Here is a 57671-nt window from a genome sequence, read left to right as displayed (position 1 = left end):
CCTCCTCCAGCACCACCGACCGGAAGCCCGCCCGCTCGACCAGGAACCGCACCAGGCGGTGCTTGAGTCCGAGCTGTTCGTGCGCGCCGTGGGTGGATTCCCCGAGCCCGACGACCGCGACGTCACCGATCATCGTGCGCAGCGGCTCGAGGTCGACGGGCGCGGCGCCGGGCACGGTGCTGGCGATGCCGTGCGCGTGACCGCTGATCCACCTGGAAACGGGATCAGGCACGGCGGTCGGCTCGGCCGCGACCGCCGGCCGGGCCCCACCCGCGACGCCGAGTCCCAGGGCGCCACCGCCCACCGCCCGGAGCAGGCTTCGGCGGGACGTGCCGTATGAGTTCGGTTCGGTCGGCACTGGCGTCTCAACGGACGGGTGGCGACGGGACGACGGCAGCACACGGTGAGGGCATGACGACTCCTCCATCGATAGACACACGTGAACCATATACGAGTGTCTATCATTATCAAGCTGCTAGTATTTCGCTGATGTCCGAGGAGTGCGACGAACCGAACCAGAGCCAGGGAGGAGTCGCCTTCCTGCTCGCACAGCTCGGCGCGCACGCAGCCGCACGCTTCGCCGACCGCGTCGCCGAACTCGACCTGACACCGGCGCAGGCCGGGCTGCTGCGCATGATCGCGGTGTCACCCGGGCTCAGCCAGCAGACCTACGCGGCTCGGCTGGGCACCCCGCCCAGCCGCTTCGTCGTGCTCGTCGACACCCTGCAGGGGCGGAACCTGGTGGAACGGCGCCGCGGCAGCCCCGAMCGGCGGTCCTACGCCCTGCATCTCACCGGCGACGGCGAACGCCTCATGGGTGAAATGGGTGCGGTGGGCATGGCGCACGAGGGCGACCTGTGCGCCGCGCTGACCGCCTCCGAGCGTTCGGCCCTGCGCGGCATGCTCGCCCGCATCGCCGAGCAGCAGGGCCTGACCCCGGGGGTTCATCCCGGCTACCGGCGCCCCGCCGGCTGACACCCGCCCGCCGTGTCACTGGACCCATGCACATACAGCCCCTGCGGGCGGCCGGCGATGACGTCCAGGCAGCGGTGGCGGTCCTGACCGCAGAAACGCCGTCCGCGAATCCTGATCAGGAAGCGAGTCGGTCCACGGTGACTCCCATGGCTTCGTAGGTCGCGGTAGCTCGCTGGTCGAGACTCATCAGGGTCGCCTGGTGTTCGGCCGCGGTGAAGGCGATCAGGGCGTCGTAGGCCGGGCCGCCCAGGATCTGGCCGGCCGCCAGAACAGCCAGGAGTTCCTGGTAGCCCGTCTCCGACAGGGTGAGGAACGGATCAGTGAACCGCTCGGTGATGAACGTGTGCACGGTCGACGGCTGCGCCCGGTGCGGAGGCGGAAGGCGGGTCAGGACCGAGTAGGACTCGATCGCCGCGTGTGCGATCAGGCGCGGATGGCTGGCCATGGCCTTGCGCGCGACCGCATGGTGCTCGTGCCAGCTGGCGAAGCAGGCCACGACCACGCTGGTGTCGACAGCCTTCATCGCCGGGTTCGCTCCAGCGTGGTGCGTACCAGATCAGCGGTCAGCACCGGCATGTCCGCCTCTGCGATGGCGACCACGCCGTCACCCTCGTCCACCAGCGTCATCGGTGTCGGCGCCGGAACGATCTCGAGCCGCCCGTCTCGCTCGGCGATCTCCAGCGGCTGACCCGCCGTGAGCCCGAGAGCATCACGCAGCGCCTTGGGGATGACGACACGCCCCGCAGCGTCGATGGCAGTGCGCATGCCAGAAATCTACCATCGACTGCCCTGAAAGGCTTTCTCCGCGGCCAGGGTCAAGACCGCGACCAGAGTCGACATCCACGATCACCCGCGCGGTGGCGCCGAAGACGACAGTCCGCCCATCAGCCGTCRCGGCCGCACGGCTCGTGATTCGATTCTGGTGACACAGGACGCGAGACCCGAGCGACCAAGCCGACGAGAAGTCGCGTGCGCCGCGAGACCCTAGGCCGCTGGGCGACCGGTCGCCCCGGGCAGTGCGGCCGGTGGTCCGAACAGCTGTCCCTGCCCGAAGCGGCATCCGTGGCGCGCCAGTGAACGTGCCTGCTGCCGGCTCTGGACGCCGGTGGCGATGACCATGAGATCCAGGTCCTCAGCGAAGGCGATCACCGCATGGCGGAGCAGGTCGGCCCGGCCCACGCCGCCAGGGACACGACCGCCGAGCGAGCTGTCGAACATGAGTATCTCGATGGGCAGCTCGTCGAGCGACAGAAGACTGTTGTGGTTGCCGGCGATGCCGTTCAGTGCGAGGCGCAGCCCACGGGCGGCACAGGTACGCAGGCTGTCGGCGGCCCGCTCATCGAGGCGCTCCGTTTCCGACAGCCTGAGGACCAGCGCCTGCACCGGGAGGTCGGAGGCGGCCAACGCCGTCTCGATGTCGGCCGGCAGGTCGCGGGTCGGCCGTGCCACCGACACGCTGACGTAGACGGCGACGTTCTTTCCTGTCCGCCTTCGGTAGCGGCCGATGTCGTGGCAGGCACGGTCGAGGATCGCCTGTTCGAGCTGGTGGCTCAGCCCTGCGCCGGCCGCCACCGCGACCGTCCGTTCGCCTGTGAGATGCCCGAGGACCGGGTGACGCCACCGCGCCGAGGCCTGGTAGGCCACCGGGTGACCGTGGGTCAGATCGACGATCGGCTGGTACAGAACGTCGAGGACGCCACCCGCGGGATCTCCCCGCAACACCTGGTGCAGTGCACGGTGCGCCGGCAACGAGCCGCTGTGGGCGACGATGCCGGGATCGTAGACGACCAGTCGGTCCTTGCCCCGCTGCTTGGCCGCGTACATGGCGAGATCTGCCTGCTGGAGCAGACTCTCGGAGCTGATCGGAGATCCCGGCTCGGCGACTGCCAGGCCAAGGCTCACCTGGACGGCGTATGGCTGCCCGGCGAGGCGGCACGGCGCGCTGACGGCCGCGCGCACCCTCCTGCCGGCCGCCTCGGCGTCCACGGTCTCGTCCTCCAGGAGGACCGCGAACTCGTCGCCCCCGAGGCGGGCAACCGTGTCCGACGACGGGACGCAGCCGAGCAGCCGCCGAGCGACCAACCGCAACAGCTCGTCGCCGGCAGAATGCCCCAGCGTGTCGTTGACGRTCTTGAAATCATCAAGATCACAGAAGAGCAGCGACAGCCGGCCGCGGCTCCGCCGAGCGACCGCGTGTTCCAGCCGGTCGCCGAACAGGGCACGGTTCGCCAGCCCGGTCAGGGGATCATGGAGCGCCTGGTGGCGCAGCTGCCGACGGCTCTGCTCAACCCTGTCCAGCAGCCTCATGTTGTCCGCCAAGGTCAGCAGCTGACGGATCAGCACGACGAGCACAAGCAGGAGGACACCGAGTAGCACGCTCGGTCCGACCTGCGTCCGCGTCGCCATCTGGACGGCCACCAGCACGCCCAGGGCGGCCAGCGGAAGGTATGGGAGGAGCAGTCTCGCCCAGCGGGGGCCCTGCCCGGCCTGCCAGCCGGCCCAGCGGGCACGCCACCGGGCCAGGCCGCCGGGAGCGGATCCGAGACCAACGGCGGCGGGACAGACAGCACGGTCCGTCCGCGCCCGCGGCGGCACGATACAGGCGAGCCCGATCATCATCGTGCCGACGGTGTTGCTGGCCACCAGTTGCAGGGGCTCGGGCCGGCCGCTCGCGATGAAGTACAGCGACACGTGCAGAAGTACGGTGATGGAACCGAGCCCGCCCCCGAGCAGCGCGAATGATTCCCTGCAGCGGGGGCGCCGGAACACCCCGACGAGCAGAACTGTGATCAGCAGCAGGAAACATCCCAGGCCGAACGCCAGCAGGATTCCGAGCGAGGCCGGCGCCGGTGCCCGCGCGCGCACCAACGGGCCGAAGACGACCACCCAGCCGAGCAGGCTCAGCGAGCCGACGAGAAGCACCGCGTCCAGTACGGTGACGACCTTCCAACGAGTGCCGTGAGTTCCCGCCGGTTCGTCCTCCGGCCTGAGCGGGTCGGCAGGGAAGGCGAGCACCGCGGCGATCGACGCTGGAATGTACGCCAGATAGGCGGGCTCCGTCCCCGACAGCGGCGGCAAGGGGTTCTGCCCCAGGAACAACGCCCTGACGGATGTGATCAGGAGGCCGATCGCCACGCCGATCCATCCGGTGAGAAGGAGCAGCCTCCAGCGCCGCTCGGCGCCCCTCGCCCGCCGCGTCGACCAGAGCTCGCAGCCACCCTGGAGCCCCATCGCGGCCATGCCGCCGAGGCCGACGGCCAGCTCGGCGACGCGCGAAGGCAGGACGAAGGGGGCGAGCAGGGCTACGGACGCGACCACCGCGCACACAACGACGATTCGGCGGAACCTGGCCGCGCCGCAGTTCGGCGCTTCCCGCTCCGGTGCGATACCTCGAGTGAGCTCCGCGTGCGACATCATCCTCTCCGCCTGGGCTCTTCGTCGGCTCCGCCGGCGAGGATCGTGCTGCCAGCCGGACCGGATCACGCCGGCGAGCCCCCGCCACCACCATCTGACCCAAGGTCAGCATGTGGATGCGAACAGCAACAACCTCCACGCTAGTGCAGGAGGAAGAAGTCCGCTAATGCGCCGACCACGATCCTTTCGGGCCGGTCAGGCCACCGGATGGTGCACCTTGCACGCCGCGAAGGTCCACAGCGGGCCCGGGCATCGCCACCTTGGCCGCGCGGTGCGGCTACGGACTGTGCGGCACCAGTCTCCAGCCCGGTAGCGGGCCGGTCAGGGTGAACCTCGGAGAGGGGGCCGCGGCCAGGCCGAACCCGCGCAGGGCGGCGGCCGTCAGGTCGATCTCGTCCTGCCAGGCTGCCGGGTCCAGGCCGGCGCGCCCGGCGCCCCAGGATGTCCGCGCGCTGCCCGGACCTCCACCGACCGGACCACCACCTGCCGGACCACCGCCGACCGGATCTCCGCCGACGGGATCTCCGCCGACCAGATCTCCGCCGACCAGATCTCCGCCGACCAGGGCGGAGGTGTAAAGACCCAGGCAGGTGCGGACGTGCTCGGTGAAGGCGGTCAGGACCCGGTCCGTGACATGCGCGCGGACATCCAGCTCGTCGGCGCCGCGGTCGACCGCGTCGATGGCCGCCGCGGCGAGTACCGCTGTTCGGACAGCCTGCGCGGTCCCCGAACCGCTGAGCGGGTCGAACCGGGCGGCGTGGCCGCCCACCGCGATCCAGCCGGGCCCGCAGGGCGGTTGCCGCAACCGGGGCGCCGCGGGCACCACGACGGCGGCCTCGGGCGGTGCAACGAGCCGGCGTCCCAGCTCCGTCCCGTCCAGGAGCCTGCGCAGCAACGGCACCGGGTCCGCGACCGGCCCAGGCACCATGGCCTGCACCAGCGCCCGCCGCGGTCCGACCGGTGCCAGGAAGATCCAGGCCGGACCGGTGGCCACCAGGTGACTCGCGGCGGACTCGCCCGCCACGAGCTCCACCTCCGCGCTGATCATGTGTCTGCGCCCGATGTGAACCGGACGGCTCCCGGCCGGCCCGGCTGACGGGTGCCCGGCGGCGATCAGCCACTCGGCCGCCGACGGCGCGGGGCCGGCCGCGGTGAGCCGGACCAGGTCCGGATGGGTCTCGGCCAGCCGCCTGCCCAGCCGCTGGGCCAGCTGGGCCCCGTCGACCGCCAGACTCCGCTGTTCGAGGGGCTGGTCGGTGCCGGAGCCACCCCACCTGACGTATCGGCACCGAACCGGCCAGGCGCCGTCGAACAGACCGCTTCCGCCGTCCCAGACCTCCCGCAGCAGGTCGATGGTCAACTCGTTGAGCACCAGCCAACGCGCCGGCGGGGACGTCTCTCCCGGTGCCTGGCTGGTGCCGGATGCCCGCTCGGGGTCACCCGGACGCCATCCGGTGACCAGAACGCGGCGGCCCTGCCCGGCGAGCAGGTAGGCGCAGGTCAGGCCCGCCAGCCCGGCCCCGGTGACGACGGCGTCGGTCACCCCTGGGTCCGGGGCGGTGGCGGCTGGGCCGGCGGGGCGATCGTGCCGCCGGCGGCGATCGTGCCGCCAGCGGCGATCGTGCCGCCAGCGGCGATCGTGCCGGCGCCGGCGGCCTGCAGCTCGGCGAGCAGGGCCTCGTGCGCCGCGCCGTGCTGGAGGACGAGCCTGCGCTCCGGCGCGCCGCCCAGCTCGGCGACGGTCTCCTGGGCGCGGCGGATGCCGGCGGCATGATCGGCGACCGGGACGGGCAGCGTGACCGGGACGGGCAGCTCGAAGCGCGGCCGTACGCCGCGCGCCGCGAGCAGGTGGTTCGTCTCGTGCAGGCTGAACATCGCCCGGCGGGCCTGTTCGAGCAGCTGGCCGCCGGCCCTGTCCCCCAGCGCGAAGGTCGCCTGCAGGGCGTTGAGCAGCAGCGCGTAGTTCTGGTCGCTGAGATCGGCCAGGCCCTCGGTCAGCGCGTCGGCCGGGGCCACCCGCAGCGTGCGCAGGTAGCTCTCCGGTGCGAGCCCGGCGAGGTGGCCCTTGACCAGGCCGAACCGGCGGAAGTGCTCACCCCCCTCGTCGATGATCAGCTTGATGAGGTGGACGAGCCTGTCCCGCTCGGGGAAGAGATCGGGGCGCGCGTCGATCGTGGTCAGCAGCTGGACGTACATCCCGTCGACACCCGAGGCCGTTCCCTGGCTGGGCCGCTCGACCTCGATGAACCAGTCCAGCTGCGCCGGGGTGAGCGGCTCGAGCTGGAACGGCCGGTCGAGCTGGCGGTGGATGCGCTCGGCCCGCCCGACGTTCGGCGGCTGGCCGAGCAGGGCGAGCGCCTCGTTGACCCAGCGCAGGTGCCGCATCTCGTCGACGGCGATGGAGTAGACCTCGGTGGCCGCGGCGTGCACGCGGCGGGTGTGCTCGTCCGCGTCGTCGGGCAGCAGCCGGGGCGCGTCGAGCGAGTAGTGCGCGAACAGGTACTCCACCGAGAGGGCGTGTTCGACGGTGGCCAGGTAGTTCAGCTCGTCGAGCACCTCCTGGCGGGCCAGCTCGCCGACGGTCGGCCCGGGCGGCGGTGGCGGGGCGACCCCGGCGGTCTCCCGGCCGCCCAGCACGACGGCCAGGTCGTTCCAGGCATGGAGCATCTCGGCGTAGTCCAGCTCCTGCTCGCGCCGCCCGTCCTCGGTCGGCAGGTCCGCGGGCGGCGGGACGGCGGTGCGGTCGCCGCGCTGGAAGTTGACGTAGGGGATCTGCCCGTCGGCGCTGGTGACGACGTCGGGCTTGGAGGCCGCCCAGTAGAAGCAGCCGCAGTCCCGGAAGTCGTACTGCCACGGCGCGCACAGGCTGCGGGTCAGCTCGCCGGGCAGGTAGACCTCGGGGTCGATGACACCCTCGGGGTCGAGGTAGCGGGCCCGGTCGGCGACCAGGACCGCCAGCACCGTGCCGTCCGGGTCCCGCTGCACGACGCTGCGGTCACCGCGGCGGAACCCGTTGAGCGAGCCGTTCACGACGTCCGCGCCGGGCGAGGAGATGCCGGGCGCCGGGCCGAGCAGGATCGCGATCCGGCCCGGCATGAGGTCGTGCACCAGCCGCCAGACGTCCAGCCCGCCGAGGTTCGCGCAGCTGAACGTCGGGATGTCCGCCTCGGTCTGGTCGACGGTCGTGCGCCCGCAGACGGCCCACAGGTGCAGGGGCAGGTCCGCGTCGGTCAGGCCGCGCTCGGCGGCGATGCCGGTGGCGTCGACGCGGCGCAGCACGGCGCCGTCCGGGCGGTGGAACTCGAAGGTCAGCCCGGGGAAGAAGGCCTTGTCCAGGTTGCGCTGGTCGAACTCCAGCCCCGGATAGCAGTTGTCGACGCCGCTCTCGGGACGGGAGGCCGCCGGGTTGCCGCGCACGACGTGGTCCGCCCGCGCCGTCAGGTTTCGGGGGAAGATCTTCCCCACGGGTGGCCCGGTCACGGGTTCCGTCACGTTCCAGCCCTTTCGTCGCGCGCCGCGCCTCGTCGGGCGGCGCGTCGGTGTCCGCGCGGCGCACCTGATGGGCGACGCGTCCTGCTCACGCGGCGCACCTGTGTGGTCCGCGCGTCCAGCTCACGCGGCGTCCGTCAGCGGGCGACGGTCGTCGGATCGCTGCCGCTGCCGCCATACCCGGAAGACGCCGGCAGTCCCTCGAAGTAGTCGGGGCGCGCCGCGGACAGCTCGACGTAGGCCCGCAGGCAGAAGGCGAGCCAGCCGCGGATGTAGTCGCACCCGGGCCGCCCGCGCCGGGCCACCTCGTGGTAACAGCCGCCCCCGCACAGGTACCGGGCCCAGCACGACCGGCACGGGCTCATCCGGTCGACGTGGCCGCGGGCCAGATGCTCCGCCCGGGCCGCCTGGTCCGGGCCGGCCGTCACCGAGCCCATCGCGAAGCCTGGGTCGTCGACGAGCCGGTGGCAGGCGAACAGGTCGCCGTTCGCGGCCGCGCTGAGATACCCCGCACCCGCGCCGCACGGGTAGGGGCGGTGGCTGCCCCGATGAATCTGCGCCATGGCCGTCTCGAAGTTGCCGAACGGGTACCGGCGGCCGGCGGCCAGCTCACGCAGCGCCACCTCGCCGCATTCGACCATGTGCGCGAGGAACCCCTCGAACTGCGGCCCGGTGAACTCCAGCGCCGGGTCCGGCGACGCGACGACCGCGGCGAACCCGACCTCGTCGAAGCCGAGGCCGATCACATGGTCCAGGACGTCGAGCAGCCGGCCGCCCGCCGGGGTGACGGTGACCCGCGCGGCGAGATGGCGCGGACGCCCGTGCCGCGCCAGCAGGTCGAGCCCGGCACGCACCCGGTCATAGGCGCTGGCGCCACCGGGCAGCCGGCGCAGCGCGTCGTTACGGTCCCGGTCGCCGTCGAGGCTCACCGAGACGGCGAAGGGATACCGGGCGAAAAGGCGGGCGTCCGCGGGGCGCAGCTCGGTCAGGTTCGTGGTGAGGGAGAACCGCGCCCGGCGCCCGGCGGCCTCGGCCGCCCGGGCAGCGTAGGCGGTGACCTCGTGCACGAGGTCCGCGGCGAGCAGCGGTTCACCACCCATGAACCCCACGACCACGTCGGCGCCCGGCCGCGAATCGGCGAGGAGACGGTCGACCGCGGCGAAGGCGACCTCGCGCGGCATCACCCGGGCCGCGCCGCCGAAGCGGCCCTCGTCCGCGTAGCAGTAGGCGCACGACATGTTGCACGCCTGCATGACGTTCAGGGAGAGGGCTGACAGCGGCGGCGGGTCGATCGGGCGGCCGTCGATGCGCCTGGACGCGCCGGGCTCCAGCCCCAGGGCGGCGCGCGCGCCGGGCCCGAGCTCGCTCGCATCACCCGAGTCCAGCCAGGACCGCACCTGCCCCTCGACGTCACCGGGCAGGTCGTAGACCCGGCTGCCGTCCACCACGAACAGGTGTGCCCCGTGCGCGCTGTGGAACAGGCGCGCCTCGGCGGCGGCGCCCGGCACCACGTCCGGGACCGCGCCCGGCAGGGGCCGGTCGGCCGGCACGGGGTGCCCGCCCGGGGACGGGGCCGGGGCCGGGTCCGGGTCCGGCGGGCGGCGGCCGATCTGCAGCAGGACCGTCACGTGCCCTGCTCGACGTCCTGCCGCAGCGCTGCGCTCCAGGCCCGGAGCAGGTCGTACTGCCGCCGGGTGAGATGCATGGGATGGCGGTCGGAGCCGCGCATCAGCGCCGGCATGCGGCGGTCGTAGTAGCGCTCGCTGGTCGCCGGCTCGCGCACAACCGTGGGGAGCAGGTCAGGCCGTTCCCGCAGCAGGTCCTCCAACACCTCCAGAGCCAGGAATCGGCGGTGGCGCGCCCGGGCCGCCTCTGTCAGCGGGAACGGATGGTCGGTCAGCGGCTCGGCCGCCGGGAATGCCCGGTCCCGGGCCGCTGCCTCCGGTTCCCCCCGGCTGCGCGCGATCGCGATGTTCTCGAAACGGGCGCGGCCGTTCTGGGCGTCGACGTTCACCGTGGCGACCGTCTCCAGGATCCGCTCGAACAGGTCGCGGACCTCCAGGGTGGTGCGGGCGGCGTCCGCCACGTACGCGGGGTCGCGGACGTCGGCGCGCCGGACCCGGTCGGTCAGGCCGTCCGCGGCCGAGGTGAACGGGCGCTGGTCGGGCGCGAAGTCCGGCGGACCGACGACGATGCGTGCCACCGCGCTCAGCTCCGCCGGCTGACCCGGGCCCGCCGGCAGGACGACCCGCACCGTGCCGTCACAGACGTCGTCGACGAGCCCGAGACCGGCGTTGCCCTCCGCGCCCGCGAACAGCCCGCCCGGGTTGGTCCGCGGGTCGTCGCCGCCCAGCGCGAAGCCGACCCAGGGCGACTGCGGGCTGAGGACGAGCCGATCCGCGGGCAGGACGTAGTCGCTCGTGCGGTTCGGGAGGTCCGTCGGCCCGTACACGGCGCCGACGGCCGGGGTGAACCGCAGGCGTAGCTCCGGCAGCTCGGCGCTGGGCCTGGTCAGCTGCACACTGCCCAGCGGGACGCGGCTGCCGGCGGGCACCAGCGGCGCCGCGGACCCCGCGGGCGAGTGCCCGTCGAGCGCCCGGCGCCCGGTGTCGTCCCCGGCGATGCTCACCGTCGCGACGATCCGGTCGTCGTCGACCTGGGTGTAGTGGTGCGGCTTGAGGTTGGCGACCTCGACCTCCCAGCGCACGTCGCCGAGGGCGACACCGGCGGCGGCGAGGACCTCGGCGGTGATCGGCCCCTCGTGGGTCACGCCGTCGGCTGTCCAGGCGCCGTGCAGTTCGAAGAACGGGCACACCGGGCGGAAGCCGGCGGCGTCCTTGAACGTCACCGTCGCGGGCTGCCGGAGGGTGACCGTTCCGTCCTCGGCGACGTCGAGCGTCTCGGCCGGCTGGACCGTCGTGCGGCCGGTGCCCCGTGACGACAGGTCGTTGGGCCCCCAGACGTAGTTGTCACAGGGAGTGGTGGACGGGCCCAGCCGCCCGTAGGCGAGCGGCGGATACAACCACAGCCGGTCGATCACCCGGGTCTCCTGTTCTCCGTTTCCGCGCTTTCCGTTCCCTGCTGCCACCCGCACCCGTTCGGGTGGTCGACGCCGATGGCGGCGGAGGATTCCGTGTCATACCACACGGGAATCCGATGCCGTCACCGGATTTCGGCAATTCATCGGTGTTCCCTGGTGATTCCGATGCCCGCCGACAGGGCGTGTCCGTTTCATCCCGAAGGTTCATTCCGCACGTCATCGTCCCGACCAGCCACGGCAATCCCGAACGCCGGGCCGGACAACAGTACGGTGCTCTGGAAGCGAGATCGTTCGCGGTCACATGTATCACACCGACGCCGTCGGTCACCACCCCGGTCCGCGCCGCCACGCGGGCGACTGTCGGCTCCCGGACAACGCGTGGTTCCAGCCGTCGCCAGCCTCTTCCCGTGCGAGGATCAGCCTGCCCCACAGGCGGTGTCGACCGGATGAGAGACGCAGGTGCCCGTCGTGTTCGGGCCCCGGCGGTCTCGCCGACCTCGCCTCCGCACCAGGCCACGCAGCCGCCGGGAACAGGGCTCTGACGGCTTTCTTCGAGCAGGCAATCGTCAGAACCGAACAGTACGTCGGTCGCGGCGACAGCAGGTTCTTCAATCCTGCACGCATCGACCCAGCGCCCCGGGCGGCCCGGGGAGTTCAAAGGCCGTGGCGGTTTTCCCGACAGCCCGCTCGACGGCGCACACGGGACCCAGGCCCACCAACTGGCCGAACAGCTACCGGACAGCTACCGGACGGCCTGGTCGGCGACCGCTGGAACCGCGGGGGCTTCCGTGACGCCCCCGCACTCAACCAGGCCCGAGCGTCGCGTGGCCGAGCCGTCGAGCTCAGCATGGCAGCGGTCCGGAGTACACCGCGCGCTCGTCTGTCACCCCATCCGGCGACAGCGAGGTACATCGACACCCATCCGGATAGGTTGTTCGTGTGGTGGGCGGCAAAGGGACGGAGCCGGCGCGACGCGGAACGGCTGTCCTGTCCGCGGCTGCCATCGGCGGGGTGGCGGGGGCGGCTCTCACCGCCCATCGGAGCCGGCGGGCCACCGCTCTGGGCGCGCTGGTGGGCGCGGGCGCCCTGGCGGCCGGCGAAGCCGTCGCGCGCGCCCGGCAGCGGCCCGGCGAGATTCCCGCGCTGTGGCAGCGGATCGCCACCAGCGCGGCACTCGTCGCACCCGTCGGGTGGGCGGCCGGCCGGCGCAGCGGCGCGGGCCCCGTCACGATCGGCGCGGCGACCGGGAGCCTCGGCGGCCTGCTCGGGCTCCGGCCGCAGAAGGTGCTCCTCGGCCCGCCGTTCGGCGCCGCCGTGGGAGCGGTGCTCGCGGCCCGCGGCCGCCCGGTGCCGGCTGCCGCCGTCGCCGGCATCACGATGGCCGCCTACCGGACCGTGTCGGCGTTGGCGTTCCGGGACGCGCAGGTCGCCCTGCTGGCCGAACGGGTCCCCGCCGAGAGGCTGCCCTTCGTCGTGCCCCGGCAGTCGCGCTCGCGCGTTGTCGGAACCGGCTTCGTCCGAGAGCTGGCCGAAGAGCTCGGCGGTCGCTACGTCGCAGACGCGACCGACGTCGGAATCGTCGCCTCCATGGACGATCTGGCCGGCCCGGACGTCGACCCCGGCGCCGTCGACCCGCTCGTCCGGGAGTTCTACGAGCACACCACCCGTTTCTCGCTCGACATCGTGCCGCGGTGGCGGCTGTGGGTTCGCCCCGGCTATCTGCTCTACCGCAATCTGCTGGCCCGCCCACTGGGCCAGGCGAACGTGCCGATGAACCAGCGAGAGACCCAGCGGGGAATCCGCAGCCGCATCGACACCATCACCCACCCCGGCACCGGCACCGATTCCGACGTGGTGGCGGTCCGCGGCTGGATCCGCTCGTTCGCCGACACCGACGAACCCATCTACGTCGGCATCTACACCACCTACCGGCATGACGGCCGCGGCTACGTCAGCGTCGGTTTCCCCCTTCCCCAGGCCAGTTTCACCGCCACCCTGCTGCCACGCGCCCGGCCCGACGGCGGCCTGACCCTGACCAGCCGCGGTGGCGACCTGGCGCACCCCGGCCACTACCTCACCTTCCGCGACCCCGCCGACGGCACCCTCACCGCCCTGGCCGTCCACGGCTTCACCGAACAGCTCGACGTGTACCGGCGAGACGGCGACCTGCGCGCCGACCACGCGTTCGCACTGTTCGGCATCCCCTTCCTCGTCCTCGACTACCGCATCAGCCGCAAACCGCACAGACCCGCGTAGGCGACACGACCCCGTTGGGCCGCCTCGAGTCCGCGAGCGCGCGGCCGACAGGTTCCTCGCCGCGCCGACGAGCGCAATCCCCCGGCATCCGACAGGCGGGCCGGCAGGCGCGGTGTCAGGATCCGGCCCAGGGGAGGCGGCCCGGTTCTCCCAGCGGCCTCGCGGGCAGCGACCATCCCGCCGGTCCGGGGCGGCCACACGGTACGGGCCAGCGACCGCCGTCGGCCGGATGACAGCCAGCCACACTCGCGGAGACGGGACTACCGATGACGAGACGGCGGTGACCGGGCGGACACCCGACACCGAACAACCCGCCCTGGCGCGCGTCCTGAGCGGACGGATGCTGGTGTTCCTGGTGCTCGGCGACGTCCTCGGATCGGGGATCTACGCGCTCACCGGGCAGATCGCCGCCGATGTCGGCGGGATGATCTGGGCGCCGTTCCTGATCGCCTTCACACTGGCGTTGCTGACCGGGACGTCCTACGCCGAGCTCGCCGGCAAGCACCCCCGGGCGGCCGGCGCGGCGCTCTACGCCGACCAGGCGTTCCGTCGCCCGTATCTCACCTTCATGGTCGGCTTCACCGTACTCGCCGCCGGGATCACCTCCACCGCCACAGCCGCGCGGGCCATCGGGGGCGAATACCTCACGGAGTTCGTGACAGCCCCGGTGGTCGTCGTCGCGGTCGTGTTCCTTCTGCTGACCGCCGTCCTCAACGCACGTGGGATCGAGGAGTCGGCCCGGGTGAACCTCGTGCTCACCGTGATCGAGCTGGCCGGGCTGTTGCTGATCGTCGGAATCGGCGTGTACGCGCTGCTCACCGGAACCGGTGAGCCTGGGCGGGCCTTCGAGCTGCGGGCCGAGGGCTCTGCGCCGCTCGCCCTGCTCGCCGGCACGACCCTCGCGTTCTACTCGATGCTCGGCTTCGAGAACTCGGTGAACCTGGTCGAGGAGGCCCGACGGCCGCGCCGGGACCTGCCGAGGGCGCTGTTCGGTGGCATGTTCATCGCCGGCATCGTCTACCTGTTCGTCGCGTTCACCAGTGCGGCCCTGGTCGATCCCGACGTCCTCGCCGGTTCGAGCGCCCCGCTGCTGGAGGTGCTGAAGGCGTCCGACGTGCCGGTGCCGCCGAAGCTGTTCGCCGCGGTCGCGCTGGTCGCGGTCGCCAACACCGCCCTGATCAACATGGTGATGGCATCCCGTCTCGTCTACGGCATGGCCGCCCAGGGCACGATCCCGGCCGTCTTCGCGCGCGTGCTGCCCGGCCGGCGCACCCCTCCGGTGGCGATTGGTCTCGTGACGGCCCTGGCGGTGGCGCTGGCCTGCACCGGCCAGCTGGCCGGCCTGGCCGACACCACCGTCCTGCTCCTCCTGCTGGTCTTCCTCATCGTCAACATCAGCGCGCTGGCACTGCGCCGCGAGCCCGCCTTGCCGGGCGCCTACCGGGCCCCCACCTGGGCCCCGGCACTCGGCGCGCTGTCCTGCGCGGTGCTGGCCACCCCGCTGGTCCACCGTGAAGGCACGGCCTACCTGCGCGCCCTGGGTCTGCTCGCGATCGCCGCCCTCGTCGTCATCACCCGGAAGGTCGTCAACGGCAGGTTCCGCGCGTGCGCCAGCCGCCCGCCATCGCTGTAGTCGGCGGCCCGCTCCAAACGCGTTCCGGATCACCGTGATCACTGGTGGTCTGCGGCCCGGCCGGCGGTGAGACGGCATGACCGGGCCGCGCGAACCTGCCGAGCCGGACCCCTGCGCGATGGCAGAACGCGGCGGGCGGACTTCGCCGGCTACCAGGCGAAATGCTCGGGGGCCGTCCGGTAGCCCGGGAAGATCTCGTCCAGCCGGGCCAGCGCCTTCTCGTCCAGGCGTACGTCGAGTGCCCGGACGGCGTCGTCGAGCTGCTGCGGGACGCGCGGGCCGACGATCGGCGCGGTGACGGCCGGCTGGTGGAGCAGCCAGGCGAGCGCGACGTCACCAGGCTCGTGACCAAGCTCGGCGGCGAAGTCCTCGTAGGCCTCGATCTGCGGGCGCCTGGCCTCCAGGGCCGTCGCGGCCCGGCCTTCCAGGCGCCGCCTGCCCTCGCGTTCCTTGCGGAGCACGCCACCGAGGAGCCCGCTCTGCAGCGGCGACCACGGGAGGATGCCCACGCCGTAGTGCTGCGCCGCGGGCAGCACCTCCAGCTCGACCTCACGGGTGAGCAGGTTGTAGATCGGCTGCTCACTGACCAGGCCGAACGTCCCGCGCCGGGCCGCTGCGCTCTGCGCCTGGGCGATGTGCCAGCCCGCGAAGTTGCTGCTGCCGACGTAGAGGATCTTGCCGGCCGCGACGGCGACGTCGACAGCCTGCCAGATCTCGTCCCACGGGGTGCCGCGGTCCACGTGGTGGAACTGGTAGAGGTCGATGTGGTCGGTCTGCAGGCGGGCCAGGCTCGCGTCCAGGGCGCGGCGGATGTTGAGCGCCGACAGCTTGCCCTCGTTGGGCCACTCCCCCATGGCGCCGTAGACCTTGGTAGCCAGCACTGTGCGCTCCCGGCGCCCACCGCCCTGCGCGAACCAGCGGCCAATGATCGACTCGGTGTGGCCCGGGCCCTCGCCCTGACCTGACACGCCGGCCGAGCGCAGGCCGTAGACGTTGGCCGTGTCGAAGAAGTTGATGCCGTACCCGTGCGCCGAATCCATGATCTTGTGAGCATCGGCCTCGTCGGTAAGCGGACCGAAGTTCATCGTCCCGAGACACAGGCGCGAGACAGACAGACCGGAACGGCCGAGATGAGTGAACTGCATCCTGGGCGAAGTCCTCTCCGATGAGGGATCGCTCGGCGCCAGGCTCAGACGGGCGCCGCGCTGGCCTTTCCAGTCTCCACCTCCACGTGGGCCCCAGCCAGCAGATCCGCGGCGAGGCGGCCTCCACGCCGCGCAACACCGGCGGTCAGGCGGGCGCGGCGGCCCGCCGGGCGACAAGCTCAAGCACTTCACGCAGGGCGCCCCGCACCCGTTCGTCGCCGACGAGCCCATCCGGCCCCACCGCATCCCGCCCCACCACGATGCGCACCGGGCTGGGCACCGCGACGACCGCGCCGACGTAGCCCAGCACCGTGGCCAGCGCCGCGTCCGCACCGCCCCCTCGGCCCTCGGCAGCCACATTGACCCAGGCAACCGGCTTGCCGTACAGCTCACCGCCCCCGACCGTCCAGTCGAGCAGGTTCTTCAGGCTGCCCGGCAACGACCCCGCATATTCCGGCGTGCAGAACAGCACCGCGTCCACCGCGTCGAGGTGCCGCCTCAGTTTCGCCACCGCGGGGTGGACCGGCTCCTGGTCGCCGGGAACGAATGCCGGCAACTGCGCCAGTCCCCCGTAGAGGTCGGCGATGACGCCGTCGGGGGCGACGGCCTGGGCGGTTCGCAACGCGGCCGTATTCGTCGAGCCGCCACGCGTGCTACCGGAAACGAGCAGGATCCTCACCTCAACGCCCCTTCATGTCGCCAGGAACAACACGCTTCGGTACGGCCGACGCTCGCACCGAGCCGGTTACGCGGGCCAGCCTGGGGTTGTACCGGCCGATCCGCCGTCTACCAGGAACCAACGGCTCAGGAGACTAGGAACGCAGGGCGGGAACGGTCAGGGCTTGGGCGCGGGCCGCAGTGGCGAGCAGGGTCTGGGCCGTCGAGGCGAGGTCCGCGACCATCGCGACGAGGATCCGTGGGTCGTTCTGATCGCCCCAATCGTCGACGGCGGTGTGCGCGTGCGCGGTCGTGAGGTCGACCGTCACCGAACCGGGGCCGTCGCCCTCGCCGTTGCCGAACCCACTCGTCAGAAGGCTTCGCGCGGTGTCGGCGATGCCGCGGGCGACGAAGTCACGGGCCGACGGCCGATCCTCGCCCTCGCCCTCGCCGGCGTTGCCGTAGCGGTCCAGCAGCGAGCCGGCGAGGCCGTGCGGGCGCCGCGGCGACTCACTCGCATCGTCCGGCGGCATGCCACCGTCGTCCCCACCACCGTCGTCCCCGCCGCCTCCGTCGTCCCCGCCGCCTCCGTCGTCCCCGCCGCCTCCGTCTCCCTCACCATCGTCGCCACCGCCGTCGCCACCGTTTCCGCCACCACCGGCGTTACTTCCCCCACCGGCGCCGGCGGTGGAGCTGTCGCTGATGGCCTCGCCGTTCCGGTCGAGAACGGTCGTATGCCGGTAGACGGTGCCGTCCTCGCCTTTCGAGGTGGTCTCGATGGTTGTCTCGCCGGTGGTTTCGTCCTGGGTGACCTTCGTTTCGCTCTCGTTCTTCCCGTCGGTCGAGTAGGAGCTCTTCTGCTCCGACGTGACGTTTCCGTTCACGTCGCGGTGGACGTCGGTGCGGACCGTCGTCGTGGTTCCCGAGTCGCGGTCCTTCCAGGTCGTCTCGGTATCCGTGTCCGTTCCGCCACCCGGGGACGGCGTGGTGACCGTCTTCGTCGTCCTGTCGACGGTGTGCCCGTCACTGTCGACGTAGGTCTTCGTGTCCGTGTCCTGGCGGACAACCAGATTCCCCTGGGCATCGCGCTGCTCACGGGACTCGCTGACCGAACCGTCCGGGCGCTCGGTCCGTTCCTTCGTGCTCTTCACACCGTTCGGCGAGACGATGGTGGTACTGGTTCGGACACTGCCGTCGGGCTGGCGGACCGGACCCGTGGTCGTAACCGTCGGACGGGCGTCGCCCATGGTGACGGCGAGGTCGGGGAAGGCTCCAGGAACGGTCCTGCCGACCACGGCCCAGCCGCCCGTCTCGGCCGTCCAGCTCGCCGTCCCGTCCGGGCCGAACGTCGCCGTGCCACGGACCGTCACCCGTTCGCCGGTTCGGCGGGTCCAGCTCGTCTCGGTGTCATGCGGGCCGACCGCACGGGCGACGGTCACGAGCGTCGCCGCCGGCGCGCCCCAGCGGCCCGGAGCCAGCTCGACCTCGGTCTGTGACCAGCCGGAGCCATCGGTCACTGCCACGCTGACGCCGTGGTGGCTCGTCTCGACGACCGCGTACCGCTGGCCGGTCCCGTCGGTCAGGACGGCCGTCAGGCGGCCGTTCGAGCGCAGTACCAGCCTCATGCCGTCCGGCTCCCGTTCCCGAAGGGGATCGCGACGACGAGTCGGTCGTCATGGATCGCGGCCACCCGGCCGTCGCGCAGCGTCACGCTGAACGGCGGGGGCTCGGCGCCCGCGGGCTCCTCACGCGGGCCGGCTCCCGCGACCTCACGGACCTCACCCGTCGGCGACCAGACGGTCAGGCCGCCGTCGACGGTGCGCACACCGACCCCGTCCTCGAGGCGGAACAGGCTCGCCGCGGGCGCGGGCAGCGCGACGACCTGGGTCGGCAGCAGCCAGCGCTGGATCAGCCGGGCCCCGTCCGGGGCGGCCGGCAGGTCATGCTCGAGCGTGAGCTCGGTGGCGGCATCCGTGACGAGTTCGATCGCCACGGCAGTGCCATCCGAGGGTGAGAGCGCGACCAGCCTGCGGTCGTCCGCACCGTCGCGGTGGCCGGTGACGGTGACGGTCGCGCCCCCGGGGATCTCGCTCACGGCCAGCTGCCAGTGCCGCAGAGCGTCCACGCCGTAGGTGAACGGAGGCGGGTCCACGAGCCAGCCGATCCTGATCCGCGGGTCGTGCCAGTCCCGGCCGAACCGGCGGCACTGGTCGACGGCCAGGATCTTGACCCGGGCGGGGTCCGGAGCGGGAGGCGGAGCGGGGACCGGGCCGGTGCCGATCGGTTTGCCGGACGGCGAGCGCAGGTAGCCCGCCAGGTCGTAACGGCGGATGCCCGCCGAGGTGTGCAGGAACGCCCGCCCGACGGACCCGGCAGCCGCTGGATTCCCCACGATGGCGATGCGTTGTTCGGGCCGCGCGCTCCACCCGTCGAACTGGAGCTCCCAGCCCTCCGCGGGCAGGACCGTGCTGGAACGGAACACCGTGACCGGGACGTGCATGACCAGGGTGGCCAGGGCCATCGCGTCGTCGGTGACCCGGACGTTGGGAAGCTCGAACGTCTGTCTCCAGCCTCCACCGTGCTCGCAGGTGATGCCGCCGACCCAGTCGCCCTGCAGCTGCCCCAGCGGTTCGGCCGCCGGGGCGAAGGTCGCCCGGTGGTTGATGCCGAACGGGACGCCCAGCTTTCCTGAGACGACGAGGCCGTCCGGCCCGGCCGACGCGGCCTGGACGAGGGCGGTCGGCAGCGGGGCCGGGAGGCTCTGGGTGCCCTCGTAGGTCGCCGACGAGTCSTCGCTCGCGACCTTCCGCAGGTCGCCGCGCGAGTCGGCGCCCGTCACCTGGTTACGCACCCCGTCGGCGATCATCGAGCCGACGATGCCCAGGCTCAGCGCGGCGAGCGCTATCGCGGGGACCGGGTTGACCACCGCCAGCAGGAGGGTGAGGGGGCCGCCCTTGGCCGCCCAGCATCGAAACGAGTCCCAGTCCGACGCGTTCCCGTCTATCACGAACTGCGTGGTCAGGCTTTTCGCCTCGATATCGGGCACCAGCGCCAGCCGCGTGGTGACGTCGACCGAGAGGTCGACGTCACCGAACGGGCCGGAACAGGCCTTGAGCTTCTTGACACCGAATCCGCCGACGACACCCCAGTCGCCGGTCCCGAAGGGGCCGAGGGGCTGCCAGGTGGCTACCGGCTGCTCCTCGACGGCCATTCCCGCGCCGAAGTCCGCGATCGCGGTCTTCAGTGCGGTGAGCAGCTGTTCCCGGAACACCTCGCCAGAGATACGGATGCACCATTCGGCCCCGTCGAGCGCCACCACGCGGTCGGCGGTCGGCGCGGTGAGCTCGCCGGGATCGCCGGTCACGAACCGGATGGTCACGGCCTGGTCGCTGGCGAGCACCGCGGCGCCGACCACCCTGACGCCGGCGGGCACCGGGAAGTCGCGGCGCGCGATGCCCAGCGAGAAGGCCGGCTCCGACGGCGGCCGGCCGGGAATCGCGAGCGCGACGAGGTCGATCCGCAGATGCTGCAGCGCACCTTCGCCGGGGACGGCAGTCACGGTGAGGGTGGCCGTCCCGGTGGTCTTCGTCATGGCGGCGGGGTCGGCGTCCAGCTCGGCGATCGACACATGGCTGATGGTCACGTCCGCCGTCAGGAGGAGGACACCGAACCGCGCCGGCACGCCCGGCGCGGACGAGACGATGGTCGGCAGGCCCCAGTCGAGCCGAGTGATCAGCCGGTCATGACCGAGCACCGCGAGCGAGCCGGTCGGCAACCCCTCGATCAGCATCAGACACTGGGCAAGCGCGGAAAACTGGTTCCTGGTGAACTCGGCCTCAATGACACCCATGCCCGTCTTCCTCATTCCCCGTTGTACGCGCCCGCCCGCCGGGAACACACGCAGGCACGTTGAAAGAAAGTCCGGTGACACTGCCGTGATGTCGGCCTCAAGCGCCGACCGGGCACCGACGATACCGCTGGAAAAAGTCGACGACCCCGCCATTGTCGGTGTACCGACCAATGCCAGCGGGTCGCGCCTGGCCGCTGACGGTTGACGGCCCGGCCGGCGGTGAGGCGGCACGACGGTGTCGCACGAACCTGCCCGGATGGACCGTGACGCAATGGCTGACGCGGGAGGCGGCCTTCGGCGGCTACCAGGCGAAATACTCGGGGTCCGTCCGGTACGGCCTGACGATCGACGAACCGCCCCGCAACAGGTTGTTCCGGATCACGCGGACATCAATTGTCGCGTTCCGCAGTCAGGGGGCGGTGCGGACGGCACCCGGGCGGCCCGCCTGCCTAGATCACATCGCCCGGCGCCGCGCCTGACGTGGGAGACGGGGGAGACGGGGGCGACGGGGGCGATCCGAGGGCCGTCGGCGTTCCCGGCGTCGTGAGCGACGCGGAGGCGTCGAGGGCCTCGGACTGCTCCTGGCMGAGCCGCGCGGTCTGAGCCCTGAGGACCTGGATCGTGTTGCGCAGGTAGTCGACGATCGCGGCTGTCTGGTGCTCGTCATACCGGGTCATGAACGCGCCCATCTCGCGGCCGAGCTCCGCGAAGATGCCGGTCAGGTCGGGTGCCCGCTGCGGGTCGGCGCGGACCAGCACCCGCCGGCGGTCCGCCGGGTCCGGAATCCGCTGGACGTAGCCGGCGCGTTCGAGGCGGTCCACGATTCCGGTCACCGCGCTCGCCCCGACGCCGAGGGAGGGCGCGAGCGCGCCGACGGGCATGGGTCCGGTCCGCACGATCACGCCGAGCGCCTTGTGCTCCGCCGCGCCCAGCCCGAGGCGGCGGGCGATCGCCTCGTGGAAGAGCACCACCGCGGTGCTCAGCTCCCATCCCAGTGTGTCGCCGTCCGTCACGGCCCTCGACTCCTCCGGCACGCCTCCAGCATGACCTCCACAGGCCGCCCCTTGCGCGCCCACCCTCCAATAATTCATGATCGTGGAAAGTTCATGATGATGAAAGAAAGGGAGCTGGGATGGCAACGGGACTCACGGTGAGTGGTCACGCGCTGCGTTGGGCCGCACGCTGTTACCGCGACAACGCGGCACTGCTGGTGACGCTCGCGGCCGCCGCCTCGCTGCAGCGCTTCGGGACGATCCGGTACGGCGACGAACTGCCCGCGGCAATCGGCCCGGCCGGCGAGGCCCTCACCGGCCTCACCCGTATCGCCGTGATCGCCGTCGCCCTGCGCGCCCTTGCCCGGGAGCCCGAACTGGCCCCGCTGACACCCCGCGAGCGCCTTGACCTGTTCGGGTCAGCGGCGGGCGCTCGCTGGAGGTTGCTCGTCACGCCCGCTCTGCTGCTCGCCGCCGCTTTCGTGATCTTCGATGTCATCCCGAACGCCGTGATCACCCTGTGGGTCGAGCCAGCTGATCGCCGTGAGCTCATCCAGGCGATCCTGGTGGCTGTGAAGAATCCGACGGTGATCGTCCTGACCATGCTCTGGATGGTCGGCCTGGCTCGCGAACTCATGACCGAGCACTTTCGCGCCGCGGCTCGCTGAAGCTCTCGGTTCCGCCGTGCTGCCGTCGGGTCCGCGGGCCTCGCTGGGTCCGCGGGCTCCGCCGGGTCCGCGGCGGGTGGCCGGCGAGCGGGTGAACCGCCGTCTCGTGGCCGTTGCACGACACGCCCGCCCACCCGTGGACGGTGGCAGACCCGGCGGCCAATATCGGAGTGTCGAGGGTCGGCCTAGCCCGTGGTGTCACCGTCAGGGTGGGCGAACCACCGATCACCCACCTGGCCAGCCGGCGAATCACCTCGGCCGCCGACCTGCTAGGGGAGACCGACCAGACGGTTGGCACGATCGCGAGGAAGGTCGCCTACGCCAACGCCTTCGCACTGAGCGTGGCGTTCAAACAGCTACGCGGCACGCGACCAAGTAATCATCGAGCCCCAGGACACGACGTCCGCGATCCCGGCTCCAGCCCGTGACACGGACGACGGCTGCTCGCACTGCGAATGAGAGCAATCCGAAGAGCGGAGGTCAGCACTCGCCTTGGCCTTCTTGCTCATCGTCAGGTGTCGGACGCTCGGCAATCTTCGGTCGGATCGCAGTGGCGATCATTAGCTCAACAACGACTGGTGCGATCAGCTGCGGAGCAGTTAGCCAACCGAACCATGCAGCGACCGCTACCAGCCCTAGAACCAGGACATATATGAGGATTTCCCGCCAGACAGGGGCAGTGCGGGGGGTGCCGGAGGTGCTCATGAGCGTCTCCCAAGGTTTGCCGCGATGAGTCGTGGAACGCGAGGTCTTTCGACGTGTCCTGATCGACTGCGCAGTCGCCGTCCACCCGGCTTGTCGCTTCTGCCAGGAGCTTTGCGTCCCATCCGATGAGACCACCCGGACAGGAGCCAACACCAACCCCACATGTGCACCGTTTCGGTGCGATGAGGGTGCCGTGACGGTGCAGGCGGCACTACCATCGCACCCAAGCCGTCCGCACGGCCTTGTGGCGTTTTGTTGCGAGGCGTCAAGTGGATCTTGTGGCGAGGGGGTCGGCCAGGGAGTGCAGGAGAAAGATTCGTCATCACATTCGGGACCAGAAGGCCCGGCAAACAGCATTCCATTGGCCGACGATCTGAACAGCCGGATTTATGAAGACCTAAAGCGACTCATTAATCCTGGACTGGTGCGTGCTCACGGCGACGGCGAGCTGACCACCTTGCCCCATTTGGCATCCGTGAGAAGAAAGCGATCAGGGACTTCGAAACGTGGGGAGCTTCACGCAATTCGTACTGTTGTCCTTGGGGCGATTGAGCAGCTGGGCCTGCCAACGTCCGCGGCCGCGAAAGAACTCTTGGCTCTTGAATCCAATCCGACAAGGGTGGAATTCCGACGGGACCGCGCCGCTCGCGCGATAGGCCTTCAGTCCGGCCAGGGGTTCAAGTCACACCGCCAGTCGGCACTGCTGAAAGAACTCGCCGACACCATCGAGCATCTCGAGGAGAGCATCCATGAATCACTGAAGACTCAAACACCAATCGTTCTAGAATGGCCAGTAATACAGATGGCAATTGTCCGGATGCATGCAAACGTCGACCGATCGTTTGCGCCCGAACTTCTGCTGACCATGTCGGGTCCCGGCAGTTTCGCCGCCTGCTATTTCAGCACCCTTAGCTCAAGAGACGTGCCACTGATAGTGTGCACAACCTTTCCAAGGCGAGACGACAGACTCCCGAGCCACAGTATCTTCGAACGCGCCGCCACGGCTTCCAACTACGTCAGGATCGACACATCCAAATGGGTCGTTTACCTGCCAAACCTTCTCTTCGAATTGCCAACCAAAACGAGGGTCCTAATTCTTGACGATCGAATCCTGTCGGGCGAAACGCAAAATACCGTCGCCGAAAAAATTGGGGGTCGCTTCGATGTTCGAAGGGCGGCCATTATCGCGCACACCTCGGCACTCTCAATGCTCGATTACCACGGGATGGTCCTCGATGATGACTACATAATGCCCTGGGGATCCAAGCACGGCCGACAGTGAGAATTGAAATATTCACTTTTCGGAACGAGAACCTTAAGGCTCCCCCGCGAGGATCTTTAAGAATCGACGCCAGACGCACGTAAGGATGACACACAATGAATGACGAAACAGTCAACGAACTGGCCGAGCATGTCCGAACCTCGTTGGAGTCAGTGAAAATTATTCAAGAAGCTTACGATGAGGTTGGATGGCAAATCAAARACCCAGCACTGGCGAAGGTCCGGCATATGCTACTACACCTCATGAAGGTTACTACAGAAGTCGCAGTCATCGTGGAAGACGCCGAGCACCGACTACATGACGGAACTCCCGCCGATGAAGTCGGAGCACACTTCACGGAAAGAATTGCCCAACGAGGGGACATCGCTGGACATTTGCTTTTCCATGCTGCACAGCTGGCAAATATCGGGAGCCACAACCTGGGGCAGCAGCTACTAAAAGTATATGCGGAGAACTCTCAACGATTCGCTCCGAACTCAGTTTTTGTCGGTATCGACCAACGACGGTCCCCGGCAGAGAATTCGCAGTAGGTTTAGAACCCGTAATGAATTAGCTCGACGGCGTCTGGTGCCCTTATGCGCCAGCTACGTCCAGGAGTAGCCCATGCCCGAAGGCGCCGGACGCGCTGGACGACCTGCGCGAGGCGCTCGTCGGCCTGATCGAGGAGTCGGGATCCCGGGGGGTGTCCGTCACCGTGGCGGCCTGATGCCGCCTGCGACCTCCGTCCGCGAGGCATCCAGCGGTCCATGCGCTGGATCGTCAGGGCTTCAAGGTTGCGAAGTTCAACGGCAGCCATCACATCATGCGACACCCGGACGGACGTGACACGACGGCACCGGTGCAGGGTACGCGCGACCTTGCGACAGGCAATCTGCGCGGCATCCATAATGATGCGGCCTAACGATCGAAGAACTCGCCCCGTGACAGCCCGTTTCAGGTCACGYGGGCATCAGGCTGGCCACGACCGTCGCTCCGAGCTCCCAGCAGGCCTCGCGCACCGCGGCGTCCACTTCGCCGACGATCGACAGCGGCTCCCGCAGACGCTTCCACTTCAGCCCGGTGACGATGGCCTCGACCCCGCGGATCGCGCCGGTGGTGTCGCTGTTGCCGTGCACGTGGAGCGCGTACGGCCGGCCGATGGTCGCCTCAAGCACGGGATAGTAGATCTGGTCGCAGAACTCGCGGAAAGTCGCGTGCGTCGTGCCGTCACGCTACGTGCCACACGAGGTTCGCCGTAGCGGCCTGCATGGCCATCGTCCAGGTCGGGCAGGACGACGTGCGTTCTCGGCTACGCCTCCGCGGCAGACACGTACGCCGCTATCTGCCGGACGAATTCGTCAAGGCCGTCGAGGGCGTGCAGTCGAGCAACGACGATCTCGTCGTTGACCGCGATGTAGTCGTGGACGAGGACGTTCCTGAAGCCGACGGCATTGCGGAGCGACACTGCGAGCGTTGAGGCCAGCGCCCCATGGTCGCCAAGGAGTTGGATCGCGTCGCCATTGTCCGCCGGCGGTCCCCAGCCCTGTGTCGCGCAGATGTGCTGCGCGACGTCAACGCAGGCCTCGATCGCTGTCACGAAGGTGTACTTCACCCCGCGCAGCCAGATCGGGTCCGCGCGGCGCTCGCCGTCGGCGTCCGCCTCGGAGCGGAGCACAGACAGGTCGTCGGTGATCGCGCGGAGCAGGCGCAGCACCCTGGCTTCGTCGATCACCGGCTACGCACTCCGGCCCAGAACAGCCGCGGCGAACTCCCGGTGCGCCCGGGTGATCCGCGGAAGCTCGTCGAAGTAGATCTTTCTGGTCATCGCCTCCCAGCGCACCCGCGCGGCCCGGTCGTCCTCGAAGAGCAGACGCCCGCCGACCGCCACCCTGCCCGCGAGCTCAAGCGGCGCGCTGTCAAGAACGAGCAGGTCCACGCCCGGCGGCAGGAGTATCTCGAAGGCGCTCGGAGTCCGTGGGCCGCCGAAGAAGGCGGCGATATCGATGTCCGAGTCCGCCCGGTGACACCCGACGGCGCGGCTACCGTGCAGATAGGCGAACCGGGCGCCCGCCCGCCGCAGCACGGCGACAGCGTCGCGCGTCGCGATGGTCGCGAGCGTCTCGTCCATGCCCCGATCATCCCAGACACAACGGCCGCGCGGCACTCGGCCTCCGTCCGCGTCGCCGGCCCCGCACAGTGGTCTCGGGTCCGCTGGAGGTCTCGTTCATCGAACCCGCCGAACCGCGGCACGGCCACCCGGATTCTCCTGATCCTGTTCCACCCGTCCCTCGCGTTCCACGTGCCGGCTCATCACGCGGACATCAGGCTTGCCGCGACCGTGGCCCCGAGTTCCCAGCAGGCCTCGCGGGCTGCGGCGTCCGCCTCGCCGACGATCGACAGCGGCTCCCGCAGACGCTTCCACTTCAGCCCGGTGACGATGGCCTCGACCCCGCGGATCGCGCCGGTCGTGTCGCTGTTGCCGTGCACGTAGAGCGCGTACGGCCGGCCGATGGTCGCCTCAAGCACTGGATAGTAGATCTGGTCGAAGAAGTGCTTGAGAGCGCCGCTCATATAACCGATGTTGGCCGGGGTGCCGAGCAGGTACCCGTCGGCGGCGAGCACGTCGACGGCGGTGGCGGCCAGTGCCGGGCGGACGACGACGTCGACACCCTCGATCGCGTCGTCCCGCGCCCCGGTGAGCACGGCCTCCAGCATCGCCTGTGTCGTCGGCGACGGCGTGTGATGGACGACCAGCAACGTCGGCACCCCGACATGCTAGCCGTGACCCGCTGCCCGCCTGTGGGCACCGCCTGGGACCGTCAGCGCGGGACAGCCGTGCGCGCGAGGCGGAAGCCGACGTCATCGACCTGGAAGTCCGGATGGCCACGGCGCCGCACCGAAGCGCGGCAGCTCCAGTGCTCGTCGAACCATCCGCCGCCACGAAGCACCTTGTAGGAACCGTAGACCTCGGCGTCGTAGGTGTCCCAGCACCAGTCCCAGACATTGCCGAGCATGTCGTGAAGGCCCCATTCGTTGGGCGCCTTGCCGCCGACCTCGTGCGGGCGCTCGGCCGAGTTGCCGCGATACCAGGCGATCTCGTCGAGTGGTCCGTACCGTGGGCCGACCGACCCGGCCCGGCAGGCATGCTCCCATTCGGCCTCGGTGGGCAGCCGGTATCCCTCGGCGGATTCGTCCCATTCGACGTGACCATCACCGGCACGGATCACATAGGCGGGCGCCAGCCCCTCCCTGCGCGAGAGTTCGTTGCAGAACCGTACGGCGCCCCACCAGGAGACGCCCTCGACCGGCAGCCGCCCGCCCCGAACAGCGCTCGGAAACTCGCCGACCACCTGGGTATACAACGCCTGGGTGACAGAGAACGCGGAAATGGAATACGGCGCGAGCTCGACCGTCCACGTCCGCCGTGTCCGCCGATCCGACAGGGTCACCTGCCCCGGCGGGATGACGACCATGGCGCCTTCCACGTCATAGTCCACAAGAAATTGATCTTACAGCGTGACGACGCAGGCAACAGGCCGCCGGGCTCCGGGCACTGGCGTTCCTGGCCGCTCGACGGCGCCGGGCATCCGGATGTCCCGRCAGACCGCCGTCAGCGGAGCAGCTGGCGCGGATTCTCGGACCACCGACCGACGCCCCACCGGCCGTGTTCCACTGCGATACTCCTCCGGTGACCGGTTCCTGGCTTTCCGCGACACTTCCGGTGCTGGGCCTGGCGACCGCCTCGGTCGAGGCGGTGCGGCTGGCTGCCGTCCGGGCCGGGGCGGCCGGGCCCGTCACCGACGCGGCCGTCGACCCCGAGCGCGTCGCCGCCGCCTTCGGCAGCGAACGGCTTTTCCGGGATGGCGACGCCCGCCCGGACGCGTTCGCACCACTGTCCGGCTTCTTCCGAACGCAGGACGGCTACCTGCGGACCCACGCGAACTATCCGCACCACCGCGACCGGCTGCTACGGATCCTCGGACTTGCCGACGCCGACCGGGAAGCAGCCGCGGCCGTGATCGCGACCCGCGCCGCGGCCGAGATCGAGGACGCCGCGGCGCAGGTCGGCGCCATCGCCGTCCGGGTCCGGACCGAGGCCGAATGGCGCTCCAGCGCCCCTGGCATGGCCGCTGCCACCGGGCCGCTCATCCGGACCACCGAACGTGACGACACGGTGGCCGGCGCGCCGTCCGCACGAACACCTTCCACGCGTGCGCCGGCAGGCGGGAAGCTGCCGCTGGCGGGGGTGCGGGTCCTCGACCTCACCCGCGTCCTCGCGGGGCCGGTGTGCGGCCGCACGCTCGCGCTGTTCGGTGCGGACGTGCTGCGCGTGGACCCACCGGTGCCCGCCGAGATCACCTGGCAGCATCTCGACACCGGCCAGGGCAAGCGCTCGGCGCTGCTGAACCTTCGTACCGACCTGCCGCGCGCCCAGGAGCTGCTCGACCAGGCCGACGTCCTGGTCACCGGCTACCGGCCGGGGGCCATCGAGGCCTTCGGCCTGCGGATACCTCCCGGGCTGGTCCGGGCCCGGATCAACGCCTGGGGCGACGCCGGGCCGTGGGCGGGGCGGCGCGGGTTCGACTCCATCGTCCAGGCCGCCGCGGGCATCTCGCTGATCGAGGGCCACGACGGGGTCACCCCCGGCGCCCTGCCCGCGCAGGCGCTGGACCACGCCACGGGCTACTTCCTCGCGGCGGCGGTCATCGACGCGCTGGCGGCCCGCGCCATCGACGGCCGGGGCCGCGACGTCGCCGCCTCCCTCGCGCGCACCGCCACCTGGCTGCTCGACGCCCCGGGGCGCGACCCGCGCCATCCGGCGGCGACCACGCCCACCGACGCCGCGACGGTCACCCACGGCCGGCTGACCACCGCGCGCCCGGCGATTCCCGGCTTCGACGACCACGCCTTCCCGTCCCGTCCCTGGGGCCGCGACGAGCCCGCCTTCGGCTGACGTCGAGCGGCGGGACCGCGGCGCGCCCCGAGACCAGCACCGACCGAAGCCGGCCGTCGCGATCCGCCCCACATCCGACGCGGACGTCGTCACCACACAGCCCGACCCGGTGTGGGCCGCACACACCCGTACCGGGTTCTGACCGGCCACCGGCCGCCCGACGAGGGTTCTGGCCCGCGGGCCGACCATTCGACCGCCCGGGATGCCTGGTCGGTTCGGCACTTTCGGGCGGTTTGCCGGTTGTTTTCCGCGGGTGTTCCTGTTCGGGTGCGTATACGCTGACCCGCCAGGCTGGACGGACCACTCGGAACCGGCGTCGACCCGGTCATCCGTCGAGGTTCGCGGCATGACGCCGATCGGAGCTGCTCATGACTCAGACATTCGTCGACGGCGTCCCGCGAACCTCGCCGGCGACCAGACCCCCGCTGACCAGACCCCCGCTGCGCCCCCTGACCAGCGGTGATCGTGCGTTCCTGCATTTCAGTCGGCTCAACCCCGGGGAGCGGCTCGAGGCCGGGGTCGTGCTGTGCGTCGACGACCCGACGCTGACCGTCCACGAACTGCGCGCGCACGTGGCGACGCGGCTGGCCGAGGCTCCGGCCCTCACCGAACGGCTGTCCCCACCGACCGGGCGATCGGCGGCCGGTGTCGGCTGGCAGCTCGACCACGAGCCCAGCCTCGGGTATCACGTCAGCGTCGAGGAACTGCCCTCCGGCAGCGGGCAGGACGGCCTGCGGGAGGCGATGGACCGCATCGCCGCCCGGCCCCTCGACCTCAACCGCCCGCTCTGGCGGATCTGGCTGCTGCGCGGGCACCGTCCCGACGGGGTCGAGGTCGTCTACCGCTTCAGCCACATCCACCAGGACGGCGCCGCCCTGCACCAGGCACTGCACCTGCTGTTCGGGCTCGACCGCGAACCGGCGCTGCGGAACCTGCCCACCTTCGGCGCCCCCACCCGACGCGACTACGCCCGGATGGCGTCCGGGCTGCTCCGCGGCATCCCCCGTACCCGGCAGCTCACCTCCTGGGGCGGCCCGCCCCACGGCGGGGCCCGGCACACCTGGGCGATCGCCGAGCTCGACAGACTGCGCCGCATCGCGCGCCGCAACTCCGCGACCGTGAACGACGTCTATCTCGCGGCCGTCGCCGGTGCCCTGCGCACCTGGTCACGAACGGAATGGACCCGGTACGGGCGTCCCGTCCACGCGGTGATGCCGATCAGCCTGCGCACCCCGGCCGAGCAGGAGATCCTCTCGAACTTCACGTTCGGGGTACGGATACCGCTGCCCTGCGCGGAACCCGACCCGCGCCGCCGGCTGGCCCGGGTCGCCGCGCAGACCCGGCGGATCAAGGCAGGCGGGCGGATGGGCACGATCGAGCGGCGGATTCTGGACCGGGTGCCGCCGAACGCCTCCCCTCGCATGCTCGCCGGGGTCGCCGCCTCCGGATCACGCGCGCACGAGGTCGCTCTGGTCGCGAGCAACACCGGAACGATGCGCGGCCCGTACGTGATCGCGGGGCGACAGGTCCGCATGCTGATCGGTATGCCCCCGCTGTTCGTCGGCCGGCAGCACCTGTCGGTGGCACTGTTCGGTCTCGACGCGCACGTGTGCGCCGCGTTCACGGCCAGCGCCAGCGTGCCGCGCCACGCCGAGCTCGCCGACCGCTGGCTCGCCGAGCTCGCCGCCCTCGACTGACGGGCGCTGCCGGGTCGGCGTAGGAGGGCTGGGCCGACCGGCTCCGCCGCTCACTGGATCGAAGGTCTGCACACACCTGGCGTGACCAGTGCCGATTCGGGGCACTGTGCGTGGCAGGGGGACGTGATATGAGCCGTCGAGCGCTGAGCACACCGGACCGCGCACACGTCACCGCCTCGCCCGCGGGCGGGCCGTGGCCGTCGCCGCAACGTCCGGAACCAGCCGTGGAGCGGGCGCCGCGACGGCGACGGCACGAACACCCGACCGAGCACGGACATCCGACCAAGCACGAACACCCGTCCGGGCAGGCCCGCTTCGCCGGGCGGGGCGTCGACGCGGTGTGTCAGATCGCGATCGGGCTGGCGATCTTCGGCGTCTACCTGGGTGTGGCGCACGGCCTGGTGGTCTCCCGGTCCGCCGCGGACGCGCGAGGAGCGGACCTGCTCGCCGCGGAACGCTGGCTGCACCTCGCCGCGACGGAGCCGCTCAACAACGCGCTGCGCGGACACACGGCGCTGGAGATCCTGGCGGCCTGGGAGTACGCCACCACCTACATCATCACGACCTTCGGCCTGCTCGGCGTGTTGTGGGCGCGAGCCGACCCGACGTACCGCTGGGCCCGTGACAGCCTGGCGGTCACGACCCTGCTCGGCGTCGCCTGCTTCGCGCTGTGGCCGACCACTCCCCCACGGCTGCTGCCCGGGGAGCGATTCGTCGACATCGTCGCGATCCACCATCCGCCGCTGTCGTGGGGAGGTGGGCCGGTGTCGGCGGGGGCGAACCAGTTCGCGGCGATGCCGAGCCTGCACGTGGCCTGGGCGGTGTGGATGGTGGTGGCCTCGATGCGCGCGCGGCGGGTCGGCCCGGCCGGCCGGGCGTTCGGCGCGGCCCATCTGGGCGTGACGATGCTGGTGGTCCTCGCGACGGCGAACCACTACGTGCTCGACCTGGTCGCGGGTGGCGCGGCCGTGGCGGTCGCCGCGCCGGTCGCCGGCGGGATGGGCCGGCGGGCCACCGCGAGCGGCACCCGGCGGGTGGCCGCGGCCGACGAACTGTTCCTCCATGTGCAGACCGCCACCAACCCCCAGTACGTCGGCGGGGTGGCGGTGCTCGACACCTCCCTCGGAGCACCACCGACCCTGGACGCACTGCGGCGGCACGTGGCGGCACGGCTGTCGGCGATGTCCCGCCTCACCCGGCGGGTGGTGCCGGCGGGCCGGCTGCGTCACCACCGCTGGGCGAGCGACGGCGACATCGATCTGTCCTGGCATGTCCGCGAGACGCACCTGCCCGCACCCGGGGGGCAGGCCGCCCTCGACGGCCTGGTCGCCAGGCTGAGCGTGACGCCGCTCGACCCGGACCGCCCGCCCTGGCGGATCTGGCTGGTCCGCGGCCTGGGCGCGCACCGGGTGGCGGTCGTGGTCATCGTCCACCATGCGGTGGCGGACGGACTCGGCGTCGTGGCGCTGCTGCGCCACCTCCTGGACCTGCCCTCCCCACCGGACCCGCACCGCCCGCAGGACCTGCACCCGCCGCCCGACCTGCATGCTCCGACCGACCTGCATGCTCCGACCGACCCGCACCTGCCAGCCAACCTGCACGGCCCGACCAACCTGCGCTCCCCGACCAACCTGCACCCGCCGGCCGACAGCGTCACCACCAGCCCGGGCGGGCCGGCCCCGGGACCGGGGCGGGCCCGACGGCTGGCCCGGGTCGCGCGCACACCCGTCACCCGACCAGCCACTGTCGTGAGTGGGCTGGTGAGCCTCGCCCGTGACGGTGCCGCGCCGCCGATGACGCTGTCCGGTCCGCTCGGCAGGTCACGCGCCTACCTCACGACCTCCTGGTCGCTTCCCGCGGTTCGGTCCTGTGCCCACCGACTCGAGGTGACGGTGACCGATCTGCTGTTGGCCGCGGTCGGATCCGCTGCCACGGCGGCCGTGGCGGCGGCCGGCGAGGAGCCGTCCGGACAGGTGCTGCGCGCAGCCGTCCCCGTGACCATGCGCATGCCCGGTTCGGATCAGCACGGCGTTCCCCGCGGCCCCGGCAATCTGACCGCGGCACTGCGCCTTGACGTGCCACTCGGGCCGATGCCGCCGGACCGGCGCGCCGAGCAGATCACCCGCCGCGCGCGGGGCCGAAGGGCGTCGGGACGCCTGCCGGCGAGCGCCGCGGCCCTGCGTCTCATGGGGGCGCTGCCGGCTCCGCTGCACCGGGCGGCGGCCCGCTCGGTCTACCGCGCACGGTTCTTCACCGCGATCGTGTCGAACATGCGCGGGGCGCCACGGCCGTTGGAGCTGCTCGGGTGCCCGTTGCGGGACGTCTTCCCGATCGTCCCGCTCGCCGCGCAGGTACCGCTCTCGGTGGGTGCGCTCGGCTGGAACGACCGCTACTGCGTCGCCGCGACAGTCGATCCCGCCCGGCTCGACCCGGTGCTCTTCGGCACGGCGCTGCGGGCAGCGCTGGCCGAGCTGACATCACCGGAGCCGACAGCGCCGGAGCTGACGTCGCCGGGACTGACCGGCCGCACCCGGACGTCGCCACCTCCCGGGCGGCCACTGGCCCGATCAGCCTGAACCGGCCGCGACACCCACCTGTCCGTCTGTGACAATTCCGATCACGTGATCTTGCCTGTCCGGTTGCCATCCTGGGTGGGTGACCATGCCCGCTGTCGTCCCCGTCGCTCTTCTCGCCGCGTTCCTGCTCGCCTCGTCGGCCGCGCTGCAGCAACGCGCCGCCGGCCGCAGCAGCTTCGCGACCCGCGCCGACAGCGCGCACGCCGTGCCCGGCATCGGGCTGCTGGCCGAGCTCGTCCGGGACAGGCTGTGGGTGCTGGGCTGGCTGGCGAACATCAGCGGCTTCTGCGTCCAGGCGGCGGCGCTGCACCTGGGGTCGGTCGCCGAGGTACAGCCGCTGATGGTCTGCCAGCTGCTGTTCGCGCTTCCCCTCGGCCTGATCGGCACCGGGCGGCGGATGTCCCCGAGTGCCTGGTGGGGTGCGGCGGGCATCTGCGGTGGCCTGGCCGCGCTGCTGTCGGCGCGGGGCGACCTGCCCGCCTCGGGCGGCATCGACGAGACGCGCCTGGTCGCGGCGATCGCGGCGACGGTGGCACTGGCCGGCCTGCTGGTCGTGATCTCACTCGGCCGGCCGCCGGCCGCCCGCGCGGGCCTGTTCGGCGTCGCGGCGGGGCTGTTCTACGCCCTGACCGCGGTGCTGATGAAGGAGACCACGGAACTGCTCCTCACCGACGGCATCCTGCATACGGCGATCAGCTGGGAGGGCTACGCGCTCGCCGCGGCGACGGCGAGCAGCCTGCTGCTCGGGCAGGCCGCCTATGCGAGCGGGCCGCTCGCACCGACGATCACGGCGATGAACATCACCAACCCGGTGATCTCCTATGTGCTGGCGGTTCTGCTCTACGGCGTTCCCGTACCGAGCACCGCCGGGCAGCTGGCGGGCGTCACGCTCGGCGCCACACTGATCACCGCCGGGGTCGTCCTGCTCGCCCGAACCCCCACGCTGCCGAGGGCCGGCAGCCAGCTGCCCTGACATCCGCCAACCGACCGAGATCCTCCACGGCCCAGACCCGGCCCACCGGCCGGATCAACATATGCCGCGCCTGCCATTTCACGCCGAAACAGATCGCCGGTACACGCTCCCGGTTTGATCAGCAGGCCGACCGTATCCGTTCTCTCGCCAGGAGCGATCACGACTCGCGCTCCCTGGCGATCTCTCGCACCAGACGAGGGCAGTCATCCCGCATCACGCGGGCGAGAACCGGCACCCGTAACCGGCGAGCACTCACCACGTAACACCGCATACATCATTTCATGCAACAGTGAGGCATCCGGACATCCAGCCGGACATCCGTTCCCTTGACCCCTCACGGTGGTGATCTCGTGGTTGATATCGTGTCGCTGACGGCCTCTGTCGACGGCATCCCGACAGTGGCGGAGACCGACGCGATATTGGCGGAGCTTCGTCAGATGCCACGGACCGTGCAGAACACGTCGCTTATGGATGACCTTCTGGAGTTTCGGTCGCTGCTCACAGCGGCGACCGAATGATCGGGTCTCCTGGCGGGTGTGCCGGCCAGGCACGTGGGGAGAGGCGGGGAGGCAGAGTTCCCGCCCATGAACTCCCCTCCGCACCTGGCCGGTTGTAAGCAGGGTTGTTACTGGTCGCCGAAGCGCTGACCCTCCTGGCCCTGGTCCCCACCGAAGCGCTCACCGGACTGTCCGCCCTGGGCGCCTACGCCGACGAGCTCCCGCAGCCGGTTCTCGACATACCGCTCGCTGTGGTGGGTCTTGTCGGCGATCCGGGCGATGAGGTCGTTGATGCCCGTCGCCGAATCAACGTCAGAGGTGCTGACCTGACCGAACTGGTCGAGCAGCCGGTAGCGAAGCTGCCGCCAGTTCTGGCGCAGCTGCCGCTCGATCTGCTGACGCTGCTGCTGCTGCTCCTGCTGAGTCATTTCAAAGAGCCCTTCCGACGCGATGGAAATTTACGAGGTGTTGACGCGGGGGGAACACTACCTGCCTCCCCGTGGAATGCAGCCCAGGTCACCGAACCAGCGTGGCTGCAATCAGCCTCACCAATACCTCAGATCGGGCAAGAGGAAAACGGTGCACACACCGGGATGATTTCTTTCCGGCGATGTGGATCCGGAACCTGCCGGTGATCAACCGGGCCGGTCGCTCCGGGGCAGAGGCCGGGAACTCGCGCAGTTCCGGCCGCAGACATGGTCACCGGCAGATGATCGATGGAATCGTTGCCGGACCTGGGCCGGGACGCCGTGGCTGGACACGTCCCGGCCCGGTAGGACGTCCCGGCCGAGCCGGTCGACTACGGGCTGCTCCGGAGCCGGCAGCGTGACGACGTCCGGAGGACGGATGCGGGCTCAGCCGCAGCCACGGGCGGACACCCCGCCACGGGTGGGCACCAGAGTGCCCACCCGGAACGGACGGCGCTGGAGGGGCGTCAGCCCACGCCGCGGCCGTCCCGCACAGCCCGCGGGCACCCGACAGGCCGGGTGGATCGTCTCTCCCCCGGGCCGCCCACCCGAAAGGGCCAGGGACCTGGCTGGCTAGTGCCGGCCCGGGTTGCCGCCGAACAGGCCGCCGAACCCACCCGGACCGCCGCCGAAGCCGCCGAGGCCACCGAAGCCGCCTCCGTGACCCCCGCCGTGGCCGCCTCCGTGACCGCCCAGCTGGTTGCCGGCGAACCCGCCCTGACCGAGACCGAACTGCCCGGCGAGGCCCGAACCGGCCAGCGCGTCATAGGGCGGGAGCAGCTCACACGGCTGGACGATCACGTAGCCCTCGCCGCTGAACTGCAGCTGCCAGCTCTCCCCGGTGTTGCCCCGCGGCTTCCAGGCCGCGCTGGAGGTGACCGCTGCCTGCATCGAGACCTGCAGGCTCGACGACCAGCCGACCACGGCGTCCGCGTCCGCGAAGTAGTAGTTCTGCGAGGTCACCCGCATCACCAGCGGGGCCCCGGTGGTGCACACGACCACCTGGCCGTCGCCGCGCAGGTCGACCTGGTAGTTGCCGACACCGGCGATCCCGACCTGGCTGTCGATTCGGACGAGGTCCCAGTTCAGCGCCTTGTCGAAGGCGAGCACGTTCTTGCCGTCCACGGTCAGCCCGTCGCCGGCGAGATCGAGGATATGGATGTCCTGCGCCTGGTTGGCGAGGTAGACCGTGCCGGAGCCGGCGACCTTCATCAGGTTCAGGCCCTCGCCGCCGCTGAAGAAGCTGCGGAACCGCGAGCCCCAGCCCTCCCAGTGGGCGTCGAAGGTCGCCGCACCCTGGTAGGCGACCATGGCGCCACGCCGGGCGTAGAACCCACGCATGCCCTGGGCGCCGAGGGTCGCCTTGAGCATCTTGCCGTTCTGCAGCGTGAACCGCTCGTTGCTGTTGACCTCGGGGTTGTCGAGCAGGCTGCTGCGGATGCCACCACCCGGCCCGCCGGGACCACCCGCGCCTGGCGGCATCCCGCCGGGTGGCATTCCCCCCGGGGGCATGCCGCCAGGCGGCATGCCCCCGGGCGGGTAGCCACCGGGCACACCCGGGCCGGGCGGGTAGCCGCCGGGCATCCCCCCTGGCATCCCACCGGGGTTACCGCCCGGGTGACCGCCGTACATCCCGCCGTGCGTCATGATCAGATCCTCTCACCCACGCCGACGGTCAGCCCCGCACCGAGAAACTCGGGCGCTCGTCCTCGCTCGGTTGCACCACGACGAACCCCTGACCGGAGAAGCCCAGCTGGAACGCCTCGCCCGAGCCACGCCCGATCAGCCCACCGAGGCGGGCGGTGCGCCGTGGCTCCACCCGCAGGCCGTCGGTGTAGGCGACGAGCGCGTCGGTGTCGACGAAGGTGGCCGCCTCCCGGGTGTCCAGCATGATCGGGTTGCCCTTGGCCGTCAGCGCCACCCAGCCGTGGCCGCGCACGACGACGTTGAACATCCCCATGCCCGAGAGCATGTTGACGCCCTTGACCCGTTCGATGCCCCACTGCAGGCCGGCGTCGAAGGCCAGGATGTTCTTGCCGTTGATCGACAGGCCCTCGCCGGCGAGCTGGACGACGATGACCTCCTTGCCGTAGTCGGCCAGGTAGAGCAGGCCCTGGCCGGTGGCGGTCATCAGCGGCACGCCCTCGCCGGTCGCCCAGGACGACGCGATCCGGCCGAGCTGCGGCGGCTGCGGGTTGAAGTCGATGAGGCCCTCGTAGGCGATCATGGAGCCGACCCTCGCGAAGAGGTCCTGGCCCGGCATCATGACCACCTTGGCGATCTTGGATCCGTGCTTGCTCATCCGATCCATGACCGGCGTCGGACCGTAGTGGTCCATCAGGCTGCCCTGCACGGCACGCTCCCCTCTGCCCGTCCGCCCACTGCCCGTCCACGCCCCGGGCCGTCGGGCCACGCCACGCGACTCATGTCAGACCTCGCACGCATGTCAGACGTCGGACGCATGTCAGACCTCGTAGGGCTGGACGACGACGAAGTGACCCGCGAACCCCATGAACTGCAGCGCGAACGACTCCCCGCTGGCCCCCGCGTAGATCGTGCGGGAGACGCGCACCTGGGTCGACACGCTCACCCGCATGCCGGACGTCCAGGCCACCAGCGCGTTCATGTCCGCGAACGTCGGCCCGGCGACGTTCAGGGTCATCGGTGTGCCCTTGGTCATCACGACCACCGAGCCCGGCCCGGAGACCTCGAAGTGGAAGAAACCGCCACCCGGGATGCCGGGGCTCTCGATCCGGCGGACCTCGGAGCGCACGGTGGCGTCCATGGCCAGCAGGTTCTTCGAGTTGATGCACAGCGACGAGTTACCGAGATCGACGATATGCAGGTCCGCGGCATCCCGCGCGAGGAAGACCTCACCGTTGCCCCGGCAGGTCATGAGCTTGAGCCCCTGCCCGGTGAGCTTCTCCTCGATCAGGCCGCGCAGGCCCCCGCTCTTGTAGTCGAACTCGACGTTGCCCTGGTAGGCGACCATCGAGCCGCGCAGGGCGAGCGCGTCCGGCCCGAGGGTCACCTTGACCAGCTTGCCGTTCTGCTGCGTCCAACGGCCCGCCGTCGGCACCTCGCGGTACGGGTTGAGGCTGTTCATGGCGCCCGGCTGGATGGGCTGGGCCTGGGACGGCAGGTAGGGCACCGGCCCGGGGAACCCGGCCGGCGGGTGCGGCTGGCCGCCCGGGCCGGCTCCGTAGCCTCCCGGCACGGGACCACCGAACCCACCCGGCCCGCCGGGGCCACCGTGCCCTCCGGGCATCTGCTGGCCTGGCATCTGCTGGCCGGGCATCCCCGGACCGGGAGCGCCGTGGCCGTGGCCGGGGCCGCCGGGCATCCCTGGTGGGGCGGGCGGCGCCGCGGGCGGCTGGGCGTACCCCTGGTGGGCGCCGCCGGCCTGGCCGTACGCAGGCTGTGGCTGCGGTTGCGACTGCCCGTAGCCCTGGTTGTAGGCCGGTTGCGGCTGCCCGTGACCCGGAACGGGAGCCGAGGGCGGCGGGGGCGCGTTGTAGGCGGGCGCGGGAGCCGGCTTGGTCTGCGAGACGGGGGCGGGCGGCGCGCCGAACCCGGGGGCGCCGCCGGGGCCCGCGCCGGGCGGCGGCGCGAAGGACGGAGCACCCGGCGGGGGCGCCGCCGGCTCGTCCTCCACCTCGCCGCCGTAGCTGCGGATCAGCTCCGCGAGGCCCCCGCGGAAGCCCTGGCCGACCGCGGCGACGCGCCAGACTCCCTTGCGGTAGACATCGCCGATCATGATCGCGCGCTCGTCCGAGAAGTCCGCGCCGGTGAAGGAGTAGCGCAGCACCTCGGTACCACCGGCGACGATCCGCAGGTAGCCGGAGGTGATCTGGGCGGCGCTGCCCGCTCCGTCGAGCGCGGCGCAGAAGGCCAGCTTGTGGACGGCCGCCGGGACCTGGTCCAGTGTGATCCGGAACGACTGGGTGTCACCGGACTGCGCGCCGAGCAGCTGGATCGAGGACTCGGGCGACTTCGGCTGGTTGAAGAAGATGAAGTAGCGGTCGTCAGAAAGCCGGTCGGCAGCGTCCAGGCCGAAGCAGGACACGTCCCATTCACCCGGCGCGTTGATCTGGATCCCGATGTACAGATCGGTGCCAGCGGTGATCGCCGACAGCTGGGACTTCTGCCCTCGACTGAACTGCGTTACCACCGCGCTCCCTCCCATCGGCGTACCGGCCCACCGCGGCACGAGCCGCACTAACCGGACTGTCCGGGAAACTAGCAGCCCGGGCCGCCGGTGGCAGGACCAGCATCCTGCCCGGTCCTGTCAGACCCCGGACATCGCCCACGCCGTACGCCGGCCCGGCAGGCGCACGCCGGCCCGGCAACATATGGGACGGGCCACCGCAGGATCCGCCGATGTTCCCGGCTCCCCTCGCCCTCGGCGCGCCGGTGGCGTTGACTGGTTGCCATGCGCTATGTGGATGTCGTCTCCACAACGAAGAAGATCTCCAAGATCGGGCTGGGCACGTGGCAGTTCGGCTCGCGCGAATGGGGCTACGGCTCGTCCTACGCGCAGACGGACGCGGTGCTGATCGTCCGGCGTGCCCTCGAGCTCGGCGTGACGCTGTTCGACACGGCCGAGATGTATGCCTTCGGCCGAAGCGAGCGCATCCTCGGCGACGCGCTCGCCGAGGCCGCGGCGCTGGGCTGGGAGACGTCCACCGCGGTGCGGCCGGAGGAGGCGTTCGTCGCCACCAAGATCTTCCCGGTGCTCCCGGTGGCTCCGGTGGTCGAACAGCGCGCCATCGCCAGCGCGAACCGCCTCGGCGTGCGCACGATCGACCTGTATCAGGTGCACCAGCCCAACCCCGTCATCCGGGACGGCACGACCATGCGCGGGATGGCCTCGCTGCGCCAGGTCGGCGTCGTGGACGAGGTCGGCGTCAGCAACTACTCCCTGGAGCGCTGGCGCGCCGCGGAGACCGCGCTGGGCAGCCGGGTGCTGTCCAACCAGGTCCAGTACAGCCTGGTCCGCCGCCAGCCCGAACGCGATCTGATCCCGTTCGCGCGCCGCGAGGGCCGTCTGATCATCGCCTACAGCCCGCTGGCGCAGGGGCTGCTCTCCGGGCGCTACGACGTCACGAACCGCCCGCGCGGGGCGGTGCGCAAGGCTAACCCGCTGTTCCTCACCGAGAACCTGGCTCGTCTCACGCCGCTGCTCGACGTCCTGCGCGAGGTGGCGTCCGGGCACGACGCGACCGTCGCCCAGATCGCCCTGGCCTGGGCTGTTCACCACCCGAACGTCGTCGCGATCCCGGGTGCGTCCAGCGTCGCCCAGCTGGAGAGCAACGCGGCGGCGGCGGAGATCACGCTGGCCGACGGCGAGTACGACGCGCTGACCTCCGCGGCAGAGAACTTCTCACCGCTCACCGGCCCCACCTCGTGGGCGGCGATGGCGGCCGAGCGAGTCGGCAACCGGAGCTGACCCACCCAGGTTCCCGAGCCAGCCGCGGCCCTGGGACCGGTGCCATCTCGGCCCGCGCAGCTGGCTATTTGCCGGCCCGGCGGCCGACCGCCATCGGCGGACGGGCCCATGCAGCGCGGTCCGGGCAGCTGGCGCACGGCCGCGGCGTCCGCCAGGCCGCGACCCCTCGGGATCACGTTCCGAAGGGCTAATACGTGCCAGCGCTCAGCGAGGCATGAACGACGCGCATCACCTCGGTGGCATCGCATGGAGACCGACGCAGTATTCCCGGCGCCATGTCAGCAGGGCCGAGGAAGCAGTCCTTGAAATCACCGCGGCGGTGGCCGGACACCACGGTCGCGGCGACCGACGGCCCGCACGGTTCGGAGGTGTGGAAAACCCCGGCCGGCAGCAGGTAGAAGGTGCCCCCATCGACACGCCGTTCCTCGACAACGCACTCGGTCACAAAGTCCACGGTCTGTGTGACAACATCCGACAGCCCGTCGCTTGCTACCTCGAAGACGCGCTGCAGCGCCTCGGCGCCTCGGTCGATTCGGTCGATTCGGTCGATTCGATGCACCCGGTTGACCAGCGAGCCGGTCAACACGAAGCTACGAAGGTCCCAGCTGTGGGAATGAACCGTCGACACCTTCTTTCCGTCCGGCACCTCCGGCCAGAGGTGGAGACAGAGGCCCGAATGGTTGTCACGGAGCAGCGAGATACATACAAAACCGAGCGGATGCCTCGACGGACGGTATTCGGCCGACCCGTCGAGTAGGCACTCCAGAAAGTTCGCCGCACGACAACGCAACGCGTCACTATCACTCGCATCAAAAGCTTGGCAGATGTCACTGACGAGACTATTCATATGGATTCCTGTCGTGGAGCGCCCGAGCGACTATATCATCGATGTCGGCATCCCCGAAGTCAGCCGTTAGATCAGGACCAAGGTTCTCGAAAAGATGGCACACCTGCGCCGTCGTCGGCTCGCTGCTTAAGCGGGAGACATCTTCCCGGACAATGGGAACCTGGCGCACCCGCCGAGAACCTGACCCATACTCTCAGTAGTGCAACGTTATCCTCGGTGACATTGCCGGGCGAGCGGGTTTCGATCAGACGGCACCTGGTCCCACCCCACCCGACCCGATGGCCGATTGCGCCAGCCGATGGTCATCGACCGGACCGCCCCCGCAACCCGTCCAGGTAGGTGGTGAACCCAGCCGTGTGGGAGACGTACTCAGCCCTCCACCGTTCCACGTCGTCCGTTGACACCGGACGCCCGGTGAGATCGCTTAGGTGATCGACAAGAAACTGATCGTCATGAGTCGAGTCGAAGCGAATCTTGTTGTTGGCGAGTTGGAATCTTCGAGCAATATCGAGCCGCAGCGTGAGATACATGAAGGACGACGCGCCGAAGCGGAATGACTCCGGCATCTCCTTGCCCCTGGAATTCGGGCCGTGGAACCACGACACGAACACGGCGTCATCGAAGATCTCGTACCGGTACACCGCCGTGTCCTCGGTGTACACCAGGTCGACGGGGCAGAACCTGCGATAGTCAAATAACGATACGATGGTCAGGATGAGTTCGGTCCGCAGTTGGTCCTCAAGCTGTGCCTGGGTCATCGAGCGGTAGCGGACCCAGGACTGCCGGTCAGCAGCACGGCGCGCTATCAGGACGTGGTCACCGGGGCTGAGTATCGATACGCGGACTTCCTGGGGAAAACTTCGCGCGCTTTTCAGCCTCGCTGCGATATAACGCCCTGCGGGGCCTCGAAACGCGTAGTAGGAGGACCCCTCCAGGCTACCCATCATGTCGCTGTTGTACCGGTCTCCAAAAGAGGCCCCCGGGTCGAGGGGAGGGTACGAGCCCGATGGAAGGAAGAGGGTGTTCGTCCGCACCAGATCCTGCCGCAGCTCAAAGGATGCAGCCTTCATTCCCTCCTCGATACTTTCCGCGGCGGCACGCTCCTGTATCCGGTTGCTCAACATGGCGAAGATGACCGCGAAGATGACCGAGGCGATCAGGCTGAGTCCGATCGACGACGATACCTGCTGCAGGTTGAGACTGCTGTCGAGATAGACGAGAACTGCACCCAACGCAATAGTAAGCAAACACGCGAGAGAGTACGCGTACAGCTGCAACAGACGCCGGGTCCGCTGCGGATCTGCCGTCACTTTTGAGCCCCCCGGATACTCGGCTTACAAAATAGTCGAACGCTCGCTTCGTCGTTCCRGGACTGAGGCGGCTGGCAGGGCCTTCGATCAGGCGACGTCGATGGTTGTCGTCTGATCGCCGCGTTCTCGCCGGCCCGCATCCAGGTCATCTCATCGTGACAGTTCGTCGTGCTCCGATCGACTCCGCGGCTTCCCCGTGGGATCAGGGGATCGGGCTCATCGACAGCGCTGGCGGCCTCGAGCTGCAACACCGATCGCCGCTTCAAACGGCCGCAGGTGACCGTTGGTCGACCAGGGAGAACCTCGACGTGGCTCGGCGGGGAGCGCAGCGTCAAAGTTGTCAGGTCAGCGGAACGAGGGGCTGCCCGCGTAACAGGCGTGGGAAGCTCCGCATGGCTCGGGGATCTCGCCCAGAAGCAGCAGAGGGCCGCAGTGCGGTCGTCAGACAGACGGCTGCGGCGACCAGCATGCATACTTCTGCTTGGCACGTTCCAGCTCCCAGGTGTTCCGCAGAGCGAAGCGTAGTGCCGTATTCCGCGACGATACCCGCCAAGAGCGGAATTCACGAGGGGTCACAGAACTCCTGCCACGGCAGGGGTGCGGCTCGCTGCCGGACGTGCGATGGCGCCGTCCGCGTCCGGGCACCGGTGCTCGGACGCGGACGGGACGCGCTCCTGCGGTATCTCGCCCGCGCAGGCTCAGAAGGTCGTGCGGTCGTCGATGTCGCCGCCGTCGCGATGGGTGCCGTCGTCGGAGATGATGTGGAAAGGCGGGCAGACACCGGTGGAATGGTGCGCCGCCGCTTCCAGCGCCTTGCGGACCCGCTCCTCCGGCTCCTCGCCGATGGTGCTGTGCAGCGACCCGCGCGCATACTCCTCGCCGCAGCCGGCGGCATCGTAGTTGTCGACGGTCCGGCCAATCTGGTAGTCGGAATCGATCCGGTAGAGCTGACCCCGGATACCGACCAGGAACTGGCCGCCCGACTCGTTGCCGGCGTCGTTGCGCGCGTAGCCCCCCTCCCTCAGGCAGTCCCGGACGACCGAGACGAACTCGGTGGCCATGAAGCGGTCAAGGTCCCAGGTGTGAGGAACGGGCGGAACGAGGCTGTAACGCAGCAGCTGGCCCATCCGGAACGAATCCGTGAACCCCATGATGAACTCGCCGTTACGAAAGACCTTCGTGTCCGCACGGACCGTGATCGACCAGCCGGCGACGCCAGCACTGTCTCCCCCGATCACGACCCGTCCGTCGTGCTCCACACCGACGATGCAGGTCACGGTTGGAGATGTTATCGGGTGGTTCCGGCGGGCCGACCGGCCACCGCCGGCCAGCCTGTCATCGCCCGCCCATAATCCCATCGCACGACGGTTTTCCAACTTCCGGGCGGGCTGGCGAGCGGGCTAGCGGGCGGCGGCCACCGCGGGCAGGATCACCCGGTGCGCACCCGTGTACAGGTTCATCGACGATCCGCGGACGAAGCCGGCGAGAGTCATCCCGCACTCCTCCGCCAGGTCCACCGCGAGCGCGGACGGCGCCGACACGGCCGCCAGCACCGGGATGCCGGCGAGCAGCGCCTTCTGCACCAGTTCGAAGGACGCCCGGCCGCTCACCAGCAGCACATGGCCCCGCAGCGGCACCCGGCCCGCCCGGGCCGCCCAGCCGACGACCTTGTCGACCGCGTTGTGCCTCCCGACATCCTCACGCACCACCAGGACCTCACCGTCGACGTCCGCCAGGGCCGCGGCGTGCAGCCCGCCCGTCGCGGCGAACAGTCGCTGCGCACGGCGCAGACGTCCCGGCAGGTCGACCAGGACCTCGGCGGTGATCCGCACCGGGTCGGCGCCGATCTCGTAGCGCCCGCGCAGGCGGACCGCGTCGATGCTCGCCCGCCCGCACACCCCGCACGAACTGGTGGTGTAGAAGTTGCGCCGCAGGTCCACATCGGGCTCGGGCACGCCCGGCGCGAGTGTCACATCCAGCACGTTGTAGGTGAGGCGCCCCTCGTCGTCGACGGAACCCTCGCTGCCGGCGCAGTAGCGCATGCCCGCGATGTCGGCGGCGGTCGCGATCAGGCCCTCACCGAGCAGGAAGCCCATCGCGAGATCCATGTCGTCGCCGGGCGTCCGCATCGTGACGGCCAGCGGGTGCCCGCCCACCCGGATCTCCAGCGGTTCCTCCCCGACGATGGTGTCGGGTCGCGACGTCGGCTCCGTCCCCAGAGTCACCCGCATGACCCGACGTCGCGTTGTTGCTCGCCCCATAGGCTCACCGTCCTCCAGGTGGGTCGAGAAATCCACCATGTCGAGCCATCGGCGGCGTAGTTCACTGACTCCACGCGCCCACATCCCGACGCCCACGGACGATTCGACACACGACGTGTCGCACCCCGTCGCACCCCGTCGCACCGTGTCGCACCGTGTCTCACCGTGTCGAGATGATTTCTCGTCAGGCGTATGGATTCCCGGCCAGCCCGGGGTGTCTGGTCCATGACCTGGCGCGATCAGGCGCCGCGTACCTGCTACAGCTATGTGATGGCATGGGACGCACCCGCCTGCGTTCCACCGGAGAACACATCCAGTGACAACCCATCCAGTGACAAGGGGACGGAACAGCCATGGGAATGAAGCGGTTCATGTCGCGGCTCGGTGTCGGCGCCGCCGAGGTGGAGACGGTGCTGGATCGTCCGGACGCACTGCCCGGTGCGGTGGTGACCGGGCTGACCACGATCACCGGTGGCTCGGTCGACCAGGAGATCGAACGGGTGCTCGTCGCGCTGGAGGCGACCGTCGAGGTCGAGACCGAGGACTCCACCTGGCACGAGCAGGTCACCTTCGGCACCCAGCAGATCGGCGGCGGGTTCGTGATCCGGCCCGGCGAGAAGCAGTCCGGCCGCTTCGAGCTGCCGGTGCCCTGGCAGACACCCATCACCGACGTCGCCGGCTGGCATCTGCACGGCATGAAGATCGGCGTGCRCACCACGCTGTCGATCCCCGGCGCACTCGACCCGGGTGACCTCGACCCGGTGGCCGTGCATCCGCTGCCGGTGCAGGAGACGGTGCTCGCCGCGCTCGGCGACCTCGGCTTCCACTTCCACTCCGCCGACGTCGAGAAAGGCCACGTGCACGGCTCGGACCTGCCCTTCTACCAGGAGATCGAGCTGAAGCCGTCCGGGGAGTACGCCAACCGGATCAAGGAACTGGAGGTCACCTTCCTCGTCGACGGCGCGGGCATGGACGTCGTGCTGGAGGCCGACCGCCGCGGTGGGCTGCTGCACTCCGGCGGCGACCAGCTCAGCCGCTTCCGGGTCGGCCACCACGACACCGACCGCCACGCCATGGCCGGCGCGCTGCACCAGCAGCTGCAGGCCCTCGGCGCCCGCCGCGGCTGGTTCTAGAACCGCGGCTGAATCCGGACCAGCGGCCGGATCTCGACATCTCGACCGGCGGCTGGATCTCAACCGGCGGCGATCCCGACCGGCCCGCCACAGCCACGGCGCGCGGCGTCGAAGGCTGGCGCGCCGCAAGCAGGCAACAACCGCAAGCGGGCACCAGCAACCGGCGGCGGTGGACAGCAGCTACCAGCGGCCTGCAGCTGCAGGCGGACAGCAGCTGCAGGCGGACAACGACAGGGCCGGCGGGTTCAGCGCCGCTGGAGACAGGCAAGGACCGCCAGGACCCGCCGGTTGTCCGCCGGTCCAGCGGATCGACCCGGTGTACCGAGCCGACGAGCTCACCCACGACGTCCGGGTCGATCACCGTGCCGCCGGCGGCCAGCCGGTGCAGCGTCCGGCTGAGATGGTCGGGATGCAGGACCCGTTCTTGAGCAGGTAGCCGGTCCCACGGGCGCCTGCGGCCAGCAGCCGGGTGGCGTACTCGGGCACGGCGAACTACGACGGGCTCGCCGGCCGGGTCGCTGACCTGGCGTTGAGGAAGGGCCACGGGGACCGCGTCCCCCACGAGAGGGCTCGGCCGACGAGCAGGGCAGACCCCAGCGATCTCGAAGGATCCCATCCCGCCTCACACCGCTCAAAGACGGCGGGCGAAGTGGAAGGACGGGATCGTGAAGCCGGTACGGAGGAAGAGCCGATGCGCGTCATGGCGGTGGGTGCCGGCGTCGAGGTGGATCTGCGCGCAGCCCAGGCGGCGCGCCTCGCGTTCGACCCAGGCGAGCAGCCGGGTGGCATGACCGCGCCCACGCATGTTCGGCATCGTCGTCAGGTCATCCACGAGCAGATGCCTGCCATAGGCCAGGGAACTGCTCTCCCGGAACCCGGCGGCCGCGACGACGCGGCCCGACTCACCGTCCCACGAGCCCACCAGCCGGTACCCCTGCGGCCGCTGTTCCTCGTTCACCAGCCGGACGAAACCGGCCGAAGTCAGGTGAGGCCGCAGCTGCCTCATGGGATCGAACGCGAGCCAGGTACGTTCGGCCTCCAGCTCCTCTATCTTCACATTACTCATTGTTACAGCTCCATCGCGCGATGTGTGGACGGGCTCCCCCACGAGGCGGGAGAAGCCCGGACACACCCCCGGTGGAGGCCCGGGTAGCCGCGACCGCGCGCCTCAGACCGCCTCGCCGAGGGTCTCCGGCACATCCGCGGTCACCAGGTGGGCTGCCACGAACTCCACCACGGCGCGAACGAAGGCGAGCCTGTTACCCCGCTCGGAGACCTCGTGCCCCTCTCCCGAAAAGAGCAGGTACTCACACGGCACCCCGCGGGCCCGCGCGGCGGCGACAGTCTGCTCGGCCTCGAACACCGGGACATTGGTGTCGTGGTCGCCGTGCACGACCATGAGCGGAGCCGCGAGTGCGTCCATCCGGTGCAATGGCGAGAGCGCCCGCAGGAGATCACGATCGGCAACCGGATCCCCGTACTTGGTGACGGCAGGTGCGGCGATCCACGGCTCGGTGTGCTGATAGAAGGTCTCCAGGTCCACCATGCCGCACACGTCGACGCCCACGGCGAACAGCTCGGGAAACCCGACGAGCGCGGCCAGCGTCAGGTAGCCGCCGTAGGAGCGGCCCGCCACCCCGATCCGGCCCGGGGCCGCCAGGCCCTCATCCACCAGATAGGTGACGGCGCTGGCGACGTCGGCGATTCCGGCGAACCGCCGCTCCAGGTGGTCGGCCTCCTCGAAGGACCGGCCGAACCCGGTCGAGCCCCGCACGTTCGGTGCGAAGACGGCGATGCCCCGTGCGAGCAGCGCGTGGAACAGCGGGTTCAGCACAGGGCGTTCCTGCGCCTCCGGGCCACCGTGGAAGTACAGCAGCGTCGGCACCGGGCCCGGGCCGACAGGCGGGCGATACCACCAGCCGCTCAGTTCCAGCCCGTCGTGGGCACCGAAGCGGTGGGAGATCGGGCGGACCAGCCGGTAGCCGACGGACTCGGCCGCCAACGCCGACCGGTCCAGCACACCGTCGACGGAGGCGGGCTCAACCGACGCGAGCTCAACCGTGGGGTAAGCCGTCGGTGTGTGGGAGACCAGACATCGGTAGGCGGGCCCCTCCGCCGCGTGGGTATCACCCGGAGCCAGGCCTTGGCCCTGCTCCGCTACTCCCGCCTGTGCCAGATCCAGCGTCCACACCTCACCGGGGGTGGTGGACCCCGCGAGTCCCAGGATCAGCGTGGATCCATCGGGGCTGCTCAGAAGGCGGGTGACCACCTCTCTCGGAGGCGACGGCAGGGTTCGGGTCACGTCGTTCGCGAGGTCGAACAGCACCAGCTCGCTGCGTCCGCCGACGTTCCAGCTCAGCACGGCCGTGGTCGGGTCGACCAGGATGAAGCGTTCCAGGTCGGCGTCGTCGCGCCCGATCAGCAGCCGCACCGAGCCAGGGGTGCCGTCGGGGCGCGGGATGACCTCCAGCAGGCCCGCCCGCTCCCGCCCCAGGTCGCTGGCGAGCAGCACGCTGGAACCGTCGGCGGTGAACGTGCCGGCGACGGTGGTGGCGGTGCCACCGGGAACCACGAAGCGGGCCGCCACCGCGGCCGAGGGCAGCAGCACCTCGGTGGCGGGCAGCAGCACCTCGGTAGCCGGCTCCGGCTGCTCGGACACCGGTGCGGTCGCGGCCACTGCTGGGGCAGCGACCGCGAAGTCGGGGACCGCGACCCGGCTCAGCAGGATCCGCCGAGCTCCACGCGGGCCCTCCCGCAGCAGCAACGACAACCGGCCGTCAGCGTCACCCGGACCTTGCGCTTCCTCGTGCACGGCGCAGACCTGCAGGGCCAGTCCGACCGCGAGGTGACGACGATGGCCCGACAGATCGACGGCGAGAGCATGGGTGAGGCCGGATCGGACGGATTCGGTGATCAGCAGAAGCCGGCCGCCCGCAACCCACCGGACCGCGGTCGCCGCCGACGGTTCCGCGGTGCCCGCCGCATGCCCGCCGGCCAGATGGCACAGGCCTGTGCCGTCGGGCCGGACCACGTGGACCTCGGTGCGTTCCCCGCCGCCTGGCGCTACGACCAGGGCGATCCACGTTCCGTCAGGAGACCACAACACGGACCGCACCTGGCCGGGGCCGGTGTCGACGGCCCGTTCGGTGCCGTCCCTCTCGCGGATCCACAGTGCGGGGATCCCGGTGCGGTCGCCGACGAAGGCAAGGGCACCGTCCGGGCCGGGCGACGCCCCGCGCACGCTCGGCGGCGCGGCCCATTCGTCGACCAGGTCACGTGGGCCGCAGCCGGGCCGCTGCCAGGGAAGGTCGGTCTCGGCGCCTGCCGTGGCCTGCCCGGGGCCCGCCGTTTGTCGCCCAGCACCAACCGCGAGCTGAGTGACCTCCGCCGCGTGCTGCGCGACGTCCACTGCGTCCTGCTCCGACCGCGGTGCGGCGGGTTGAAGCGGAATGCCGGTGGAGACCGACTCGACCGGACGGAGCATTCACACCCCCTGTGTCTGCAACCACATCTCCAGCAGGGCGGCCTGCCAGAGCGCGTTGGCTCCCAACGTTGTGCGGTTCGAGTTCGGCTCGGCGAGCATCGTCTCGATCCAGTCCTTGCGGAACAGCCCACGGGCCCGTGCGGCCGGGTCCGTCAGCGCGTCGRCCACCCGCTCCAGGAACGGGCCGTCGAGATGGCGGATGGCCGGGACCGGGAAGTATCCCTTCGGACGGTCGATGACGTCCACCGGCATCAACGGTCGGCTGAGGTCCTTGAGCACGCCCTTGCCGCCGGAGGCGAGCTTCAGCTCGGGCGGGCAGGCCGCGGCCAGCTCCACCAGCTCGTGGTCGAGGAATGGGGTGCGGGCCTCCAGACCGGCGGCCATGGTCATGTTGTCGACCCGCTTCACCGGGTCGTCGACCAGCATCACCGTGGAGTCGAGGCGCAGCGCGGCATCGACGGACGTCTCCGCACCCGGCTCGGCGAACCGTTCGGCGACGAGGTGGCGGCTCGCGTCGGCCTCGATGAGATGGTGCGCCTCGACCATCTCCGGCAGATCGGCGTGTGGGCGGTCGGCGAAGACTCTCAGATAGGCGTCCACGGCGTCGCCACGCGGTACCGCGGCCAGTGGCGGGTACCAGGCGTAGCCGGCGAACACCTCGTCCGCGCCCTGCCCGGACTGCACGACCTTGACGTGCCGGGCCACCTCCTGGGAGAGCAGGTAGAACGCGACGCAGTCGTGGCTGACCATCGGCTCACTCATCGCGGTGACGGCCGCGTCGATCGCCGGCAGCAGCCCGCTGCCGGGCACCCGGATCTGGTGATGGTCGGTGCCGAATCGGCGGGCGATGATGTCCGAATAGTGGAACTCGTCCCCGGACTCGCCACCGACGTCCTCGAAACCGACGCTGAACGTGGCCAGGTCACGCTGTCCGGCCTCGGCGAGCAGAGCGACGATGAGACTGGAGTCGAGCCCGCCGGAGAGCAGCACGCCGACCGGCACATCCGCGACCATGCGCCGGCGCACGGCGATGCGCAGCCGTTCACCGATCGCGTCCTGCCAGTCCCGCGCCGTCCAGGCGGCGTGCTCCGGGCGGCGGGTGAAGTCGGGGCGCCAGTACACCTCGTCGCGAGTGGTGCCGTCCGCCTCGACGATCCGGATGGTGGCCTGCGGGAGCTTGCGGACGTCCGTGAGGATGGTGTGCGGCGGCGGCACCACGGCGTGGAACGACAGGTAGTGGTGGAAGGCGACCAGGTCGATGTCGGAGGACACCTCGCCGCCGGCGAGCAGGGCCGGCAGGCTGGAGGCGAACCGCAGTCGGCGCGCGTCCCGCGTCACGTAGAGCGGTTTGATCCCGAGCCGGTCGCGGGCGAGGACCAGCCGGCCGGTGTCGCGCTCGTAGACGGCGAAGGCGAACATGCCGGCGAAGTGGTCGACGCAGCGGGCGCCCCAGTGGTGGTAGGCCTTGAGGATCACCTCCGTGTCGGAGGTGGAGAAGAAGCCGTACCCGGCGTCGACCAGCCGGTCGCGCAGCTCCTGGTAGTTGTAGATGCAGCCGTTGAACACCGCCGTGAGCCCGAGCGCGGTGTCGACCATGGGCTGGGCGCCCCGCTCGGAAAGATCGATGATCTTCAGTCGGCGGTGACCGAAGGCCACCGGGCCCGCCGACCAGGTGCCGACCCCGTCCGGGCCGCGCGCGACCATCGCGGCGGTCATCCGCCCCACCGCGGCGACGTCCGCCCCGCGGCCGTCGAACCTCAGCTCACCGCTCAGCCCGCACATGTTCCAGCTCCCGTCGATCGGTCGGTCAGACGGTCGTTCTGCTCCCCCTCGGCCTGGTCCACGCATCCGGGTCACCGAAGTCACCGAAGTCGGCGAAGGTCACAGGTAGACGCGCGCCAGGTGCGATCAGTGGGTGACGCGGCGCCTACCGCGCCACCCACCTTCGTGGGCCGAGGTTTCACCACGATGACAGCGGTGTTGCTGTGCGCAACACCACAGTGACCCGAAGCCTCGGGGTGTCAGGACCGAAGCAGCCAGGTGTCCTTGGAACCGCCTCCGCGCGAGGAGTTGACGATCAGGCTGCCGACCGGTGCGACTCGGCTGAGCGCCGCCGGGGCGACGATCGTCTCCCGCCCGGCGTAGACGAAAGCCCGCAGATCCACCGCACAGGGCGCGAGCTCGCCGTCCACCCAGGTCGGGTGAGTCGACAGTGACACGACCTCCTGGCCGATCCAGCCCCGCGGGTCGGCCAGGATGCCCGCGCGGGCCTGGGCCAGCTCCGCGGGCTCGGCGGCCGGGCCGATCACGACACCGGCACCGCCGTAGCCGTCGACGGGCTTGACGACCAGCCGGTCGAGGTTCTCCAGGACGTGGTCGCGTTGGTCGGGGTCCCCGCAGACGTAGGTCGGGACATCGTCGAGCAGGGGCTGCTCACCCAGGTAATAGGTGATCATCCGGGCRACGAAGGCGTACACCACCTTGTCGTCGGCGACGCCGTTGCCCAGCGCGTTCGCCAGCGCCAGCGTGCCAGCACGGACGGCCCGCAGCAGACCCGGCCCGAGCGGCGCCCCGTCCGCGCCGGGCAGCCCGAGCAGCTCGTCCTCGTCAACCCGCCGGTACAGGACGTCGACACGCCGGCGCCGGCCCCGACCACCCGGCACGGCGTACAGGATGTCGTCGTCGACCAGGATGTCCGTCGGGGTCAGCAGCGGCACCCCCATCTCCTCGGCGAGGAAGGTGTGCTCGTAGTAGGCCGAGTCCCGCGGCCCGGTGGTGAGCACGGCCACCGYGGGCTCGCCGTGCACCGCCGGCGGCGCCGCGGCGACCAGTGCCTCGTGCAGAAGTGCGGGCACCGTGCTGACGCTCAGGATGGCACCCGGCGGGCTGAGCTCGGGCAACGCCGAACGCGTCAGCTGCCGGGCCTCGATCGCGTAGGCGACCCCGGAGGGCACCCGCAGGTTGTCCTCCAGCACGAGCCATCCCCCGTCGCCGCCGCGGACGAGGTCGATGCCCGCCACCGTCGCCCGGGCCCCACCGGACAGCGGTGCGCCGTCGCGGGACAGCACCCGACCGGTGTGCCTCAGGCCCGGAGAGTCGTTGACCACCCACGGCGGGATGACGCCGTCGGCGACCGCGGCCCGTTCGGAGTACGTGTCACGCAGAAAGGCCTCCAGTGCCCGTACCCGCTGGGTCAGCCCGGCCTGCAGCCGCTCCCAGTCGGCCGCGGCGACGATCCGTGGCACCAGGTCAAACGGGAACGGGCGTTGCTCGCCGTCGACGCGGAAGACCACGCCGCGTTCCACCTGCTCGCCCTGCATGGCCTCGCCGCGCTCCGCGAGCACGGCCGGCCCCAGGCGTTCCAGGGCACGCGCGACGGCGCGGTACGCGGGCCGCACACCGTCCTCGATCGACATGACCTCGTCGAACCCGGCCGGCCGGTACTGGCCGAGGAGGGAGCGCGCGGCCCGGGCCGCCGGCGGCGGCGGCAACGCCACGGCGCCACCGAAACCAGCAGCAGCAGCACCAACACCAGCAGCACCAGCACTGCCGCGGGTGCCGACCCCGTCGAACGGATCCGTCGCCGCAGACGGCGACTCGCGGGTCTCGGTCAGCAGCAGGTCGGCCACATCCGTCAGCAGCCCGCGGCGGGCGTGGGCCCGGCGCTGGCGGGAGGCGGCGCTGCCGTGCCCGACCGCGGCTTCGGCCAGATGCCCCACCAGCTCCCAGTCTCCGAGCTGCTCAAGCTCGGGACGCACCTCGGCCAGCAGCCGCCGCAGCAGCTCCTCCGCCGGCACGCTGCCGGCGCCGGATGTGTCGACCAGGTCGCCCTCGATACCGGAGCGGGCCGCCCGCCAGGTGGCCGCCCGCAGCAGCTCGCCGCGGGGCGGTGGCGCCGGGTCGCCTGCCGTGATGGAGTCGATCGCCCGGCACACCAGCGCTCGGAACAGGCCGGCGATCAGGATCACGGTGTCCACATCCGGGCAGGCGTCGCAGATACGCAGCTCGACCGTGGGCAGATGCGCCGAGGGCCGGACGTCGAAATAGACCATTCCGGGGTCGCTGATGACACCGGTCTTGACCAGGTCCGCCACCAGCTGGTCGTATTCCGCGGCGGTCTGGAACGGGCCGGCGACGCCGGCGGTGGGCCATCGTTGCCAGACCATCGTCCGCATACTCGCGTAGCCGCTGTCCTCGCCGTTCCAGAACGGTGAGGAGGCCGAGAGCGCGAGCAGCATCGGCAGCCACGGTGCCACCCAGGAGGTGACCGCCATCGCCAGGTCCCGATCAGCCACGTCGACGTGGACCTGAGCGCCGCAGATGAGCTGCTCGCGGGCGAGGAGCTGGTATTCCTCCGCCATCTGCAGGTATCGCGGGTCCGGTGAGACGTCGTGGGCCTGGGTGGAGATCGGTACGGTTCCGGCGCCCGCCGGGCCCAGGCCGAGCGGCTCCGCGACGGCGGCGAGGCGACGACGCAGGTCGACCAGGTCCRCCCGCAGGTCGGCCAAGTCGGTGCACGGCCTGCTGTTCGTCTCGACGACGGACTTCAGCAGCTCCTGGGAGAACTGGTCGTCGGGGAGCCCCCGCAGTATCTCGGCGGCCCGCGGAACGAGTCGCCGCGTTTCGAGATCGAGGATGTGAAATTCTTCTTCTACACCGACCGCCGCAATCCGCGCGTCGCTCATGAATACCTACACTAGGGCCGACGGGTTACGGGGATATRTCCTGGGCGTATCACCGCTGCTCACCCGGGCCCGATTTATTCCGGGCGGGATGTCATGATTTGTCATGCCGCGCAGATGAATCCCACGCACGGGAATCCTCGGCTCCACGGGCACCCCGTGGCCTCGCCTGTTCACATCGGGCCTGTTCACAGTCGGCTCCGAACCTGTTCGGGCGCGGTCCACCACGCATGGCGGATTCCATGCGGGCCAGATCCGCGGACGGTCACCCTCCCCCCGCTGCACCGCGGGCAGGGACGACGCCTGCGTGCCGGCCAAGGCAAGCCGCAGCCACCGCCAGCACGCCTCCCCTACCCGCAGAGAACCAGTTTAAACCGTGACTAATCGCCCTAATCGCGCCTCGGATCGTCAGGCGGCCGATAGCGCCGCAGGCCCCGGGCAGCCACCCGTCCGGGGACGGAACGAGGACGGAACGAGGACGGAACGACCCATCGGTCACCATCCGAGTCCGACCGGCACGGGCCCACCAGGACGGCCGTCGGGATACGCGCCACGATCTCGATCGAGATCGAGATCGTGGGCCGGTGGCGGGAATCGGCACATCAGAAATCGCGACAACCGAAGACGTCGGCCGACGAGGCGAGAATCCGAAGGAAAACCACGCCGACGGAGACGAAATCCGTTGCCGGCGATACCCCTCGGATGCGTCAGGAACCCGCCGTCAGCGCGGCCGGTGTCACCGGCAGGCCGGTTCCCGGCAGCGCCGCGCGGATCTCGGCGGCGAGCAGACTCCATTCGGCCACCCGGGCGGACGTCGCCCGATACGCGAGCCCGATCCGGCGGCGGGGCGCCGGGGTGCAGAAGGTCGCCGTCGCGAGGCCACGCCCCTCCCCCACCTCGACGCCCACCGCGGCCGCGGGGACCAGTGTGAGCCCCAGCCCACCGGCGACCATCTGCACGATCGTCGACAGGCTCGCGGCACGCAACGCGCTGCGCTCCCGCGCCCCCGCCTCCCGGCACACATCGAGAGCCTGGGCCCGGAAGCAGTGCCCGTCCTCCAGCAGCAGCAGCTCCTGGCCACCGAGCGCGGCCACCGGCAGCCCGTCCCCGCCGGCCATCGGATGATCCACCGGTGTCACCAGGACGAAATCCTCGTCGTACAGCGGCAGCTCGGCGACTCCGGGCTCGTCGGTCGGCAGCGCGAGCAACGCCAGGTCGAGCGCACCGCCACGCAGCTCCTCCAGCAGCGCCGCGGTCTGGGCCTCCCGCAGCCTCGGGCTCGCCTGCGGCCGCTGGGCACGCAGCAGCGGAAGCAGACGGGGCAGCAGATAGGGCGCCACGGTGGGGATGACCCCGAGCCGGATATCACCCGACAGCGGCACCTGCGCACGCACCGCGACCTGCGCGATGTCGTCCACCGCCCCGAGGACCCCACGGGCCCGCGCGACGATCTCCTCCCCGACCGGCGTCAGCAGCACACTGCGGGTGGTGCGCTCGACGAGCTGGATGCCGAGCGTGCGCTCCAGCGCCGCCACCGCGCTCGACAGAGTGGGCTGACTGACGTGCAGCGAGGCCGCCGCCCGACCGAAGTGCCGGTGATCCGCCACACCCACCAGCGCCCGGAGTTGGGCGAGGGTGGGCTGAGGTTGAGCCATAGCCTCAAGCTATCAGATTCCCCAAATCTTTCGATTTCCCTTCTGAGTAGACGGTCGCAAGAGTGGAGCCCGTCGCCCCACCCCGGGGCACCAGAGACAGGAGATCGTTCGGATGCTGACCGTCGGCGACGTCTTCCCCGCCTACGACCTGACCGGGGTCGTCTCCCTGAACCCGGACACGGCGTTCGTGCAGGAGACCTCCAGCAGCCGTCCGGGCCAGTGGCGCGTCGTGTTCTTCTGGCCGAAGGACTTCACCTTCGTCTGCCCGACCGAGATCGCCGCGTTCGGCCGGCTCAACAGCGAGTTCGCCGACCGTGACGCGCAGGTCCTCGGCGTGTCGACGGACAACGAGTACGTCCACCTCGCCTGGCGGCAGAGCCACGAGGACCTGCGCGAGCTGCCGTTCCCGATGCTGTCGGACATCAAGCGCGAGCTGACCCAGGCCTGCGGCGTGCTCGGGGACGACGGTGTGGCACAGCGGGCGACCTTCATCATCGACCCGGACGGCGTCGTCCAGTTCGTGATGGTCACCGCGGGCAGCGTCGGCCGCAACCCGGCCGAGGTGCTGCGGGTGCTCGACGCCCTGCAGACCGACGAGCTGTGCCCGTGCAACTGGCAGAAGGGCGAGGCCACGCTCGGCGGTGGCAAGGCCCCCGCGGAGGTCGCGGCCTGATGGGGGTGGCTCGCCTTCGGGAGCTGCTTCCCGACTACGCCAAGGACATCCGGCTCAACCTCGGTTCGGTGACGTCGCAGTCCAACCTGAGCCCCCAGCAGCTGTGGGGAACGGTGCTGGCCTCCGCGATCGCCAGCCGCGGCCGCACCGCACTGGCGGAGCTGGAGGCCGAGGCCCAGGCGTTCCTCACCCCCGAGGCCGCGACCGCCGCCCGCACCGCCGCGGCGCTCATGGCCATGAACAACGTCTACTACCGGACGATGCATCTGCTGGAGGACAAGGAGTACTCCAGGCTGCGGGCCGGGCTGCGGATGAACGCCATCGCCAACCCGGGCGTCGACAAGGTCGACTTCGAGCTCTGGTCGCTGGCCGTCTCGGCCGTGAACGGCTGCGGTATGTGCCTCACCGCCCACGAACAGGAGCTACGCAAGCGGGACGTCTCCCGGGAGGTCATCCAGGACGCGATCCGGGTGGCCTCGGTCGTCCACGCCGCGGCGGTGACCATCGAGGCACACGAACAGGTCGCCGCGGCGACCTGACACAGGCCCAGCGGCCCACCCGGAAAGAACGGCCGGCGCAGCCGGCCCTGCAGGACGGCAGGCCCTGCAGGACGGCAGGCCCTGCAGGACGGCAGGCCCTGCAGGTTTGCCTGAGGCCGGCGTCAGGTTCGCATGAGGCCCGGCGTCGCGGTGGCACCGGCCGCGACGCCGGGCCCGTTCGCGTTCCGCAGCACATCAACGGCCACCACCCCGGGCGCGACACGCCGACGACGAAGGCACTCTGAGTGCCGCGACGCGCCGAGAGCGGAGTGGCTACCGAAATCGTTCTCCGATCCGGGCAGCCACGCAGCGCGACCCTGTGTGATTGCGTGGCTTCGGCGGCGACGTCGCCGAAGCCACTCGGCCATCGGCCGCCCACAGTCGACGAA

At 70.7% G+C, this 57671-nt stretch carries 48 protein-coding genes (1 of these 48 only partly in view); 17 read left to right on the top strand and 31 right to left on the bottom strand.

What is annotated here, in order from left to right; all coding sequences use genetic code 11:
- Window positions 1-358 carry the 5' portion of an erythromycin esterase family protein gene (locus CcI49_RS27725; RefSeq protein ID WP_158230818.1) on the bottom strand. Its footprint begins 989 nt before the window's first position, so only the first 358 of its 1347 coding nucleotides appear in the window; its start codon is at window positions 356-358; its stop codon lies beyond the left edge, outside the window.
- A gap of 131 nt (window positions 359-489) precedes the next feature.
- Here CcI49_RS27725 and CcI49_RS27720 point away from each other — a divergent pair, with 131 nt between their 5' ends.
- Complete coding sequence (locus CcI49_RS27720) at window positions 490-975, top strand: MarR family winged helix-turn-helix transcriptional regulator (RefSeq protein ID WP_076830856.1); 486 nt, start codon at window positions 490-492, stop codon at window positions 973-975.
- Window positions 976-1090: 115 nt separating this feature from the next.
- On the opposite strand, the gene CcI49_RS27715 is transcribed toward CcI49_RS27720, so the two are convergent.
- From CcI49_RS27715 to CcI49_RS27685, 7 genes are all read right to left on the bottom strand, one after another.
- Window positions 1091-1498, bottom strand: coding sequence for a type II toxin-antitoxin system VapC family toxin (locus tag CcI49_RS27715; RefSeq protein WP_054567106.1), 408 nt, complete (start codon window positions 1496-1498; stop codon window positions 1091-1093).
- The gene (locus CcI49_RS27710) at window positions 1495-1740 is read right to left on the bottom strand and encodes an AbrB/MazE/SpoVT family DNA-binding domain-containing protein (protein WP_054567105.1); all 246 of its coding nucleotides are present in this window, start codon (window positions 1738-1740) and stop codon (window positions 1495-1497) included. Before CcI49_RS27710 ends, CcI49_RS27715 begins: the two co-directional genes overlap by 4 nt.
- A gap of 219 nt (window positions 1741-1959) precedes the next feature.
- Window positions 1960-4389 (bottom strand): diguanylate cyclase, encoded by a 2430-nt coding sequence (locus tag CcI49_RS27705; protein ID WP_076831156.1) that lies wholly within the window; start codon window positions 4387-4389, stop codon window positions 1960-1962.
- Window positions 4390-4666: 277 nt separating this feature from the next.
- A complete protein-coding gene (locus tag CcI49_RS42705) occupies window positions 4667-5932 on the bottom strand; it encodes an FAD-binding protein (protein WP_076830853.1) in 1266 nt (421 codons plus the stop codon).
- Window positions 5929-7881 carry a ferritin-like domain-containing protein gene (locus CcI49_RS27695; protein ID WP_131831206.1) on the bottom strand — a complete coding sequence of 651 codons (1953 nt, stop codon included), beginning with the start codon at window positions 7879-7881 and terminating at the stop codon, window positions 5929-5931. The genes CcI49_RS42705 and CcI49_RS27695 overlap by 4 nt, the downstream gene beginning before the upstream one ends.
- 134 nt (window positions 7882-8015) lie before the next feature.
- Window positions 8016-9506, bottom strand: a complete 1491-nt coding sequence (locus tag CcI49_RS27690) for a radical SAM protein (RefSeq protein WP_083749748.1) — start codon at window positions 9504-9506, stop codon at window positions 8016-8018.
- A complete protein-coding gene (locus CcI49_RS27685; protein WP_131831205.1) occupies window positions 9503-10918 on the bottom strand; it encodes a hypothetical protein in 1416 nt (471 codons plus the stop codon). Before CcI49_RS27685 ends, CcI49_RS27690 begins: the two co-directional genes overlap by 4 nt.
- Before the next feature lie 939 nt (window positions 10919-11857).
- Here CcI49_RS27685 and CcI49_RS27680 point away from each other — a divergent pair.
- Together CcI49_RS27680 and CcI49_RS27675 are read left to right on the top strand one after the other, a co-directional pair.
- Window positions 11858-13174 carry a hypothetical protein gene (locus CcI49_RS27680; protein ID WP_116437517.1) on the top strand — a complete coding sequence of 439 codons (1317 nt, stop codon included), beginning with the start codon at window positions 11858-11860 and terminating at the stop codon, window positions 13172-13174.
- A gap of 280 nt (window positions 13175-13454) precedes the next feature.
- The gene (locus CcI49_RS27675) at window positions 13455-14807 is read left to right on the top strand and encodes an APC family permease (RefSeq protein WP_076830844.1); all 1353 of its coding nucleotides are present in this window, start codon (window positions 13455-13457) and stop codon (window positions 14805-14807) included.
- A gap of 149 nt (window positions 14808-14956) precedes the next feature.
- Here the strand turns inward: CcI49_RS27675 and CcI49_RS27670 are convergent, their stop codons facing one another.
- The 5 genes from CcI49_RS27670 to CcI49_RS27650 form a co-directional block, all read right to left on the bottom strand.
- On the bottom strand, window positions 14957-15952 hold the full coding sequence (locus CcI49_RS27670) for an aldo/keto reductase (protein ID WP_076830841.1): 996 nt from the start codon (window positions 15950-15952) through the stop codon (window positions 14957-14959).
- 145 nt (window positions 15953-16097) lie between these two features.
- Window positions 16098-16631, bottom strand: coding sequence for an NADPH-dependent FMN reductase (locus CcI49_RS27665; RefSeq protein ID WP_076830838.1), 534 nt, complete (start codon window positions 16629-16631; stop codon window positions 16098-16100).
- Between the two features lie 133 nt (window positions 16632-16764).
- On the bottom strand, window positions 16765-18234 hold the full coding sequence (locus CcI49_RS42230) for a hypothetical protein (RefSeq protein WP_076830835.1): 1470 nt from the start codon (window positions 18232-18234) through the stop codon (window positions 16765-16767).
- The gene (locus tag CcI49_RS27655) at window positions 18231-20459 is read right to left on the bottom strand and encodes a hypothetical protein (protein ID WP_076830832.1); all 2229 of its coding nucleotides are present in this window, start codon (window positions 20457-20459) and stop codon (window positions 18231-18233) included. The genes CcI49_RS42230 and CcI49_RS27655 overlap by 4 nt, the downstream gene beginning before the upstream one ends.
- A gap of 449 nt (window positions 20460-20908) precedes the next feature.
- The gene (locus CcI49_RS27650) at window positions 20909-21472 is read right to left on the bottom strand and encodes a MarR family transcriptional regulator (protein WP_198955644.1); all 564 of its coding nucleotides are present in this window, start codon (window positions 21470-21472) and stop codon (window positions 20909-20911) included.
- A gap of 119 nt (window positions 21473-21591) precedes the next feature.
- Between CcI49_RS27650 and CcI49_RS27645 the strand changes: the two genes are divergently transcribed.
- From CcI49_RS27645 to CcI49_RS43605, 5 genes are all read left to right on the top strand, one after another.
- A complete protein-coding gene (locus CcI49_RS27645) occupies window positions 21592-22119 on the top strand; it encodes a hypothetical protein (RefSeq protein ID WP_131831202.1) in 528 nt (175 codons plus the stop codon).
- A 143-nt stretch (window positions 22120-22262) separates the two neighbouring features.
- On the top strand, window positions 22263-22547 hold the full coding sequence (locus CcI49_RS27640) for a helix-turn-helix domain-containing protein (protein WP_277872760.1): 285 nt from the start codon (window positions 22263-22265) through the stop codon (window positions 22545-22547).
- Window positions 22548-23017: 470 nt separating this feature from the next.
- Window positions 23018-24106 (top strand): hypothetical protein, encoded by a 1089-nt coding sequence (locus CcI49_RS41680; RefSeq protein WP_131831201.1) that lies wholly within the window; start codon window positions 23018-23020, stop codon window positions 24104-24106.
- Between the two features lie 95 nt (window positions 24107-24201).
- The gene (locus CcI49_RS41675; protein WP_131831200.1) at window positions 24202-24636 is read left to right on the top strand and encodes a hypothetical protein; all 435 of its coding nucleotides are present in this window, start codon (window positions 24202-24204) and stop codon (window positions 24634-24636) included.
- A 272-nt stretch (window positions 24637-24908) separates the two neighbouring features.
- Window positions 24909-25007: a hypothetical protein gene (locus CcI49_RS43605; RefSeq protein ID WP_241840265.1), complete on the top strand. Its 99-nt coding sequence runs from the start codon at window positions 24909-24911 to the stop codon at window positions 25005-25007.
- A gap of 37 nt (window positions 25008-25044) precedes the next feature.
- Here the strand turns inward: CcI49_RS43605 and CcI49_RS27630 are convergent, their stop codons facing one another.
- The 5 genes from CcI49_RS27630 to CcI49_RS27610 all read right to left on the bottom strand — a co-directional run bounded on the left by CcI49_RS27630 (window position 25045) and on the right by CcI49_RS27610 (window position 27582).
- Window positions 25045-25260, bottom strand: a complete 216-nt coding sequence (locus CcI49_RS27630; RefSeq protein ID WP_198955643.1) for a flavodoxin — start codon at window positions 25258-25260, stop codon at window positions 25045-25047.
- Between the two features lie 134 nt (window positions 25261-25394).
- Complete coding sequence (locus tag CcI49_RS27625) at window positions 25395-25817, bottom strand: DUF86 domain-containing protein (protein WP_076830818.1); 423 nt, start codon at window positions 25815-25817, stop codon at window positions 25395-25397.
- A 3-nt stretch (window positions 25818-25820) separates the two neighbouring features.
- Window positions 25821-26213: a nucleotidyltransferase domain-containing protein gene (locus CcI49_RS27620; RefSeq protein ID WP_054567091.1), complete on the bottom strand. Its 393-nt coding sequence runs from the start codon at window positions 26211-26213 to the stop codon at window positions 25821-25823.
- Window positions 26214-26395: 182 nt separating this feature from the next.
- A complete protein-coding gene (locus tag CcI49_RS27615) occupies window positions 26396-26800 on the bottom strand; it encodes a flavodoxin (protein ID WP_076831145.1) in 405 nt (134 codons plus the stop codon).
- A gap of 104 nt (window positions 26801-26904) precedes the next feature.
- Complete coding sequence (locus CcI49_RS27610; protein WP_076830815.1) at window positions 26905-27582, bottom strand: SUMF1/EgtB/PvdO family nonheme iron enzyme; 678 nt, start codon at window positions 27580-27582, stop codon at window positions 26905-26907.
- A 191-nt stretch (window positions 27583-27773) separates the two neighbouring features.
- Between CcI49_RS27610 and CcI49_RS27605 the strand changes: the two genes are divergently transcribed.
- The 5 genes from CcI49_RS27605 to CcI49_RS42700 all read left to right on the top strand — a co-directional run bounded on the left by CcI49_RS27605 (window position 27774) and on the right by CcI49_RS42700 (window position 34803).
- Window positions 27774-29039, top strand: a complete 1266-nt coding sequence (locus CcI49_RS27605) for a CoA transferase (RefSeq protein WP_241840264.1) — start codon at window positions 27774-27776, stop codon at window positions 29037-29039.
- Between the two features lie 368 nt (window positions 29040-29407).
- Window positions 29408-30736: a wax ester/triacylglycerol synthase domain-containing protein gene (locus tag CcI49_RS27600; RefSeq protein WP_076830809.1), complete on the top strand. Its 1329-nt coding sequence runs from the start codon at window positions 29408-29410 to the stop codon at window positions 30734-30736.
- Between the two features lie 128 nt (window positions 30737-30864).
- Entirely contained in the window at window positions 30865-33312 is a 2448-nt protein-coding gene (locus CcI49_RS27595; RefSeq protein ID WP_116437516.1) for a wax ester/triacylglycerol synthase domain-containing protein, read from the top strand.
- An 85-nt stretch (window positions 33313-33397) separates the two neighbouring features.
- The gene (locus tag CcI49_RS27590; RefSeq protein ID WP_054567302.1) at window positions 33398-34285 is read left to right on the top strand and encodes a DMT family transporter; all 888 of its coding nucleotides are present in this window, start codon (window positions 33398-33400) and stop codon (window positions 34283-34285) included.
- Window positions 34286-34635: 350 nt separating this feature from the next.
- Window positions 34636-34803, top strand: coding sequence for a hypothetical protein (locus tag CcI49_RS42700; RefSeq protein ID WP_165615419.1), 168 nt, complete (start codon window positions 34636-34638; stop codon window positions 34801-34803).
- Window positions 34804-34910: 107 nt separating this feature from the next.
- Here the strand turns inward: CcI49_RS42700 and CcI49_RS27585 are convergent, their stop codons facing one another.
- The 4 genes from CcI49_RS27585 to CcI49_RS27570 all read right to left on the bottom strand — a co-directional run bounded on the left by CcI49_RS27585 (window position 34911) and on the right by CcI49_RS27570 (window position 39420).
- Window positions 34911-35210: a hypothetical protein gene (locus tag CcI49_RS27585; protein WP_054567085.1), complete on the bottom strand. Its 300-nt coding sequence runs from the start codon at window positions 35208-35210 to the stop codon at window positions 34911-34913.
- Between the two features lie 612 nt (window positions 35211-35822).
- Window positions 35823-36896, bottom strand: coding sequence for an AIM24 family protein (locus CcI49_RS27580; RefSeq protein ID WP_076830802.1), 1074 nt, complete (start codon window positions 36894-36896; stop codon window positions 35823-35825).
- A gap of 28 nt (window positions 36897-36924) precedes the next feature.
- Window positions 36925-37602, bottom strand: coding sequence for an AIM24 family protein (locus tag CcI49_RS27575; protein ID WP_054567084.1), 678 nt, complete (start codon window positions 37600-37602; stop codon window positions 36925-36927).
- A gap of 111 nt (window positions 37603-37713) precedes the next feature.
- Window positions 37714-39420, bottom strand: a complete 1707-nt coding sequence (locus tag CcI49_RS27570) for a TerD family protein (RefSeq protein WP_054567300.1) — start codon at window positions 39418-39420, stop codon at window positions 37714-37716.
- A gap of 261 nt (window positions 39421-39681) precedes the next feature.
- On the opposite strand from CcI49_RS27570, the gene CcI49_RS27565 reads away from it, so the two are divergent.
- Window positions 39682-40698, top strand: coding sequence for an aldo/keto reductase (locus CcI49_RS27565; RefSeq protein ID WP_076830798.1), 1017 nt, complete (start codon window positions 39682-39684; stop codon window positions 40696-40698).
- A gap of 187 nt (window positions 40699-40885) precedes the next feature.
- On the opposite strand, the gene CcI49_RS27560 is transcribed toward CcI49_RS27565, so the two are convergent.
- The 4 genes from CcI49_RS27560 to fdhD all read right to left on the bottom strand — a co-directional run bounded on the left by CcI49_RS27560 (window position 40886) and on the right by fdhD (window position 45116).
- Window positions 40886-41545, bottom strand: a complete 660-nt coding sequence (locus CcI49_RS27560; RefSeq protein WP_131831199.1) for a hypothetical protein — start codon at window positions 41543-41545, stop codon at window positions 40886-40888.
- 302 nt (window positions 41546-41847) lie between these two features.
- Complete coding sequence (locus CcI49_RS27555) at window positions 41848-42855, bottom strand: hypothetical protein (RefSeq protein ID WP_158230817.1); 1008 nt, start codon at window positions 42853-42855, stop codon at window positions 41848-41850.
- Window positions 42856-43553: 698 nt separating this feature from the next.
- The gene (locus CcI49_RS27550; RefSeq protein ID WP_054567080.1) at window positions 43554-44132 is read right to left on the bottom strand and encodes a hypothetical protein; all 579 of its coding nucleotides are present in this window, start codon (window positions 44130-44132) and stop codon (window positions 43554-43556) included.
- A gap of 123 nt (window positions 44133-44255) precedes the next feature.
- On the bottom strand, window positions 44256-45116 hold the full coding sequence (gene fdhD, locus CcI49_RS27545; RefSeq protein WP_076831141.1) for a formate dehydrogenase accessory sulfurtransferase FdhD: 861 nt from the start codon (window positions 45114-45116) through the stop codon (window positions 44256-44258).
- Window positions 45117-45469: 353 nt separating this feature from the next.
- Here fdhD and CcI49_RS27540 point away from each other — a divergent pair, with 353 nt between their 5' ends.
- Window positions 45470-46249, top strand: coding sequence for a sporulation protein (locus CcI49_RS27540; protein ID WP_076830789.1), 780 nt, complete (start codon window positions 45470-45472; stop codon window positions 46247-46249).
- Between the two features lie 631 nt (window positions 46250-46880).
- Here CcI49_RS27540 and CcI49_RS27535 read toward each other — a convergent pair.
- The 5 genes from CcI49_RS27535 to CcI49_RS27515 all read right to left on the bottom strand — a co-directional run bounded on the left by CcI49_RS27535 (window position 46881) and on the right by CcI49_RS27515 (window position 56070).
- Window positions 46881-47315, bottom strand: a complete 435-nt coding sequence (locus CcI49_RS27535; protein WP_006539289.1) for a GNAT family N-acetyltransferase — start codon at window positions 47313-47315, stop codon at window positions 46881-46883.
- A gap of 102 nt (window positions 47316-47417) precedes the next feature.
- On the bottom strand, window positions 47418-49733 hold the full coding sequence (locus CcI49_RS27530) for a prolyl oligopeptidase family serine peptidase (RefSeq protein ID WP_076830786.1): 2316 nt from the start codon (window positions 49731-49733) through the stop codon (window positions 47418-47420).
- Window positions 49734-51515, bottom strand: a complete 1782-nt coding sequence (locus CcI49_RS27525; RefSeq protein ID WP_076830783.1) for an N-acetylglutaminylglutamine amidotransferase — start codon at window positions 51513-51515, stop codon at window positions 49734-49736. It lies immediately after the preceding gene.
- 239 nt (window positions 51516-51754) lie between these two features.
- A complete protein-coding gene (locus CcI49_RS27520) occupies window positions 51755-54418 on the bottom strand; it encodes a carboxylate--amine ligase/circularly permuted type 2 ATP-grasp protein (protein WP_076830780.1) in 2664 nt (887 codons plus the stop codon).
- Between the two features lie 704 nt (window positions 54419-55122).
- Window positions 55123-56070: a LysR substrate-binding domain-containing protein gene (locus CcI49_RS27515; RefSeq protein WP_076830776.1), complete on the bottom strand. Its 948-nt coding sequence runs from the start codon at window positions 56068-56070 to the stop codon at window positions 55123-55125.
- Window positions 56071-56182: 112 nt separating this feature from the next.
- On the opposite strand from CcI49_RS27515, the gene CcI49_RS27510 reads away from it, so the two are divergent.
- Together CcI49_RS27510 and CcI49_RS27505 are read left to right on the top strand one after the other, a co-directional pair.
- Window positions 56183-56743: a peroxiredoxin gene (locus tag CcI49_RS27510; RefSeq protein ID WP_006539284.1), complete on the top strand. Its 561-nt coding sequence runs from the start codon at window positions 56183-56185 to the stop codon at window positions 56741-56743.
- On the top strand, window positions 56743-57282 hold the full coding sequence (locus CcI49_RS27505) for a carboxymuconolactone decarboxylase family protein (protein WP_054567072.1): 540 nt from the start codon (window positions 56743-56745) through the stop codon (window positions 57280-57282). The genes CcI49_RS27510 and CcI49_RS27505 overlap by 1 nt, the downstream gene beginning before the upstream one ends.
- Window positions 57283-57671 lie beyond the last annotated feature (389 nt).

Origin of the sequence: Frankia sp. CcI49 (assembly GCF_001983215.1) — a bacterium.
Taxonomy (GTDB): Bacteria; Actinomycetota; Actinomycetes; order Frankiales; family Frankiaceae; genus Parafrankia; species Parafrankia irregularis.
The sequence above is the reverse complement of the archived record's forward strand: the minus strand, read 5'-3'. Positions and strand labels throughout refer to the sequence as shown.

Excerpts from the sequence above, each read along its gene's own strand:
- CcI49_RS27715 (WP_054567106.1), bottom strand. The coding sequence starts at position 1,498 with ATGAAGGCTGTCGACACCAGCGTGGTCGTGGCCTGCTTCGCCAGCTGG.
- CcI49_RS27710 (WP_054567105.1), bottom strand. The coding sequence starts at position 1,740 with ATGCGCACTGCCATCGACGCTGCGGGGCGTGTCGTCATCCCCAAGGCG.
- CcI49_RS27670 (WP_076830841.1), bottom strand. The coding sequence starts at position 15,952 with ATGCAGTTCACTCATCTCGGCCGTTCCGGTCTGTCTGTCTCGCGCCTG.
- CcI49_RS42230 (WP_076830835.1), bottom strand. The coding sequence starts at position 18,234 with ATGAGGCTGGTACTGCGCTCGAACGGCCGCCTGACGGCCGTCCTGACC.
- CcI49_RS27645 (WP_131831202.1), top strand. The coding sequence starts at position 21,592 with ATGGCAACGGGACTCACGGTGAGTGGTCACGCGCTGCGTTGGGCCGCA.
- CcI49_RS43605 (WP_241840265.1), top strand. The coding sequence starts at position 24,909 with ATGCGACACCCGGACGGACGTGACACGACGGCACCGGTGCAGGGTACG.
- CcI49_RS27620 (WP_054567091.1), bottom strand. The coding sequence starts at position 26,213 with ATGGACGAGACGCTCGCGACCATCGCGACGCGCGACGCTGTCGCCGTG.
- CcI49_RS27615 (WP_076831145.1), bottom strand. The coding sequence starts at position 26,800 with ATGCTGGAGGCCGTGCTCACCGGGGCGCGGGACGACGCGATCGAGGGT.
- CcI49_RS27600 (WP_076830809.1), top strand. The coding sequence starts at position 29,408 with ATGACTCAGACATTCGTCGACGGCGTCCCGCGAACCTCGCCGGCGACC.
- CcI49_RS27595 (WP_116437516.1), top strand. The coding sequence starts at position 30,865 with ATGAGCCGTCGAGCGCTGAGCACACCGGACCGCGCACACGTCACCGCC.
- CcI49_RS27590 (WP_054567302.1), top strand. The coding sequence starts at position 33,398 with ATGCCCGCTGTCGTCCCCGTCGCTCTTCTCGCCGCGTTCCTGCTCGCC.
- CcI49_RS27585 (WP_054567085.1), bottom strand. The coding sequence starts at position 35,210 with ATGACTCAGCAGGAGCAGCAGCAGCAGCGTCAGCAGATCGAGCGGCAG.
- CcI49_RS27580 (WP_076830802.1), bottom strand. The coding sequence starts at position 36,896 with ATGACGCACGGCGGGATGTACGGCGGTCACCCGGGCGGTAACCCCGGT.
- CcI49_RS27565 (WP_076830798.1), top strand. The coding sequence starts at position 39,682 with ATGCGCTATGTGGATGTCGTCTCCACAACGAAGAAGATCTCCAAGATC.
- CcI49_RS27560 (WP_131831199.1), bottom strand. The coding sequence starts at position 41,545 with ATGAATAGTCTCGTCAGTGACATCTGCCAAGCTTTTGATGCGAGTGAT.
- fdhD (WP_076831141.1), bottom strand. The coding sequence starts at position 45,116 with ATGGGGCGAGCAACAACGCGACGTCGGGTCATGCGGGTGACTCTGGGG.
- CcI49_RS27535 (WP_006539289.1), bottom strand. The coding sequence starts at position 47,315 with ATGAGTAATGTGAAGATAGAGGAGCTGGAGGCCGAACGTACCTGGCTC.
- CcI49_RS27530 (WP_076830786.1), bottom strand. The coding sequence starts at position 49,733 with ATGCTCCGTCCGGTCGAGTCGGTCTCCACCGGCATTCCGCTTCAACCC.
- CcI49_RS27515 (WP_076830776.1), bottom strand. The coding sequence starts at position 56,070 with ATGGCTCAACCTCAGCCCACCCTCGCCCAACTCCGGGCGCTGGTGGGT.
- CcI49_RS27510 (WP_006539284.1), top strand. The coding sequence starts at position 56,183 with ATGCTGACCGTCGGCGACGTCTTCCCCGCCTACGACCTGACCGGGGTC.
- CcI49_RS27505 (WP_054567072.1), top strand. The coding sequence starts at position 56,743 with ATGGGGGTGGCTCGCCTTCGGGAGCTGCTTCCCGACTACGCCAAGGAC.